The sequence below is a fragment of the Nocardia sp. NPDC050718 genome (genome assembly GCF_040654235.1).
Lineage (GTDB): Bacteria > Actinomycetota > Actinomycetes > Mycobacteriales > Mycobacteriaceae > Nocardia.
Genome location: NZ_JBFAHQ010000001.1, coordinates 230,687 through 277,558, shown reverse-complemented (window position 1 = coordinate 277,558; position 46,872 = coordinate 230,687). Strand labels below are relative to the sequence as shown.

Here is a 46,872-nt window from a genome sequence, read left to right as displayed (position 1 = left end):
GTCGGCCGTCGCGGCCGTCCCGCCGGTCAGGCGCCGCTGCCTGACCGGCGGGACACCAGGGGCCGCGACTCGAGCGCCCAGCGCTCCGAAAAATTGCGGCGGTGACATGGCTTCGGACGGCAAGAGTTCTTCCTGGACGGCGACGCGGCGCAGGGTCGCCCGCGCCATCGCCAGGGTCAGAGCCGACTACGCGGCGGGCGCGCCGTCACCACCGCATCCGGCCGAGCCACCGGTGCCCGCCGATCTGCTGATTCTGCTGTGCCGCATCGGCGTCGCGCTCGTCGGCGCCAGCGAGACCTCGGCGCGGGTGCAGGAGATCCTCGACAAGCTGTCCAGGCGCTACGGCACCGACAACATCCACTTCATGGTGCTGCCCACCGCGGTGTTCGTGCGGGTACGCACCGCGGAGGGGTCCGCGATCGACATGCTCGACGCCTCGGTCGGCACCCTGCCGCTGGACCAGATCGCCGGGCTCTACCGGCTCATCGACCACATCGAGGCGGACGCGCCGCCGCCGCGGGAGGCGGCGAGGGAACTCGACGCGATCCTGTCGGCGAAACCGGGCAGCCCGCCGTGGCTGATCCTGCTCGGCCAGGTGGTGCTGACCGTCGGGCTGGGGATGATGCTCAATCCGGCGGCCAGGGCGCTGGTCGGGTACGTGGTGCTCGGGCTGGTCGTCGGCGCGCTGACCCAGCTCGCCGACAAGGTCCGGCTGCTGTCCCTGGCCCTGCCGGTGATCGCGGCGGCGCTGGTCGCGGTGCTGGCGTTCGGCTTCCCCGGCACGCTCTCGGGTGGGCAGCCCACCCAGTTGGTGATTCCGGCGATCGCCACACTGCTGCCCGGCGCGATGCTCACCAACGGCACCATCGAGCTGGCGACCGGGTCGATGGTCGCGGGCGCGAGCCGGGTGGTCTACGGCATCAACATGCTGTTCCTGCTGGCCTTCGGGCTCTACGTGGGCATCAGTGTGCTCGGACCGCTGTCGAATCCGACGGTCAGCCAGGCCCAGCTGGGCTGGTGGGCGCCACTGATCGGGGTGCTGCTGATCGGCTTCGGGCACTCGTGGCGCTCGAGCGCGCCGCAGAACTCGGTGGGCTGGTTGCTGCTCGTCCTGTATGTCACCTACCTGGCCCAGTTCGTCGGCAAGACGCTGTCGGGGCCGCTCACGGGCGCCTTCCTCGGCGGCCTGATGGCGGTGCCCGCCGCCTATCTGATCCAGGGCCGCAAGCACGCGCCGCCGCGGCAGGTGGCGTTCCTGCCCGCGTTCTGGATGCTGGTACCCGGCGGCATCAGCCTGACCGGGGTGTCCGAGGTGGTCATGCACACCACCGGCACCACGGCCGCGAGCGGACTCGAGGTGGTGGTGTCGGCGCTGCTGTCGGTGATGTCGATCGCGCTCGGGGTGATGGTCGGCTCGGGTCTGTCCGCGACGCGCACCCCGAACGTGGGCCCGATCATCGATTCGATGCTGCCGCAGGGCCGGCACCTGCCCTGGCAGCATCAGGCCGAGGCCGCCGAGCGTTCCGACCCAGACAGCTGAGGCAATTCGGTCAGGCGGTGGCGGCCGCGGCGTCGGCCGGTGTCGCGCCGACGAGCTCGTCGAAGCGGGCGATGACTTTCTCGTGGTAGAGCGCGAACAGGTCCTCGAACAGGGCCAGTTGCGCCTCGGTCGGGTCCGAATCGGCGTCCCACACCGCGAGCAGCGCGCGCCAGACGAGCACGTGCAGATCGGCGGCGACGGCGAAGTAGGCGGCGACCGCCTCGGGCACCTCGACGACCATGTCGGCGACCGAGTTCAGCACGGCGCGTTGCATGCTCATCCCGAGCACGCCGAGCACCTGGCGCACCAGCGCGATCTCGGCGGTGATGATCCGGACGTGATCGGGCACGCTCTGCCGGGCCATCGCCTCCAGCTCGTCGACGGCCGCGGCCAGCTCGGCGGAGTCGAGAACCTTCTCGGCGGCGGTGTAGCCGAGCAACGCCTCGAGCACGATGCCGCGCTCCACCTCGACGATGTCGGTGAACATCTCCGCGGCGACGGCGGGCGCGGTGACGGAGAACCGGAACAGATGCCGGTACACATCCATGCCGCCCTCCTCCCGGACGTCGCGGATGGTGAAGCCCTTGCCGCGGCGGGCCTCGACGAAGCCGTAGGACTCGAGCCTGCCGAGGGTGAGTTGCGCGGTGGCCCGGTTCATCCCGAACTCGTCGGCGACCTGGCGGACCGACGGCATCAGATCGCCGGGCCGGTACTCACCGGTCGCGACCCGGCGCGCCAATTCGTCGGCGACGTCGGCGACCACCGTCCGGGATCCCATCGAAACAACACCTCTCGGTCATCATCCGGCTACGTCCCAGACAGTTTATGCGCTCGAACCGCACCCCGCACCAACCAGCGGCGGCTGTGGGGCGGTTCACGTCCGACGGCCGATCGCCCATTGGAACCGACCGTACGGCCTGATCGGCAAGCCACCGGCAACACCAGGAATGCCCGGTAGCACGCGGGCACGCCGGGGAAAACACGAGGCGCCGTTCCCCCGCGTGGATCAGACAGCATTGCGCGCCACCATGATTGAATACGCCAGCAACTGGGGAGTTAAACATCTATTGGAGGTTGGCGTGAAAGCAACTCGGCTCGCGGCCACCGCCGCCGCCGGACTCGTCGTGCTCGCGGGCCTGTCCGGTTGTAGCGACAACAACGACGAACACGCCGCACCCGCGACGAGCACGACGATGACGACGACCGCGCCCACCACCACCAACGCGGACCCCACCGGCACCCCGATCGCACCGCCGCCATCACCGAGCCCGACGCCGTCGTCCGCCCCGGAACCACCCCCGGTCACCACCACCAGCGATGTCGCGCCAACGCCGTCGCCGCAGCCCGTGGACGTGGACTGCGGCCCGGTCACCGACGCGGGCGGACACAGCCGCACCGTCATCGCGGTCGGCAACGCGGCGGGCCGTCCCGGCTGCACCGTGGCGATCAACGTGGCCACCAGCTATGTCACCACGATCAGCCCGTCGGATTCGGTCGTCGTCGACGGCTGGCAGTGCAATGCCCAGCCCGACGCCACCACCCCGTCGGTGTGCACCAAGGACGGCCTGGTGATCGCCCTGCGCGCGGACTGATCGCTCAGATCATCTGCTTCTCGCCCATCCAGCGCATGATCGGCCAGCCGAGGGCGACGGGAATCCAGCAGGTCAGCACGCGGTAGAGCAGCACGGCGGGCACCGCGATCTCGGCGGGAACGCCGAAGGCGGCCAGACCACCGATCAACGCCGCCTCGACCGCGCCGACGCCACCCGGTGTCGGCGCGGCCGAGGCCAGCGTGCCACCGATCATGGTGACGATGGTGACCGCGACGAAATCGGTTCCGCCGCCGAAGGCCTCGACGCTGACCCACAGCGCCAGCGCCTGCCCGAGGGTGATCGCGCCGCAGCCGCCGACGATCATCGAGAACCGGACGGGATTGCGGGCCAGGTCGACGAGCTCGCCGAGGACCTCCTTGAGCTGCGGGCGCACCGACTGGTTCACCCAGCGGCGCAGCGTCGGCACGAACATGAACGCGCCGATCAGGCCGACCCCGACGCCGGCGGCCAGGTACAGCACGGTCGCGTCCGGCACGATGTGCGCGAGGTTGGTCGAGGTGCCCGCCACCACGCTGAAGATGACGAGCAGCACGAGATGGGTGATGACCTGCACCGATTGCTGTAGCGCCACGGCGGCGGTCGCCCGCATGGTCGTCATCCCGGCCTGCTGCAGGAACCGCACGCTCAGCGCCAGCCCGCCGACGCCCGCGGGCGTCGTGGTCGCGACGAAGGTGTTGGCCAGCTGTTCCAGGAACAGGTCGCGGAACCGAACGACCCAGTCCGCGCAGGCGCCGAGCGCCACGGCCGCGCCGACATAGGTGGCCGCCGAGATCACCAGGCCGAGCAGCGCCCACCACCAGTTCAGCGTGCGCAGCTGGCTGAAGAAGGTCGGCACCTGGCTGAAGAAGGGATATGCCACGTAGACCAGGGCGACCAGCAGCACCAGCTGGATGATCTGGTTGCGGGTGAAGCGGGTGAGCTGTTCGGGGCGGATCCGGTCGTGACCGGTCTGCTCGCGGATCTCCTCGCGCGCAGTCGCCATGACCTTGGTCCACTGCGGCACCGACTTGCGGATGCCGGTCGGCATGGCCGATTTGGTGAGGCGCCGGGCCGCGGTGATCACCGTGGCCTCGCCGAGCACCTCGATCGCCGCCGACACCGCCTCGTGCTTGCCGTAGAGCGAGGTCGTCGCGACCAGCAGCTGGGCGATGTCGGTCTGGCGCTGCGCGTCGGCCGCGCCGAACTCGGCGAAGGCGAAACCGCCGAACAGGGTGTCGCCCTGGTGGACTCGCACGTTGTCGGGTTGCAGATCACCGAGGCTGATCTGGTTCTCGTGCAGGCGCAGCAGCGAACGCCACACCCCGGGCAGCACCTGCGCGGACAGCTTCCGGATCGGGGTGCCGTGCGGGACGGTGTGCGCGTACAGCATCCAGCCACGGTCCAGACCGGCGACGGCGACCTGGTGACAATCGGCCATGCCGAGGTCACCGATGGCGATGCCCATCAGCGCCCGGTGCTCCACCGCCCGATGCATCGAACCGTGCAGCGGGGCGGTCTCGCTGGACCGGAAGGTGATCCAGCGCCACAGCTGTCTGATCGCGCCGAAGCTGCGCTGATCGCGGCCGTACATCTCGACGACGATCTCGGACTCCGGCCCGTCGACCTCGGTCCCCAGCAGCAGCGGACCGCGCCCGGCGGGCCGGTCGACCCGGAAGGCCCGCACGGTATAGCCGCGCCGGGCCAGCACCCGCACCGCCGCTTCCAGCGGCACCTCCAGCGCCGGGGTGCCGACCAGCCAGACGATCACCGCGCCGACCAGCCAGCCGACCACCAGGCCGAGCATGGCCCGCGCGGGCACCACCGAGCTGACGACCAGGTGGATGGGCGCGAACATCAACAGCAGGAACCACATCCACCGCCGCGGCCGCGGCGGCAACCACGGACTGGAGACGGTGAGCATGGCCGCGAGCATCGCGATCCAGCGTGGGTCGTCGAGGAACTGCGAGAGGAAGGTGTCGAAGCGATCCGGCACCGGCATATGCCATTTCGGCGTGGAGATGCCGGACCCGGTGATCGAGAGCGCGAGGACCGCGAACATCCCGGCCGCGGCGTAGCCGGCCAGCAGCTTCCACTGCCTGCGCAGCACCAGTTCGATCAGGATCGCGAACGGCAGCGCGAGGATGAGCATGCCGTAGACCAGGTACACCAGGGTGGACTGATCCGGGCTGAGGAAGTCGACGATTCTGGACACCGAACGTTCCAGCGCCAACCACTCCGGCCGGGTGATCAGCGAGCCCGCGATCACCACACCGACCCCGAGCGCGGCCAGCACGACCCGGATGATGTCGCTGGTACGTCGGATCAGCGGCTGCAGGAGACTTCCCGTGACCGGGATCTCCCGACCGTCGACTCGCATGAGCCGCACGATACACACCGACACGCCGTCGACCCGCCGTGACATCGGCCCAATTCCCGGTCACCGTACACCGGGTGAAGCCCGTCACAGACCGTCACATCGCCGGTGCCCGATTCGTCCAGGAAGCAGGGAAACACTCACTCCGCCGGAAGGAACTCCCATGCAGGTTCTGCTCGCAGGCGCCACGGGCGCCATCGGTCGTCCGCTGATCCGCGCGCTGACCGCGAACGGGCACCAGGTCTCGGCCATCGTGCGCAGTCCCGACGCCCATCCGCTGGTGCGCGAACTCGGCGCCGAGCCGGTCACCGCCGACGTGCTCGATCGCGACGGGCTGCTGCGCGCGCTCGACGGGACCGCGGCCGACGCCGTGATCCACGAGGCGACCGCGCTGCGCGATGCCAAGGTGCAGCGCCGGATTCCCGCCGACGACCCGACCGGTCTGCTGCGCACCGCAGGCACGGCCAATCTGCTCGCCGCGGCCGAGCTGGTCGGCGCTGGTCGCTTCGTCACCCAGTCGCTGATCCTCGGCTACGGCTACCTCGATCACGGTGACCGGCCGCTGACCGAGAGCGATCCGTTCGGGGTGTGCACCGGTGGCGTTGCCGACGAGGTGGTGCGCGCGACCGTCGCGGGCGAACAGCAGGTGCTCGAGACGCCGGGCGTGGACGGCATCGCGTTGCGGTACGGGCTGTTCTACGGACCCGGCGCGTTCAGCGACCTGTTCGCCGACATGATGCGCAAGCACACGCCGGTCGGGCCGCTCGGGTCCGGCGGCGTCAACAGCTGGATCCACGTCGAGGACGCCGCCGCCGCGACCGTCGCCGCGCTCGAACGCGGTACCCCGGGCCGGGCCTACAACCTGGCCGACGACACCCCGATCACCTGGCGTGACTTCCTCACCGAGGTCGCCCGCAGCCACGGCACGCCCCGCCCGATCCGGCTGCCCGCGTGGCTGATCCGGCTGGCCGTGCCCTATATCGGGGCGCTGATGACGGAGACGTCGATGCGGATCTCGAGCGCACTGGCCCACGAGGAACTGGGCTGGCGGCCGCGCTACCCGAGCGTGGCCGCCGGACTGGCCGCGCGCTGAAGCTCAGCGCGGCGCGCGGGCGGTGACGGCGGCGCGATCGTGGCCGGGGATCAACTCGATGTCTTCGGGCAGCGCGTGCAGGCGGTGCAGGGTCTCGAAGGCGGCGTCGCGATCGTCGTCGAGCAGGTCGCCCGGCAGCGGGGCCTTCTCCCGCAGCAGCTCGACCTGCAGGGTGCTCCACACCGCGTCGCCCGCCAGCAGCACCCGCGACCCGTCGTCGACGGCGAGCAGCACGCCGATGCTGCCCGGCGTGTGCCCGGCCAGGTCGACCAGCACGACCGCGCCGTCGCCGAACAGGTCGTGGCTGCGGGTGAAGGTGAGCACCGGCGGTCCGTCGAGGTCGTAGAGGTCGAAGACGCGACCGCGCAGCGGACCCCTGGCGACCCCGAGCGGGGCCTGCGATCCGCCCATCGCCCACTGGTATTCGACGCCGGGCACCCGGATCGGCACCCAGCCGGGCAGCTCGTAGAGCCCGGCGACGTGGTCCCAGTGCAGGTGCGTCGGCAGCACGAAATCGATGTCGGCGCCGGTCAGCTCGTGCGCGGCCAGCACCTCGCTCAGGCCGCGCACCGGCTGATCGGGCGCGACCAGCAGCGGGACGGGGAACGGCAGCTCGGGCAGCACCCGCTCGTGCACGCCGGCGCAGATCGCCGGATCGACCAGGAAGGTGGCCGACGGGTGCCGCACCAGGAAGGTCGACATGGTCAGCGGCGTCGACCGCAGCGTCCGCGCGCCCTCGGCGACGATCGCTGTGGGCGCGGACATCTCGGCCTGGACGAGCGCGGTGAGGGCAACGGTCGCGCGCGCCTTCGGCAGCGGCGCCGACTCGAGCGCGGCCAGGAACGCGTGGTCGGCGGGACGCGGCCACAGCAGCCGCGGCACCGTCGCGACGACAGCGACACAGCAGGCGAGAAGCGTCGATAACATCGTCCTGCGCTCACCCATAGTTGCCACCGTAGGCGATCGCCCACAACCCGACCACCGCGTACTTTTCGGGGCCCGGCGCCCGGATACCGATCGCGCAAACAAACGACAACATCCAGCGACTCTCCCGCTAACCGGGCACCAGCGGCGGATGATGATTCGATGGCAGACCAAATCATCCAGGTGCAGTGGAAGGCCACCCCGGAGGAACACGACTACCCGGCCGCCGCCGACTATCTCGAGCTGCTCGGCGACGCGACGGTGGTCGAGGCGATCGTCGCCGATCTCCGCAGCGCGCCGGTGGTCGTGAAGAAGGCGAAGGACATCCTGCGCGCCTCCCAGCTCGAGGCCCTGACCCCGGACAACCCGCACGTGCGCAAGGACCTGCTCAAGATCAACGAGGGCAAGAAGCTCTCGCCGATCCTGCTGGTCCGCGGTGACTGCCGCAAGAACGTGCCGATGCTCATCGCCGACGGGTACCACCGGGTCTGCGCGCTCTACTTCGCCGACGAGAACGCCGAGATCCCCGCCAAGATCGCCGCGATGCCGTGACCTTCGCGACCCTGGCGCTGATCGTCGCGCTCGGGGTGATCGGGCCACTGCTCGCGCTGCCGAAGCGGCTGCATCTGCCGGTCATCCTCGGTGAACTGCTGGCCGGGATCATCTTCGGTACGACGGGTCTGCAGATCCTGGACGCGAGCGATCCGATCTTCATGTTCCTGGCCGACATGGGATTCGCGCTGGTGATGTTCGCGGCGGGCACGCACGTGCCGGTGCGCGACCCCGCCGTGCGCGGCGCGCTCGGCGCCGGCGTGGTGCGGGCGGTGCTGGTCGGCGTCGTCGCCGCGGTCGCGGGCTGGGCGGTAGCGCAGGCCGTCGGCATCGGCCACGCCGCGATCTACGCGGTGCTGATGGCGTCGTCCTCGGCGGCGATGGCGTTGCCGATCATCGACTCGCTGAAACTGAGCGGGCCGCCGGTCCTCGCCCTCACCGCGCAGGTCGCCATCGCCGACACCGCCTGCATCGTCGCGTTGCCGCTGGTGATCGACCCGGACAACGCGCTGCGGGCCGCGATCGGCGCGGTGGTCGTCGCCGCCTGCGCCGGCGTGATGTTCCTGATCCTGCGGTACCTGGAGAAGACCGGTGCGCGGCGGCAGGTGCACGAGGTGTCCGAGGAGCGCAAGTTCACCCTCGAACTGCGGGTGAGCCTGGTGCTGGTCTTCCTGCTGTGCGGCGTGGCCAGCACGATGCACGTCTCGATCATGCTCGGCGGCTTCGCGGCCGGACTGGCGGTGGCCGGGATCGGCGAGCCACGGCGGGTGGCCAAGCAGGTGTTCGCGATCAGCGACGGGCTGCTGGCGCCGCTGTTCTTCGTCTGGCTCGGGGCGCGGCTGGACCTGCGCGAGCTGGGTGCGCATCCGGAGCTGATCCTGCTCGGGATCGCGCTCGGCGTCGGCGCGGTCGTGGTGCACTGGACCGCGCGCCTGGTCGGTCAGCCGCTGGCCTACGGCACGCTGGCGGCGGCGCAGATCGGGGTGCCGGTCGCCGCGGTGACGGTGGGTAGTCAGCTGGGCGTGCTGGTGCCCGGCGAGGGGTCGGCGATCATGCTGGCCACCCTGTGCACGATCGGTCTCGCGACGATCGCGGCGAGCAGACTGGCGGCGAAGGCACCGCGTAGCGCTGAGTCAGAGTCGCGCTAGTCGGTACGGCCCATCAGTCGATCCGTTTCGCGGCGTTCGCGTTTCGTCGGCCTGCCCGCGCCGCGCTCGCGCTGCGGGATCGAGGCGAGGACTTCCTTCGGCGGTGGCGGCGGGCTGCGGTCGATCATGCACTGCGCGGCGATCGGTGGTCCGACGCGCTTGTGGATGATCCGCTCGACCACCACGATGCGCTCGAGTCCGGCGTGCCGGATCCGCACCTCGTCGCCGAGCTTCACCTGCTGCGCGGGCTTGACGGTGACGCCGTTGATCCGCACGTGTCCGGCGCGGCAGGCTTCCGCCGCAGCCGAGCGCGTTTTGAACAATCGAACCGCCCAGGTCCAGGAGTCCACACGGGCCTGGGTGGTGGAACGTTGTTCTGCGGGGGTCACCCCTTAGACGATACGGCGAGCCGTGACGACGTCGTCGGCGCTGAGGTGGGTGTAGGACACCGGGGTGCCCGACTGCACCGCGTTCAGCAGCTGACCGTTGCCCGCGTAGATGCCGACGTGGCCGCCACCGTTGGTGATGACGATGTCACCGGCCTGCAGGTTGTCGAAGGACACCGGCGCGCCGACGTGCGACTGCTCGAAGCTGGTACGCGGCAGTTCGATACCGGCCTGGCGGTACGCCCACTGCACGAGGCCGGAGCAGTCGAAGCTCGACGGGCCTGCGGCACCCCAGCTGTAGACCGCGCCGAGCTTGGTCCGCGCGGCGTCGAGCGCGACGTTGCCCGCCGACTGCTGCTGCTGGAAGGGGTTGTCGAAGGTGACGCTCGGCAGCTGCGGGGCGGCCTGGCCCTGCGGCGCGACCATCGCCTGAAGCTGCTTCTCCACCTGCTGCGCGGGCTGCTCGAGCTCCGGCGGCAGATCGAAGTTACCGAGGCCGGGAATGTTGATCGTGGCGGCCTGCGAGATCGCGGGCATCGCACCGGTCGTGGCGGCCACCGCACCCATGACGAGGGCACCCTTGACGGAATTCGGCAGACGAGAATCCCGCTGCAAGCTGTGTTTACCCACCGAGACGAGTCTCCCTCTTGCTGCTCCACCACCGGTCGTCGGAATCGCTTGGCGACGACAACTATTCGGCGGTGACTCAATGGCGCCGTTTCTCTGACGAAGCGACAGACTCCACTAAGTCACGAGAAGATTACGGCCTGTGATGGAAGCTGTCCAGCGAAGCACGCAAGTTGTTTTCCCGCATCCGCGAAAGCCCTGAACAAGAGCCTTCTCCCCGGCGTGTCGCCACGGGTCACGAGTCGTTACACCCGCGCGCCGATCGTTATCAGCGGTGTCCGTCGCGGCGGCCGAGCGCCCGTTCCAGCTCGGCGACGCGGGTGCGCGCGTCCGCTAGATCGACCTCCAGCCTGCCGACGGCGATCAGCAGCGGACCCAGCGCCATGGCCGACATCGTCTGCAGGTCGTCGGCACCCGGCTCGGAGACGGCGGCGCGCAGGAACACCCGGATCGACTCGGTCAGGTGCGCGTCCGGTGGCAGCCGCAGCGCGTCGAGGTAGGCGGCCGTCGACGTCACCATCGGCTCACCGTGCGCGTTCCGCTGGGGTTCCTCGGCCATGCCGCTCCGTTCGCTGTCGACTCGGTGTCTCCGGTTCGCTAGCAGTATCTAGGACACAGCCCAGAGTTACCGAGATTCCCCTGCCGATCCGCGCTACGGTTGTCCGGCATGGACCCCGTGCGCAATCCCTACGCTCCCGGCGCCGGCCAACGTCCACCCGAATTGGCCGGGCGCGACAAGCAACTCGCCGCCTTCGACATCGTGCTCGAGCGAGTGGCCAGGGGCAGGCCGGAGCGCAGCGTGATGCTCACCGGACTGCGCGGGGTCGGAAAGACCGTGCTGCTCAACCAGCTTCGTTCGGCGGCGATCTCGCGCGGCTGGGGCACCGGCAAGATCGAGGCGCGGCCGGACCAGGATCTGCGCAGGCCGCTGTCCTCGGCGCTGCACATGGCGGTGCGTGCGATCGCGATGGCGCATCGCAATCCCGAACACGTCGACGACTTCCTCGGCATCCTCAAGGCCTTCGCCCTGCGCGCCACCGCCGACAAGGGCATGCGCGAACGCTGGCAGCCCGGCATCGACGTGCCCGCGGTGACCGGCCGCGCCGATTCGGGCGACATCGAGATCGACCTGATCGAGCTGTTCAAGGAGGCGGCGGCGCTGGCCGCCGACATCGGCGTCGGGATCGGCATCTTCATCGACGAGATGCAGGATCTCGGCCCGGCCGACGTGTCGGCGATCTGCGGCGCCTGCCACGAGCTGAGCCAGGACGGCGCGCCATTGATCGTCGTCGGCGCCGGGCTGCCGCATCTGCCCGCGGTGCTGTCGGCCTCCAAGAGCTATTCGGAGCGACTGTTCAGCTATCACCGCATCGACCGGCTCGACCGGCAGGCGGCCGACCTCGCGCTGATCGCTCCGGCAGAGCGCGAAGAGGTGAAGTTCACCGAGGACGCGCTCGACTCGCTCTACCAGAAGGCCGACGGCTACCCGTATTTCGTGCAGGCCTACGGCAAGGCGGCCTGGGACCAGGCGCCGGACAGCCCGATCACCGCCGAGGACGTCGAGGTGGCCGCGCCCGCCGCGGAGGAGGAACTGGCGGTCGGGTTCTTCGGCTCCCGGTACGAACGCGCGACGCCCGCCGAGCGCGAGTACATGCGCGCGATGGCCGACCTGGCCGGCGACGACGGCCCGGTCGCCACCTCGGCGGTCGCCGCCGAGCTCGGCCGCAAGCCCGCCTCGGTCTCCCCCGCGCGCGACGGCCTGATCAAGAAGGGCCTGATCTACTCGGCCGAGCGCGGCACGATCGGGTTCACGGTCCCGCACTTCGGCCGGTATCTCCGGAGCGTATAGCTCTCTGCCGCTTTCTAGCACTTTCGACAGAAAGCCGAAGAGAACCCTGTCGACGATGATCTACGGATTTCTAGTCCGAGGACTAGAGACCCGAAGAATCTCCTGCATAACGGCGAGAGGTCGCCCGGATTCGGTTGCGCATCGGCTGGATAACGCCAGGATTGGCGGGCTAACGGGCCGGAAATCAGAGTCGAAACACCCAGTACGCGGCCTACCTCCCCGGCGGGCCGCGGCCAGCGCTCCAGAACCGCGGGAGGCCGCTATGTCGAAGTCGTTCGCCACCACCGATCTCGTCGGCCGGCGCGCCACCGTCGTCACCGACGACGGTGTGCCGATCGCGGTCCGCACCTTCGGAGCCGCCGACGCCGCGCTGACCGTCGTCTTCGTCCACGGCCACTGCCTGCACACCGAGTCCTGGGCGTTCCTGCGCGAGCACCTGCTCCGGCACTGGGACGCCGAGACCAGGATGGTCTTCTACGACCACCGCGGCCACGGCGAATCCGGCCACGCCGACCACGCGACCTACACCATCGATCAGCTGGCCACCGACCTCGACGCGGTGCTGCGGGCGATCGCGCCGAACGGCCCGGTGGTGCTGGTCGGGCACTCGATGGGCGCGATGGTGCTGCTGGCCTACGCCCGGCTGTTCCCCGCGGCGATCGGCACCAGGGTCGCCGGGATCGGGCTGATCGCGGGCGCGGCGGGCGGGATCACCGAGGTCGGCCTCGGCCGGCTGCTCAACCGGCACGCCGTGGCCTCGCTCCAGCACGCGGTGCTGCGCGCGCCCCGGGTGATGCAGGCCTCGAAGCGCTTCTCGCGCTGGATCTTCGGGCCGCTGATCCGTGAGGCGGCCACCGGGACGCGCCGGGTGAATCCCCGGGTCGCCGCGGTCGCGACCGCGATCCTGAACGAGACGCCGCTGCTGACCATGTCGGGATTCCTCAGCTCACTGCTGACCTTCGACGAGGCGCGCACCCTGGCCCGGCTGGGCGACCTGCCCGCGCTGGTACTGGCCGGCTCGGCCGATCTGATGGTGCCGTTCACCCACTCGGTGGTGCTGGCCTCGCAACTGGCGGGCGCCGAGCTGGTGCGGATCGAGGGGGCGGGACACAGCGTCATCCTCGAGCGCGCCGAGGAGGTCGCGGGGTCGATCGCGGCGCTCGTCGAACGCGCCGCGGCGGGGGTCCGCAAGCACTACGCGGTCGCGGGCTGAGACCCGGAGTTACCGGACGGCAATCGTCCGATCCGGGCCAACTTCGGGCACAAACCGAAAAGCTCGGTTATTGTGGTGGAGATCACGTTGTGTGGTGAGTCACACGGCTCGGTGCAGTGCGGCCCGGGAGTTCACGGGCATGCCAGGTGATCCGACGAGTCGGTATGCCCGCCATATACACAGGAGGTAACGATGACACGCAGCGATATCGCGGAACTGCGCTACGCGGTCGGTCAACTCCGGCAATCGATCGGCGCACTGCGCTCCAACTACGGCGACGCGGCCACCGTGCGCCGGCTGGAGAACGACCTGGAGCGGCTCGTCATCGATGCCGAGGAGTTCGAGCAGGCGCCACCGCCGGAGCTCGCCGTCCCACGCAGGTCCGAACCGATCTACGTACCGGACAGCAAGTCCGACGAGGCCGCCTGGATGGGCGCTCAGGACGAGGGCCTGGGTTTCCACTCCCGGCCGAGAACCAAGTAAATAGTCAGACCTGTTCACCGGCGCGGCGGTCCTGCCACCCAGGGTCGCCGCGCCGACCCCTGTCAGGCGCGATGCCTGCCGAACCGGCGCCCCGGACGGACCCCGTGGAACCTGGCCCCGCGCGGGGTCTCGGTCGGCTCGTCGGAGTCGGCCGATTCGAACAGCGCCGCGATGCCATGGTCGTGGCCGAGCGCGATCGCCTCCAGGCCGTAGCGGCCGCCGGTGCGGCCCAGCTCGTGCAGCATCGTCGTCATGATCCGCAGGCCGGTGGCGCCGACCGGGTGCCCGAGGGCGATATCGGAGCCGTTCACATTCAGCCGGTCGTGCGGGTCGATCTCCCATTCGGTGGCCAGGGCGAGCACCTCCACCGCGTAGCCCTCGTTGATCTCGAGCAGGTCGACCTCGTCGAGCGAGCAGCCGGTGCGGGCCAGCAGCTTCGCCACCGCGGGCGCCGCGCCGAGCGCCGGGCCCTCGCTGTCGCAGCCCGCGGCGGCCCAGCCCGCCAGGAACGCCATCGGGATCAGGCCGAGGTCGGCCAACCGGTCCTCGGCGACGACCAGGCAGGCCGACGCGCCGAGCCGGTGCGTACTCATATTGCCCACGGTGACGACACCGTCGGCGAGCAGCGGCCGCAGCCCCGCCAGCGTGTGCGTCGACAGGTCGTCGCGCACGCCCTCGTCCCGGCGGATCTGATGCTCGAGCGACCCCGCGGCGACGCCGACCGGCACCACCTCGGCGCCGAACGCGCCCTGCCGCCAGGCCCGCGCCGCCTTCCGATGACTCGCCACGGCGAACTCGTCGGCGGCATTGCGGTCGATGCCGTAGTAGTGCGCGAGCCGTTCGGCGTTGTGCAGACCCTCCCGGCCGCCGGGCAGCCCGGCCCGCGCGGGCGCGCACTCGACGCCACCGGCCACCACCACATCGGCCGCGCCGGTCTGCACCATCATCGCCGCGGTGATCACCGCCTGTAGGCCGCTGCCACCGTGCCGGTCGGTGAGGAAACCGGGCACCGCGAACGGCAGTCCGGCACCGCGCGCGGCCAGCGCGCCGATCGCGGGCACGTCGGAGAGACCGCCGTCGACACAGGCCATCGCGACGTCCTCGATGCGTAGCGGGTCGATCCCCGAACGCTCGATCACGGCCGAGAGGACCGTGGTCGCCAACCACTCGGCGGGCATCCCGGACAGCGCACCGCCCTCCACGCCACTCGGCGTGCGGACGGGCGCCACGATCGCGGCTCTTCTCATCGTCACAGGGCACCACAGGTTTGTTGCACGGGCGTGACCGGCTGTCACGGGAGTTATTGCTGTGACAGAGATCACCGGAGGGTGAAACGGTCGGTTGAGTGAGACCCGGCTCGAGCGGCGAGAACACAGGCGTATGGTGCTCCACATCACAATCCATCGCGGTGGGGAATGATCAACCGCCGCACGGCCTAGATCAGCGAGGCATCCACCGTGAGTGCCGCACCGACCACCAGCCCGTCGTCCGGGACGGGCGTGTTCAGCAAGACGAGGGCCCGCATCGCCGCGCGGACCCTGCGCACCGACCGCTGGTGGCTGCCACCACTGCTCACCGCGATCGGACTCGGCGCCTTCATCGTCTACGCGACGATCAGATCCTTTGTGCGCACGGCCTATTGGGTGCCGCAGTACCACTATCTGACGCCGTTCTACTCCCCCTGCCTGAGCGACTCCTGCGTCCCCGGCTCGAGCCACTTCGGCACCCCGTTCGGCGAGCTGCCGATGTGGATCCCGCTCGGCTTCGTGGTGCTGCCGTTCCTGCTCGGCTTCCGGCTGACCTGCTACTACTACCGCAAGGCCTACTACCGGTCGGTGTGGTTCTCCCCGCCCGCCTGCGCCGTCGCCGAACCGCACGCGCGCTACACCGGTGAGTCGCGGCTGCCGCTGATCATCCAGAACTCGCACCGCTACTTCTTCTATGTGGCGCTGGTGGTCTCGCTGATCAACACCTACGACGCGATCACCGCGTTCCACGGGGAGACCGGCGGTTTCGGCTTCGGCCTCGGCAACATCGTGCTGCTGGTCAACGTGATCCTGCTGTGGGCCTACACGCTGTCGTGCCACTCGTGCAGGCACATCGCGGGCGGCAGGCTCAAGCACTTCTCCGCGCATCCGGTGCGGTACTGGTTCTGGACCCAGGTCTCCAAGCTCAACACCCGCCACATGGCGCTGGCCTGGACCACCCTCGGCACCCTCGTGCTCACCGACTTCTACGTGATGCTGGTTGCCAGCCAGACCATTTCGGACCTGCGGTTCGTCAACTGAATCGCGTCGACTCCAGGAGCTAGTTCGAATGTCAGATGTGGAACGGCACGACTACGACGTCGTGGTGATCGGGGCGGGCGGCGCCGGGCTGCGCGCGGTGATCGAGGCCCGCGAACAAGGGCTCTCGGTCGCGGTGGTGTGCAAGTCGCTGTTCGGCAAGGCGCACACCGTGATGGCCGAGGGCGGCTGCGCGGCCTCGATGGGCAATGCCAACGAGAAGGACAGCTGGCAGACCCATTTCAAGGACACCATGCGCGGTGGCAAGTTCCTCAACAACTGGCGGATGGCCGAACTGCACGCGCAGGAGGCCCCCGATCGGGTGTGGGAGCTGGAAACCTATGGCGCGCTGTTCGATCGGACGCCGGACGGGCGGATCAGCCAGCGCAACTTCGGCGGCCACACCTACCCCCGGCTGGCCCACGTCGGCGACCGCACCGGCTTGGAACTCATCCGCACCATGCAGCAGAAGATCGTCTCGCTGCAGCAGGAGGACTTCGCGGCCACCGGTGACTACGAGGCCAGGATCAAGGTCTTCGCCGAGTGCACCATCACCGAGCTGCTCACCGACGGCGGCCGGATCGCGGGCGCCTTCGGCTACTGGCGCGAGTCGGGTGGCTTCGTCCTGTTCACCGCGCCCGCGATCGTGCTGGCCACCGGCGGTATCGGCAAGTCCTACAAGGTGACCTCGAACTCCTGGGAGTACACCGGCGACGGCCACGCGCTGGCGCTGCGCTCGGGCGCGACGCTGATCAACATGGAGTTCCTGCAGTTCCATCCGACCGGTATGGTCTGGCCGCCGAGCGTGAAGGGCATCCTCGTCACCGAGGGTGTGCGCGGCGACGGCGGCGTCCTGAAGAACTCCGACGGCAAGCGCTTCATGTTCGACTACATCCCGCCGGTGTTCAAGGGCCAGTACGCCGAGACCGAGGCCGAGGCCGATCAGTGGTTGCGCGACAACGACTCCGCGCGCCGCACCCCCGACCTGCTCCCCCGCGACGAGGTCGCCAGGGCGATCAACGAGGAGGTCAAGGCGGGACGCGGCACCGAGCACGGCGGCGTGTACCTCGACATCGCCTCCCGGATGTCCGCCGACGAGATCGTCCGCAGGCTACCGTCGATGCACCACCAGTTCAAGGAACTGGCCGATGTCGACATCACCGCCGAGCCGATGGAAGTCGGCCCGACCTGCCACTACGTGATGGGCGGCATCGAGGTCGACCCCGACACCGGCGCCGCGGTGGTGCCCGGATTGTTCGCCGCCGGTGAGTGTTCCGGCGGCATGCACGGCTCGAACCGGCTCGGCGGCAACTCGCTGTCGGATCTGCTGGTGTTCGGCCGCCGGGCCGGACTCGGCGCGTCGGCCTACGTCCAGCAGCTCACCGACCGGCCCGCACCCGCCGAGACCGATATCGAGGCGGCGGCGAAAACCGCGCTCGCGCCGTTCGATCCGCCCGCCTCCGGCCCGGGCGAGAACCCGTACACCCTGCACAGCGAGTTGCAGCAGACGATGAACGACCTGGTCGGCATCATCCGCAAGGAACACGAGGTGCGCGAGGCGATCGAGAAGCTGGCGCAGCTGCGCGCCAGATACGCCCAGGTGACCGTCGAGGGGAAACGGCCGTTCAACCCCGGCTGGCATCTGGCACTCGACCTCGCCAACATGCTGCTGGTCAGCGAATGTGTCGCCGAGGCCGCGCTGCTGCGCACCGAGAGCCGCGGCGGCCACACCCGTGACGACCACCCCGGGATGAACCCGGACTGGCGCAACAAGCTGCTGGTCTGCGCGGTCGACCCGGCCACGCGGGATCGGCAGGTCCCGGCGGTCACCGTCACCCCGGCCGATCAGACACCGATGCGCGATGACCTGCTCGCCCTGTTCGAGCTGAGCGAACTCGAGAAGTACTACACCGAGCAGGAATTGGCCGAACATCCGGCGGCCGGCTCGACCGAGGGAAAGGCGTAGCGATGGGGTATGACGCCCGGTTCCGGGTCTGGCGCGGTGATCTCGACGGCGGTGGCCTGGAGGACTACACGGTGCTGGTGAACGAGGGCGAGGTGGTGCTCGACATCATCCATCGCCTGCAGGCCACCCAGGCACCCGACCTCGCGGTCCGCTGGAATTGCAAAGCGGGCAAATGCGGTTCGTGTTCGGCGGAGGTGAACGGCAGGCCGCGGTTGCTGTGCATGACGCGGATGTCGACTTTCACTCAGGACGAGGTGATCACGGTGACGCCGATGCGCACCTTCCCGATCATCAAGGATCTCGTCACCGACGTCTCGTTCAACTACGAGAAGGCAAGGGAGATCCCCTCTTTCACGCCCCCGGCGGACCTGAAGCCCGGCGATTACCGGATGAAACAGGTCGATGTGGAGCGCTCGCAGGAGTTCCGCAAGTGCATCGAGTGTTTCCTGTGCCAGAACACCTGTCACGTGGTCCGCGATCACGAGGACAACAAACCGGCCTTCGCCGGCCCGCGCTATCTGATGCGCATCACCGAACTGGAGATGCACCCGCTCGACACCGCCGATCGCCGTGAAATGGCACAGGAGGAAGCGGGTCTGAGCTATTGCAATATCACCAAATGCTGCACCGAGGTGTGCCCGGAACACATCAAGATCACCGACAACGCGCTCATTCCGTTGAAAGAACGCGTCGTCGATCGCAAATACGACCCGATTGTCTGGCTCGGCAACAAACTGTTCCGCCGGTAGGCGGCGACGCCGCGGGGTACGTGCTCTGCGTACCCCGCGCGTCACTGTCTACAGCACGGCGACAGTCCCCATCGCGACCAGTCCGACCAGTAATCCGATGAACAGCGCCGAGAGAAACGAGCCGGTGAGCACATAGATCCCGATCGCCGATACCGCGAACAGCAGTATCACGATCAGGCGCTCGACCCCGTCCTCAGGCGCCAGCCTCCGGTACCGGGGTGGCATCTTCTTCAACCCTCGGTCCATATACCTGGGCTACCCGCCGCGTCTTGATCCAAACGTGATCAAGGGCGATCGAACTCGCCGTCGTGCACGCCCGCGGTGAACGCGGTCCACTCGCTCGGGGTGAAGATCAGCACCGGACCGTCGGGATTCTTGCCGTCGCGCAGCGCCACGTACCCGTCGGGCAGCATGGCGACCTCGACGCTGCTGCCCTCCCCCGCCGTCCCGGCGCGCAGCCAGGTCGCGCCGGTGGTGTCGATGGTGCGCTTGCTGTTCACCGCGCGCCCAGAGCGCAGGCGAACGCGCCGTTGTCGATGCCCTGGGTGAAGGCGTCCCAGCTCGGGCCGTCGAAGACCAGCGCTGGTCCCGCCGGGTTCTTGCTGTCGCGCACGCCGACGCGTCCGCCGAACAGGAACGCCACTTCGACGCAGTCCTTGCCGGCGCCGCTGCGCGTGCTCTTGAACCAGTGTGCGTCGACGAGATCGAAACTCATGCCACATACTCCTTCGCGACCTGCCGCAGCAGGTGTCTACTCGGTTGAATATCCAGCGCATGACGCTGGAGGCACTCGTGAGCCCGGTCGTACCTTCTGACATCCGCGCGTCGTTCCAGGTAGAGATCGCCGGTGAAGCCTTCGGCGTACACCACCGGTGGTTCGACCGGTTGCCCCTTGCTGTCGGTGCCGAACTCGAGAACCGTGAAAGGTCCGGTGGAGACTCCGAGTGGAACACCGGCGGCAAACGGCAGGATACGCAGTGTCACATTGCTTCGGGTGCTCGCGTCGGCAAGATGTCGCAACTGCGCAGCCATCACCTTTGCATCACCGACGATGCGATGCAATACCGATTCGTGCAGAACCACATCGATCTCGGCGGGCGAATGCTTGCGGGTGATCAAGGCCTGCCGTTGCAGCCGTAACGCGACCCGGCGATCGAGCTCGTCGACCGAATCCTTGGGATAGCCCAGTTGATTCAGCGCACGCGCGTAGTCGGCCGTCTGGAGCAGACCGAGGACCAATTCGGACTGATAAGCCCGCAGCCGATGCGCCGATGCCTCCAAACCCACATAGACATCGAAGTTTTCGGGAATCAGATCGCCGTAGGCGTGCCACCAGCTCTTGACGGCGGCCTGCTGCGCGAGGCCGGTCAGGCCCTCGGCGAGATCGTCCGGGATGCCGTAGATCCGGCACAGTTCGTGGATGTCGATCGTCCGGATCCGGTCGGCCTGGCCCTTTTCCAGGCGCTGCAACGTACTGGCGCCCCATTCCATCAACTTGGCGGCCTCGGCGATGGTCAGACCCGCCTGGGTCCGCCAGTCGCGCAGATAGCGGCCGAGCTGACGGCGCGGCAGCGTCGAGGAGACTCCTGCCGCCGGTCCACCCGCTCCGGTCGATGCGTTCGCTGCCACAGCCCCACTCCTTCTGTGCTCGCAACCCGCCACAGCCCACAGCCCCGCCTATGGCGGTGGATTTCGTCCACTATGGGGAATCCTGCACTCCCCGTTGGATGCCGTGCTGGGAATTCGCCGCTAAATATCGGGATCGGCGCGTACCGGCCGTTAGCCGAACGGTTGCGTGCTCTCCTGGAGACATGCAATTGAGCGATGTGAACATGCATATTGCCGCTGCACTACTCGGTTGCGGCACCGATCCGGGCCCGATGGACGCCGAACAAGCCCATGCCGCAATGCAATTGCACCTCGACTGCACGGTCGACGAGTGCCGGGTCCGCCGCAGGGCGCGCACCACCCTCGTCGACGCCGGGCACTGCGTGCTCGACCAGCGCGCGATCCGCTAGCGGTGCCGGTGGTCGGTGATCGGGGTGCGCGGCCCGAACTTCGGTTTGCGCGCCTGCCCGCTCAGCGCGAGCAGGCGGACCGCGCGATAGCGATGCGGCCGTAGCGGTTCCAGGTACTCGATCATCGCGTCGTCGTCGATCGGCTTGCCGAGCAGGCTCCAGCCGACCGTCGCGGCGAGGTGGTAGTCCCCGACCGAGAGGGCGTCGGCGTCACCGAAGGCGCGCTGCGCGGTCTCGGCAACCGTCCAGACACCGATGCCGGGCAGGCTGCGCAGCCGCAGCGCGGCCTCGGCGGGCGACAGCTCCGCGGTGCGCTCGATCGAGTCGGCCACCCTGGCCGCGCGCACGATGGTCTGCGCCCGCTGTGGGCCGACATTGGCCCGGTGGTACTTCCACGACGGGATGCGCCGCCAGGTCTCGGCGTCGGGGGCGACCATCAGCCCGGCCGGCGCAGGCCCCGGTGCCGCGGTGCCGAACTCACGGACCAGGCTGCGCCAGGCCGCGAACGAGGACTTGGTGTGCACCTTCTGCTCGAGGATCGCGGGCACCAGCGATTCGAACACCAGCCCGGTCCGCAGCATCCGCAGGCCGGGCACCACGCGATGGGCTTCGACCAGCTTGGGATGCTCGGGCGCGAAGTCGGCCAGGTCTTCCTCGAGGCACAGCATGCGGTCCAGCCCGGCCAGGAACTCCGCCGCGCCGGGCCCCCAGGCCCGCGCGTGCGCACCGTCGCGGCCGTCCTGGACGAGCCGATAGGTGACCACCCCGGTCGGCATCCGGGAGGCGTGCCAGTGCGCGCCCGCGGCGTCGACGTGGTGGCACGGATCGCCGCCACCGCGCCGCAGCGGCACGACGGTGAGCCCGACGTCGAACGGTCGGCTCGACCGGACGGTCCTGGACAGCCCGGCCGTCGCCAGGCCGGGGTCGAGGGTCTGATCGCGCACCAGACCATTGTGCGCGACTGCTATCGCGACGATGCCCATTCGTAATATTCGCCACGTTCACTGCGATGTAGGGCGTGTTGGCAAACAGCCGGCATCCCATCGATGCAGGAGGTACCCCGATGATCACGAACGCACTCAATTGGCTGCTGGCGGCGTGGGGCAGCGGGTCGGCGGGCAGCTCGGGGTACCACATCGCACCGGGGACCTTGCCCGGCGGTAGCTGAGGTTCTACCGCGAGCGGCTCGTGCGCGCGGACGCTGCGCAGGGGCCGATCGGCCGCGTGTCAGCCGCCGAGCAGGAACGTCGCCAGCGGCACTCCCCTGGCGTTCGCCAGCTGCTCAGCCTGCGTCCGGCAGGAGAATCCGTCCGCCAGGAAGGTCGCGTCGGGGGCGCCGCGCAGGGCGGGAAGCAGCGCGCCCTCCGCGACCGCGACGGACACGTCGTAGTGCCCGCGCTGCATGCCGAAGTTACCTGCCAGCCCACAGCACCCGGCCAGCTCCTCGACGGTGACGCCCATCGCGGCGAGCAACCGGCGCTCCGCGGCGAAGCCGCCGACGGCGTGCTGATGGCAATGCGGCTGCACCACGACCCGGCCAAGGGGACGCCGCGACGGCCGCCAAGCGGGGTGGTCGACCAGGACCTCGGCCAGGGTCCGCACCGCGGCCGCGACCTGCGCCGATCGCGGATCGTCGGCCAATAGTTCCGGCAGGTCGGCGCGAAGAGCGGCGGTACACGAGGGTTCGAGACCGACGATCAGGCCGCCCGCCGCCGCATGCTCGGCCAGGGCACCCACCGTCGCACGCAACCGGGCGCGCGCGCCGTCGAGCTGTCCGGTCGTTATCCACGTCAATCCACAGCAGACCCGGGCCGTGGGGACGCACACCCGGTAGCCGAGTCGCTCGAGCAGGACAGTCGCTGCGATCGCGTTCGCCGGGTCGAAGGCGTCGGTGAAGGAATCCACCCACAGCATCACCGTGCGCTCGCCTACCTCCGCCGCCGGGCGGCCCGCGAGTGCGCCGGTCGGCAGCGCGTCGGCGGGCGACGATACGGACAGGTCGACGCCGACGGCCTGCGGCACAGCGGCGCCGGTGCTCGCGGGGGCGGGATTGTCGAGGAGGGGGTCCGGCAGAAGGTGGCGGTGGCGGGTGCGGCGCAGGGCGGTGGTGGCGGGTTCGGCGCGGAGGTTGCCACCGATTTCCTGCCAGATTCGGCGGAACGGAGTCGGCGCGAGGGCCGGCGCCTCACGGCGGGGATCGATACCGACCGCGCGCATGGCGGTTCGGCGGAGCAGCGGGCGGGCGGCGAGGGCATTGGCCAGACGTGGAAAGTGCTGGGCGGCAGCGAGCCAGCGGGGGAGCTGGCCGAGGATGTAGTGGTCGAGGGGACGGAGGCGGCCTCGGTAGCGGCGGTACAGGGTTTCGGATTTGTAGGTGGCCATGTCGACGCCTGCCGGGCAGTCCGATCCACAGGCCTTGCAGGACAGGCAGAGATCCAAGGACTCCTCGACTGCCGGTGCGCGCCAGTCGAGTTCACCTCGGACGACCTCCTGGAGGACGCGGGCGCGACCCCGGGTGCTGTCCTTCTCGTCGGAGGTCGCCACGTAGGACGGACACGTGAAACCGCCGGAGGCGCGAGTGTCCGCCCGGCACTTGCCGATTCCTACACATCTGTGCACAGCTGTGGACAGATCGCCGGAGTCGTCCGCGAGCGCGAAGCCACCCGCCGAGGTCAGCGGCCGGAGACCGGCGACGCGCAGGTCGGCGTCCACCGGCACCGGGGCGACCAGCACGCCGGGGTTGAGCACGTCGCCGGGATCGAACAGCGCCTTGAAGCCGGCGAAGGCGGCACGGGCGGCGGGGGAGTACATCACCGCGAGGAGTTCGGATCTGGCGCGGCCGTCGCCGTGTTCGCCCGAGAGCGATCCACCGTGGCGCACCACGAGTTCGGCGGCGTCGAACAGGAAGGACCGGAAGCGCCGCGGCGCGTCGGTGATCGGGAAATCGAGGCGGACGTGGATGCAGCCGTCGCCGATGTGGCCGTACAGCAGCCCGTCGACCTCGTATTCCGCGGTGAGTGAGGCGAATTCGCGCAGATAGGCCCCGAGCCGGTCGGGCGGAACGGCGGCATCCTCCCAGCCGGGCCAGGCCGGTCGGCCGTCCGGCGTGCGCCCCGCCAGACCGGCGCCGTCGGCACGGATGCGCCAGAGTGCCGCCGCCACCGCCGGATCGGTGACGATGCGATGGTCGTCGGCGTTCGCTTCCCGGCACAGCCGCTCGGCCAGCGCGAACGCCTCCGCCGCGCTCGCCCCCGCCGTCTCGACGAACAGCCACCCGCGCCCGCGCGGCAACTCGGGCACGGTGCCGCGATGGGCGCGGACCCGGTCGACCAGACCGGCATCGATGCCTTCCACCGCGATCGGCCCGCAGCCGGTGACGGCGGCGACATCGTCTGCCGCCGTGGCGATATCGGGATAGCCGAGCACCGTCAGCACGGTGGCGGCGGGCAGCGGGGTGAGGTCGATCTCGGCATCGAGCAGTAGTCCACAGGTGCCCTCGGTGCCGACGAGTGCCTTCGCGATCGACGAACCGCGTTCCGGTAGCAGGTGTTCGAGTCCGTAGCCGGACGCCTGCCGATCGAATCGGCCCAGCTCGGTGCGCAGCACGGCGAGGTTGGTCGTGGTGAACCCGGCCAGGCCGGGGACGACGCCGAGGTCGTTGCCGAGCACCCGCTCGGCGCCCGTCCCGTCGACGACGCGCAGCGACCGCACCCGATCGGAGGTGCGCCCCCAGGCCAGTGCGTGCGGTCCACACGCGTTGTTGCCGATCATCCCGCCCAGCGTGCAGCGGTCCTGGGTGGACGGGTCTGGCCCGAACCGCAGCCCGTCGGGCCGCAGTCGTCGCTGCAGGTCGGACAGCACGGCCCCCGGCTGGACCAGGGCCGTGCGCGCCTCGGGATCGACCGCGAGCACGGCCCGCATATGCCTGCTGAAGTCGAGCACGATCCCGCGACCCACGGCATTGCCCGCCACCGAGGTGCCCGCCCCACGCGCGGTCACCGGCAGCCCGTGCTCGCGGGCGAAGACAACGGTCGCGGCGACGTCGGCGTCGTGGCGGGGGAACACCACCAGCGCCGGCCGGACCCGGTAGTTGGAGGCGTCGGAGGCGTACTCGGCCCGGCGGCGGACCGCCGCGTCGACCGCGCCGTCGACCCGGCCGCGCAGGGCATCGGCCAGCAGCTCCGCGCTCCGATCGTCGTCCACCCGACCAGCCTAATCAGCACCGGCGCACGCCTGAGCGAAGCCGGAGGGACGCCACGTCCGGCCCACTTTCGCTGTCGGCGGAACGGGCGGCCCCAGGAAAGTATTTGCGGTCAACCTTTGTTGAGGTTTTAGTGTCGGTGGGCAGGAGTTCGATGGGCGGGGAGCGAAGAGGAGTACGGCAGTGAGTATCGAATCGGTGGCCTACAGCCAGATGTACCGGCGGATGAACGCGCCCGAGGAGGAGCGGCCGTTCAGCCTGTCCACCGCGCGGCGCATTCTGCGTTTCGCCGAGGCGCACTGGCGCCGAATCTCGGCGTTCCTGCTGCTCAGCATCGTGGCCGCGGTGCTCGGCGTGGCGACGCCGGTGCTCGCCGGTCGCGTCGTCAACGACATCGTCGGTGGCTCGGCGCCGCGCACGGTGGTCCTGCTCGCCCTCGTCATCGCGGGCCTGGCGGTGCTCGACGCCGGGCTCGGCATCGTCATCCGGTGGCTGTCCGCCCGGATCGGCGAGGGCCTGATCCTGGACCTGCGCACCGCCGTGTTCGACCACGTGCAGAAGATGCCGGTCGCGTTCTTCACCCGCACCAGGACCGGCGCGCTGGTGAGCAGGCTCAACAGCGATGTGATCGGCGCGCAGCGCGCGTTCAGCGACACCCTGTCGGGCGTGGTCACCAACCTGGTGACGCTGGCGCTCACGCTGGCGGTCATGCTCAGCATCTCCTGGCAGATCACCCTGCTCGCGCTCGTGCTGCTGCCCGTGTTCGTGATCCCGGCGCGCCGGGCCGGTAACCGCCTGGCCGCCATGCAGCGCGAGGCCGCCCAGCTCAACGCGGCCATGAGCACCCAGATGACCGAGCGCTTCTCCGCGCCGGGCGCCACCCTGGTGAAGCTGTTCGGCAGGCCGAAGCAGGAGTCCGCGGAGTTCGCCGTGCGCGCCACCCGGGTCCGTGACATCGGCGTGCGCACCGCCATGCTGCAGACCACCTTCGTCACCTCGCTCACCCTGGTCTCCGCGCTGGCCTTGGCCCTGGTCTACGGCCTCGGCGGCTGGTACGCGCTGCGGGGCAGCCTCGACGCCGGTTCGGTCGTCGCCCTGTCGCTGCTGCTGACCCGCCTCTACACCCCGCTCACCGCACTGGCCAGCGCGCGTTTGGAGATCATGTCGGCGCTGGTGAGCTTCGAGCGCGTGTTCGAGGTGCTGGACCTGAAGCCGCTGATCGAGGACGCGCCCGGCGCGGCCCCGGTCGCGGACGGTCCGGTCGCGGTGGAGCTGGACGGGGTGAACTTCGGCTACCCCTCGGCCGACAAGGTGTCGCTGGCCTCGCTGGAGGACGTGGCGACCCTGGACACCAGGGGCGGGGTGGAGGTGCTGCACGAGGTGTCGCTGCGCGCCGAGCCCGGTCAGCTGATCGCCCTGGTCGGCTCCTCGGGTGCGGGCAAATCGACCATCGCCCAGCTGGTTTCGCGCCTCTACGACGTCGACTCCGGCGCGGTCCGGCTCAACGGCACCGACGTGCGGGAGCTGACCACCGAGTCGATCCAGCGCACGGTCGGCCTGGTCACCCAGGACGGCCACCTGTTCCACGACACGATCCGGGCGAACCTGCTGCTGGCGCGGCCGGAGGCCACCGAGGACGAACTGTGGGACGCGCTGCGCCGGGCCCGGCTCGGCGAGCTGGTCGACTCGCTCACCGACGGCCTCGACACCGTCGTCGGCGAGCGCGGCTACCGGCTCTCCGGCGGTGAACGGCAGCGCCTGACCATCGCGCGGCTGCTGCTCAAGCAGCCCCGCGTGGTGATCCTCGACGAAGCCACCGCCTCGCTGGACTCCACCTCCGAAGCGGCGGTGCAGGAAGCGCTCACCGAGGCGCTGCAGGGCCGGACCGCCCTGGTGATCGCGCACCGGCTGTCCACGATCCGCTCCGCCGACCAGATCGTGGTGCTCGAACAGGGCCGGATCGTCGAGCGCGGGACGCACGCCGACCTGCTCAACGCCGACGGCCGCTACGCCGAGCTCTACCGGACCCAGTTCGCCGAGGACCCGGTCGCCGTCACCACCGCGGCCTGACCAGCGCGCACGCCGGCCCCGCCCTCAGGCGGGGTCGGCGTGCCGCAGCGCGGTGACGATGGCCAGCGTCGGTGTCCGGCCCGCCTCGGTGTGGCTGAGCATGGCGTATTCGGCCAGCCGTTCGTCACCGGAGGAGATCGCCTCGATGAGATGGCGATGCTCGTCGCGCTGCTCCTCGGTGTCGCGGTCGGCGGTGAGGAAGAACAGCCAGGCCATCCGGGCCAGGATGGTGCGCATCAGCTGGGTGAGCAGGCTGTTGCCGGACAGTTCGACGATCGCGCCGTGCAGCTTCGCGTTGGTCTCGGCGATCCGCAGCGGATCACGAGAGTCGGTGGCCACCTGGGCTTCTCGCAGCGCGGCCCGCAGCGGGGCACTGTCGTGCCCCTGCCGGATGCGGGCGGCCGCGAGCCGGGCACCGAGCGGTTCCAGCCCGATCCGCACGTCGAACAGTTCCTCGACGGCCGCGCGATCCCAGGAGCGAACGACGGCGCTGCGCCGGGGGAGCGCGCTGACGATACCGTCGAATTCGAGCAACGCCAGCGCCTCACGCACCGGCAGCCGCGAGGTGCCGAGCATGGCGGCGACGCGGGCCTCCGGTAACTTCTCGCCTTCCCGGTATACCCCGGTGATGATGTTGCGCCGAAGTTCGTCGTAGATCCGCCGGGTCTGGGAGGTGTCGTCGACGGCTTCCGCCGGGCGACGTTGGTCTCGGGCCACGGAGTAAGTCTACGAATATATCTTTGGTCGACTGTTATTTCGTCTGGTCACGCACCGGTGCACACCATTCCGCCACCGGATCCGCGCGCGGACAATGGCCGAAAAACACCTACTGACCACGAAATATATATCTTTTCGACCAGACCCATCATTCACCGGACCGAAACGTGCGGAACACGAGCGGGATACACCCGAATCCAATTCTGTATACCGATTCCCCATCGGCCACAGAGAGGATGCGAGTTGGCCGTCTATCTCCTCCGCCGCTTCGCGCAGGCGGTGATCACCGTTTTCGCCGTCATCTCGCTGGCGTTCCTGCTCGGCAGGCTGACCGGAAGTCCCGCCGCGTCGCTGCTGCCCGAGACCGCGAGCGAGGCCGACATCGCGGCGCTGAACCACGAACTCGGCTTCGACAAGCCGCCGCTGACCCAGTTCCTCGACTACCTCACCGGCATCCTGTCCGGCGATTTCGGCGACTCCTACCAGCAGACCGGCACCTCGTCGATGTCGCTGGTCCTGCAGCGCCTGCCCGCGTCGCTGCAATTGGGTGTCGCCGGCTTCGCGATCGGCCTCGCGCTGGCCTTCGCCGTCGTGCTCGCCGTTCATCTCAGTGGTCGCTGGTCGCTGCGCGGGGTCGCGCTCGGGATCGGCGCGGCCCGGCTCGCGGTGCCGGACTTCCTGTTCGGCTTGCTGCTGGTCTTGGTGTTCTCGGTGACGCTGGGCTGGTTGCCGTCGCTGGCGGGTGCCGATCCGCTGGCGATCGTCATGCCCGCGGTGACCATCGCGACGGCGCAGTTCGTCGTCTACTCGCGGCTACTGGACAACTCCCTGGTGTCGGAGAGCGCGCAGGACTACGTGCGCACCGCCTACGCGCGCGGCGAGCGCAGGTCGTCGGTGCTGCTGCGCGATGTGCTGCCCAACGCGCTGCTGCCGGTGCTCACCATTTCGGGAATCACGTTGGGCACCTTGCTCGGTGGGTTGGTCATCGTCGAAAACGTCTTCGCCTGGCCGGGTTTGGGTCAGCTCATGCTCGACGCGGTGTTCAACCGGGACTTCCCGGTGGTCCAGTCCGGGCTGGTGGTGATCGCGACGATCTTCGTGCTCGTCAACTTCGGCATCGACGTCCTCTACGGCGTCATCGATCCGAGGGCGAGGGTCCGGTGAGCCGTCCCCGTCACTTCGCCACGCTCGCCGGCGTCACGATGATCCTGGCCGTCGTCCTGTTCTCCCTGCTCTACCCGCTGTTCCCCGGCTACGACCCGTACGCGCAGCAACTCGCGTCGGCGTTCGTGCGGCCGTTCACCGACGGGCGCTACCCGCTCGGCACCGATTCGCTCGGCCGCGATCTGGCGAGCAGGCTGGCGCTGGCCGGGCGGATCACGCTCGGGCTGGTCCTGGTGATCGTGGTGGTCAACGCGCTGATCGGGATGGCGATCGGCACGGTGTCGGGCTACTTCCGCGGCGTCACCGACAACGTGCTGATGGGCGTGGCCGACGTGCAGCTCGCGGTGCCGATGACGCTGGTGATCATGGCCGTGTCGGCCATTCGCGGCCCGAGTACCGCGCTGATGGCCACGATCCTCGGCGTCACCTTCTGGGTCGGCTACGCCAGGGTGGCGCGGTCGGTGGCGCTCGGGCTGTCCGGCCGGGACTTCGTGATCGCGCCCAAGCTGCTCGGCGCGCGGTCGGGCTGGGTGATGCGCAAGCACGTCCTCGGGCATGTCACCGCGCCGGTGCTGATCCTGGCCACCGCCGACCTCGGGAACGTGCTGATCATGATCTCGTCGTTCGACTATCTCGGCCTCGGCGTGCAACCGCCGACGCCGAGCTGGGGCCTGATGATCACCGACGGGCAGAAGTACCTGCGCCAGGCCCCGTATCTGACGATCGTGCCCGCCGTCGCCCTGCTGCTCGTGATCGGCGGAACCCTGCTGGCCAGCAGGCGATTCACCGACGAGGGGCAGGGGCTGCGCCGGGTCAGGCGGGCACCGCGCGGCCGTCGCGGCGCTCTCGCGAAGGAGGTTGCGGCATGAGCGCGCTGTTGGAGATCACCGATCTCACCGTGGGCTACACGACGGCAACGGGGGAGCGCGTCGTGCTCGTCGATTCGGTGAGCCTGACCCTGGCCGAGGGCGAAGTGCTGTGTCTCGTCGGCGAATCCGGTTCCGGCAAGTCGGTGACCATGCTCGCCGTGCTCGGCCTGCTGCCCGCACCGCTGGAGATCTTCGGCGGCAGTGTGCGTTTCCGCGGCGCCGAGCTCGTCGGCGCCGACGACGAGACGCTGCGGCGGCTGCGCGGCGCCGAGCTCGGCATGGTCTTCCAGGACCCGATGACCACGCTCAATCCGGTCCGCCGGGTCGGCACCCAGATCGGTCGCGCGCTCGCGGTCCACCAGCGGCTCGACGCCACGACGCGCAAGCGGCGGGTAGTCGAACTGCTCGCCGCCGTGGGCATTCCGCAGCCGGCCGAGCGGGCGAAGGCCTACCCGCACCAGTGGTCGGGTGGCATGCGGCAGCGCGCGGTGATCGCCATGGCCATGGCCAACGATCCGGCGGTGCTCATCGCCGACGAGCCGACGACCGCCCTCGATGTGACCATCCAGGCCCAGCTCATGGAGGTGCTGGCGCAGGCCCGCGCCCGCAGCGGCGCGGCGATGGTGCTGATCACCCACGATCTCGGGCTGGTCGCCCAGTACGCCGATCGGGTGGCGATCATGTACGCGGGCCGGGTCGTCGAGTCCGGCACCGTCTGGCAGATCTTCGACGACGCCGCCCACCCGTACACCCGGGGACTGCAACGCAGTCTGCTCGGGCAGTCGGGCAGCGCCCGTGCCTATGCCATTCCCGGCGCGCCGCCGTCGCCGACGCGACGTCCGGCCGGATGCGGCTTCGCCCCGCGCTGCGAGTTCGCCGGGAAGACCGGCGAATGCGATACCACGGCACCGGTTCTCGTGCCGCTGGCCACCGGCCGCGCGGTGGCCTGTCCGCCCGCGGTCGAGTCCGTATCGATCGAACAGGACCTCTCCGCATGACGACGATCGACGAGCCCGAGGACGTGATCCGCGTCGACGGGCTGGAGGTGAGCTTCACCAGCAGGCGCGGCCTCCTCGGCAAGCGCAGGCTCCGCGCGCTCGACGGCGTGAGTTTCGCGGTGCGCCGCGGCGAGACCTTCGGCCTGGTCGGCGAATCCGGCGGCGGCAAGTCGACGCTGGTCCGCACGCTCTTCGGCATCAACACCCCGAGCGCGGGCTCGATCCGCGTCCTCGGCCACGACCTGGCGACCCTGCGCCCGCAGGCCAGGCGCGCGCTGCGCAACCGGGTGCAGCTGGTGTTCCAGGACCCGTACTCCTCCCTCGATCCCCGGATGACCGCGCACGACATCGTCGCCGAGCCGCTGCGCATCGCCGGCGGGTACCGCGAGGAGCGCGTGGTGGAACTCCTCGACCAGGTTGGCCTGGGCCGGGACGCGCTGGCGCGCAAGCCCGCCGAGTTCTCCGGCGGGCAGCGGCAGCGACTCGGCATCGCCAGGGCGCTCGCCCCGGGACCGGAGGTGCTCGTCCTCGACGAACCCGTCTCCGCGCTGGACGCCTCGGTGCAGGCCCAGGTGATCAATCTGTTGCAGGACCTGCAGGAACAGCTCGGCCTGTCGTATCTGTTCATCGCTCACGATCTTTCGGTGGTGCGCCACCTGTCCGATCGGATCGCGGTGATGCACCTGGGCAAGCTCGTCGAGATCGGCCCGACCGAGGACGTGTTCACCGGCCCGGGGCACCCGTACACGCGGGCCCTGATCGCCTCGGCCCCCGTGCCCGACCCGCACCGGCGCCGCCGCGACACCGCGACGCTGGTGCGCGGCGAACTCCCCGATGCCGCGAACCCACCGAGCGGCTGCACCTTCCGCACCCGCTGCCCCCTGGCGACGCCCGAATGCGCCTCGCACGTACCGGAACTCGAACCACAGGGCCGCACCGACCATGTCGTGGCCTGCCTGCGCCCGCTGGCACGCCCGTCGAAAGGAAACCGATGAAACCGATCACCCGCGGAATGGCGACGGGGCTCGCCGTCCTCGCGTTCACCACCTTCACCCTCAGCGCCTGCGCACCGGCGGGCACCGACACCGCGTCGGCGAAGACGCTGGTCGTCGGCGCGGTGACCGAACCGACGGACGTCCCCGATCCGATCAGCGACGGCTCGCTGGCCGGCTACAACTACTACTTCGCGACCTTCGACCAGCTCGCCCGGTTCGACAGCGAAGGGGTGATCGGTCCGAAGTTGGCGACCAAGTGGGAGCACAACGCCGACTTCACCCAGTGGACCTTCACGATCCGCGACGACGTGAAGTTCCACAACGGCGAACAACTGAAGGCCTCCGACGTCGCGTTCACCTACAACAAGATCAAGGCCACCCCGACTGGCGATCCGGCCACCTACATGGAGATGTTCACCTCCGCCGCCGTCGGTCCCGGCAACACCGTGGTGTTCAGTCTCAACGCCCCGTTCTCCGCGTGGCCGACGATCACCACCGGCGTCTCGATCGTGCCCGAATCCGTCTACACCGCACTGGGTTCGGCCGGGTTCGCGGCCGCGCCCGTCGGTTCCGGGCCGTTCGTCTTCGATCACTACACGCGCGGCGTCGAATACGCCGTCAAGCGCAATCCGGACTACTGGGGCGAGAAGGCCGCGCTCGAGGCGGTCACCTTCAAGACGGTGGCCGACGCCGACGCCCGGCTCAACGGTGTGCAGTCCGGCAGCCTCGACATCGCGCTGATCGCGCCGAACCAGGTGTCGGCCGTCGACGGTGCCAAGAGCGTGCACATCGAGTCGCGGGTCTCCAACGGCGTCACCTTCCTCGGCATGAACGCCACGGCGGGTCCGCTGGCCGACCAGCGGGTCCGCGAGGCGATCGCGCTGTCGATCGACCGCGAGGGCATCGTGAAGACCCTGCTGGCGGGCCGCGCGACGGTCGACAACCAGCTGGTCGCCGAGAACGTCGGCGGGTTCGACCCGAAATACCCGGCGCCGGTGCGTGATACCGCCAAGGCCAAGCAGCTGCTGGCGGCGGCGGGCTACCACGGCACGCCGATCCCGTTCCAGTACGCGACGAACGGGCGCATCCCGCTGAGTTCGGAGATCGCGCAGGCGATCCAGGCCAACCTGGCCGAGGTCGGCATCACCATCACCCTGCAGGGCACCGACCAGAGCAGCCTGTCGCAGATGATCTACACCAAGAAGTCCGCCACCGGGATCTATCTCAACACCTACGCGCCGTCCACCATGGACGGTGACGCGCCCATCGCCTCGATGTTCGGCGGGCAGTGGAACGACTACGCGATGCTGCCGGAGACCCAGGCGCTGGTCGCCAAGACCCGGACCGTGGCCGGGCAGGCCAGAATCGACGTGTACCGCGAGCTGTTCACCCTCAACGACACGAAGGCCCTGCTGATCGGCCTGTACACCCCCGACGCCAGCTATGCCGTCGATCCGGCGCTGCGGTGGAAGCCGAGGGCGGACGGGATGATCACCGTCGACGCCGCGGCCTTCGGAAAGGACTGACTCCATGGGAGATTCGCTGCTGCTCACCGACGTGCGCCCGTGGGGCGGCGACCCGGTGGACGTGCTCGTCGAGGACGGGGTGGTCGCCGCGGTGGCCGCCACCGGAACGACGACGACAGCGGCGGAGCGGGTCGACGGCGCGGGCAGGCTCGTCCTGCCCGCCCTGTCCGACGTGCATCTGCACCTGGATTCCAGTCGCCTCGGTCTGCCGTACCGCGCGCAGACCGGGGCGCCGGGCCGCTGGGGACGGATCATGAACGACCGCGAGCACTGGCGTCGCGCCGAGCGCTCGGTGACCGATCGGGCCTCGTTCACCCTCGCCGTCGCGGTCGCGAACGGCGCCACCAGGATTCGCAGTCACGCGCAGGTCGACGCCGACACCGGGCTCGCGAAGCTCGAGGGCGAACTCGCGGCGCGGGAACGCTACGCCGCGGTCTGCGATGTGGAGATCGTGGCGTTCCCGCAGGTCGGCATCCTGCTCGAACCCGGTGTCGTCGACCTCATGGACGCGGCGCTGTCGGCCGGGGCCGACCTGGTCGGCGGGATGGACCCGTGCGAGCTGGACCGCGATCCGGTGCGTCATCTCGACGCGGTGTTCGGGCTGGCCGAGAAGCACCAGGCCGGGATCGACATCCATCTGCACGAGGCGGGTGAGCTCGGGCTGTTCACGCTGTCGCTGATCAGCGAGCGGGTGCGGGCGCTCGGGATGGCGGGGCGGGTGACCGTCTCGCACGCGCGGTGCCTGGCGAGCGGCCTGCCCGGGGTGCCGGCGGCGATCGAGCGGCTGGCGGAGTTCGACATCGCCCTCACGCACGCGGCGGGCGCGCAGGGCTGGGCGCTGCCCCTGCTCGAGCTGGCGGCGGCAGGCGTGCGGGTCGGTGTCGGGATGGACGGGCAGCGGGACTATTGGTCGCCCTACGGCAACGGCGACATGCTCGACCGCGCGTGGCAACTCGCGTTCGTCAACGGGTTCGGCTCGGATCAGCACGTGGAACACGCGCTGGCCGTGGCGACCTGGGGCGGGGCGAGCGTGATCGACCGGAGTCTGCATCCACTCGATCTGGGCGACCCGCATCCCGGTTTCGCGGTCGGTGATCCGGCGGAGTTCTTCCTGGTCGACGCGGTGAGTCCGACCGCCGCCGTGATGGACCGGCCCGCCGCGCGGACGGTCATCCACCGGGGTGCCGTGGTTTCCGTCGACACCGCGATCGAGGGTTTCGAGATTCCGGGGCGTTTCGGCAGGGAGGGGAGCTGATGACACGGCGCAGCATTCGAGCGCGGCACGTACTCGCGTATTCGCCGATCGACGCCGATGCCGCGGGGAAGCCCGAAGGGCACGTGCTGCTCACCGATGCCGAAGTGGTGGTCGAGGATTCGCGCATCGTGGCCGTGGGGCCGCGCGGCGCGGAACCGGCCGACGAGGTGATCGAACTCGGGGACGCGCTGTTGCTGCCCGGTCTCATCGATCTCGACGCGCTCGCCGATATCGACCACACGATTCTGGACTCGTGGCAGTCGCGTGAGCTGGGCCTCGGCCTGCAGTGGTCACGTGACTACGCCACGCATCGACGGCGGGCCGTGTTCGATGCCGAGGAGCGGGCGTTCATCCGCGAATACAGCTTCGTCCAATTGATGCTGCACGGAGTGACGACGGCGATGCCCATCGCCTCGGAGGTGCACAGCGACTGGGCCGAGACCTTCGACGACGCCGTCGCGATGGCGGAGGCGGCGCAGCGGCTCGGCCTGCGGGTGTACCTGGGGCCCGCGTATCGCTCCGGGGTCAATGTCGTCGACGCGGACGGCACCCGCTCCATCTACTGGAATGAGCGACTCGGCCGCGACGGATTCGACGGTGCGGCACGTTTTCTCGACTGGGCGGCCGCGCGCGGATCCGATCTCGTGCACGGCACGCTGCTCCCGTGCCGGATCGAGACGCTGACCGAGGAGCTGATGCGGCGCACAGCCGAACTCGCGTCGGCGACCGGCGTCCTGGTCCGCCTGCACGCGCTCCAAGGGTTGCTCGAGCGCGAGTTCATCGTGGAGCGGTTCGCCGCGCCACCGCTGGACGTGCTGGCGCTGACCGGACTGCTCGGGCCGAATCTGCTGATCCCGCACGGTATCTACCTGGACGCGCACCCTCGGGTCGACGCGGATACCGACGACGATCTGGCCACGCTGGCCGCGTCGGGAGCCGCGATCGTGCACTGTCCGCTCACCTCGGCCCGGCACGCCTCGGCCCTGGACACCTTCGACCGGTACCGCGCGGCGGGCGTGCGGATCGCCCTCGGCACCGACTCGTTCCCGCCGGATCTGGTGCGCGGCATCGATATCGGCGTCACCATCGCCAAGCTGCTCACCCACCGGCTCGACGGCGCGACCTACGCCGACTACCTGACCGCGGCCACGCTCGGCGGCGCGGACGCGCTCCGGCGCCCCGACCTGGGCAGGCTCGCGGTCGGGGCGACCGCCGACCTGGTCGCCTTCCGGCTCGACGATCCGCGCGACGGCGTGCTCGACGATCCGATCCGCACCCTGTGCATGAACAGCACCGGGCGCGCGGCGGACTTCTCCATGGTCGCCGGGCGGATCACCCTGCGGGACGGGGTGATTCCCGGCATCGATCTGCCCGCCATGACCCGCCGCGCGCAAGGACTGTTCGACCGGATGCGCTCGGCCTACTCCGAGCGCGACCACCTACGGAGACCAGCCGACGAGCTGTTCCCCGCATCGTTCCCGGCGAAGTAGGCCGCGCGGCGGGCGTCGCTCAGAACTCGCCCGCGACGCCGATCACCGAGCGACCGGAGTGGGTGCCGTCCTTGATCGACTGCAGCACCGCGCCGACCTCGGTGATCGGGGCGAACGACTCGATCGTCGAGAGATGCTGGGGACGCAGTTCCTTGCCGAGCGCGGTCCACAGCGCGCGCCGCTTCTCGATGGGCAGGAAGACCGAGTCGATGCCGATCAGGCTGACCCCGCGCAGGATGAACGGCAGCACGGTGGCGGGCAGTTCGGCGCCGCCGGTGAGGCCGCTGGCCGCGACGGCGCCGCCGTAGCCGATGGAGCTCAGGACGTGCGCCAGCGAAGCGCCGCCGACACTGTCCACCGCCGAGGCCCACTGCGCCTTGTTGAGCGGGCGCGGCTTGGCGTCCGGGTCGAGCGGGAGGCGGCCGATGACCTCGTTGGCGCCGAGCTCGGCGAGCAGGTCGCCCGCGTCGGTCTTGCCGGTGGAGGCGATGATCTCGAAACCGAGGCCGGACAGGATGTCGATGGCGACGGTGCCGACACCGCCGGTCGCGCCGGTGACCAGGACCGCGCCGTCGTCGGGGGTCAGGCCGTTGTCGAGCAGGGCCTGCACGCTCATCGCCGCGGTGAAGCCCGCAGTGCCGATGGTGGCGGCGTCGCGGGTGTCCAGGCCGTCCAGGCGCACCACCCACTCCGCCGGCACCCGCGCGTACTCGGCGAAGCCACCGTTGCGGGAGACGCCGATCTCGTAGCCGTGCGCGATCACCTGGTCGCCAGGGGCGAAATCGTCGGACTCGGACGCGATCACCTCGCCGGTGAGGTCGATACCGGGCACGATCGGATAGTTGCGCACCACGCCGCCGCGCGGGGTGATCGCCAGCAGGTCCTTGTAGTTGGCGCTCGAGTAATGGACCTTGATCGTCACCTCGCCTTCGCCGAGGAAATCCTCCCCGACCTGCTCACGAGCGAGCACGATCCCACCGTCGGATTCACGGGCAACCATCGCGGAGTAATCCATGGGTTCGAGCATACGATCAACGGTCCGGCTCGGGCGGCAGGAGTTCGAGCCGAACGCCCAGCAGGCGGACGGGGCGGTCGAGGTCGAAGCGGTCGATGATGGCCAGGGCCGTGTGGACGATGGTGGCGACGTCGGAGGTCGGCTGGGGGAGTTTCTGCTGCTTGCTGCGGGTGTAGAAGGTTTTGGTGCGGACGGTGACCGCAACGCGGGTGCTGATGCGGTGGTGCTCGATCATCTCCTCGGCGACCTCGGTGGCCAGGCGGGCCACTTCGCGGCGGATCTCGTCGGGGTCGGTGAGATCGTGCGGGAAGGTCTCGGACTTGCTGCGGCCCACCGGGATGCGCGGGGTGGTCGAGAGCTCGGTGTCGCCCTTGCCGTGTCCGAGGACCCACAGGTAGGGGCCGGTGTTCGGGCCGAACTCGGCGGCCAGGCGCTGCCGGTCGGCGGCCATCAGGTCGGCGACGGTGACGATGCCGAGGTCGGCCATGCGCTTGGCGATCCGGGCGCCGACGCCCCACAGCGCGTCGGTGGGGCGGTGGCCCATCAGGTCGGCCCAGTTCGCGGCGGTCAGCTCGAACACCCCGGCCGCAGCGCCCGGATCGTGCTCGGGCTCGGCGGAGGTCTTGCCGGTCGACTTGGCGAACCCGGTGGCCAGTTTCGCGGTGAGCTTGTTGTCGCCGATGCCGACCGAGCAGGTCAGGCCGAGCGCGGTGATCGCGCGCCGGATCTCGGCGGCCAAGCGCCACGGATCGTCGTCGGTGGCGACGAAGGCCTCGTCCATGCCCCAGATCTCGACGGCGCCGGCGACCCGGCCCAGGGTCGCCATGATCTCGTCGGAGGCCACCTCGTAGGCAGCCATGTCGACCGGCAGGAAGACACCCTCCGGACACTTGCGCTGCGCCATCTTCAACGGCATGCCCGCGCGCACGCCGAAGGCCCTGGCCGGATACGACGCGCAGGTGACGACCTTGCGCGGCTGCGCGGGATCGCCTTCGCCACCGACGATGACCGGCTGTCCGCGCAGCTCGGGGCGACGCCGGAATTCCACCGCCGCCTGGAACTGGTCGAGATCGACATGCAGCAGCCACTGGGGCACGGTTGAAGTATTACCGCACGGTACCGACAAAACGGCGCAACCTTCGCACCCGGCGGTGCGGCACTGGCGTACTCGTCACTCACCTTCGGATGGCAATATCCGTAGCGCGCCAACCGATGTCACGACCGAGCTCGAAGAACGGAACACCCGATGCCGACCGAAGCCACCACCCTCGACCTCGACCTGGCCCGCCAGGTACTCGCCGCGCAACCGTTCGCCCGACTCGTCGGCACCGAACTCACGGAATTCGGGGACGGCGCGGCCACACTGGTGATCGAGATCCAGCCCGAGCACGGGCAGCAGTTCGGTTTCGTGCACGGTGGCGTGCTGGCCTACGCGGCCGACAACGCGCTCACCTTCGCCGCGGGCACCGTCCTCGGACCCAACGTGCTGACCGGCGGCTTCACCATCACCTACCTGCGCCCCGCCCTGGGCGAACGGCTGCGGGTGCACGCCACCGTGCTCGGCGCCACCCGCCGCCAGGCGGTCACCCACTGCGACGTCTACGCCGAGACCGAGGGCGAGGAGCCGATCCTGTGCGCGGTCGCGCAGGGCACGACGCGGCGGGTCGAGAAGGACCTCGAGCGGGTCGCCGAGGCGGGCGCCGACGAGGACACCGAGTTCGACGACGAGGACGGGTTCGACGAGGACGACCAGGACAGCTACGACACCGACCAGCTCGCGATCGTCACCCCGGTGCCCGAGGAAGCGCCCGCGCTGCCGCCCACGGTCAGCCGATAGCGATTCCGGACCGCGAACGGGCCGTGCACAGGTTGTGCACGGCCCGTTCGGTTCGATGGGTCAGGCGCTGACGGCGAAGCTGCCGTCGGCGGCCGGCTCGGCGACCGGCTCGATGGCGTAGGCCAGGATGTCGGCCACGTCGGCGACGGGACGGACGTCCAGGGCGGCCAGCACCTCGGCCGGGACCTCGTCGAGGTCCGGTTCGTTGCGAGCCGGGATGAAGACGGTCTTCAGTCCGGCGCGCTGGGCGGCGAGCAGCTTCTGCTTCACGCCGCCGATCGGCAGCACGCGGCCGTTCAGCGTGACCTCGCCGGTCATGCCGACATCACCGCGCACCTGACGGCCCAGCGCCAGCGACACCAGCGCGGTCACCATGGTGACGCCCGCCGACGGTCCGTCCTTGGGCACCGCACCCGCCGGGAAATGGATGTGGATGTTGCGGTCGAGGACCTTCGGCTCGATGCCGATCTCCGCCAGGTGCGAGCGCACGTAGGTCAGCGCGATCTGCGCCGATTCCTTCATGACATCGCCCAGCTGGCCGGTCAGGGTCAGGGCGCGCTCACCCTCCGCGGCGTTGGCCTCGATGTAGAGCACATCGCCACCGGCGCCGGTGACCGCCAGACCCGTCGCCACGCCGGGGACGGCGGTGCGTTCCACCGAGTCCGGGGTGAAGCGGGGACGGCCGAGGTAGTCGGTCAGGTTGTCGACGTCGACCACGAGATTCGTCGGCCGACCGGCAGGCTGTGGGCCGGACTCGATGTCGATGACGTTGTCGTAGCCGAGCCCGGGGTCGTACCCGAGCACGGCGCCCGCGCCGAGCGAGCCGTTGTCGACCAGCGTCTGCTCGTCCGGGCGGCCGGCGTCGCCCGCCACCAGGCGGGTCGCCGCCTTGCGCAAGGCTTTCGCCACCAGTCGCTCCATCTGGCGCACGCCCGCCTCGCGGGTGTAGTTCGCCGCGATCTCGCGCAGCGCCGCGTCGGTGATCGAGACCTCCTCGGCGGTCAGCGCGTTGCGTTCCAGCTGCCGGGGCACCAGGAAGTCGCGGGCGATGGCCACCTTGTCGGCCTCGGTGTAGCCGTCGACGGTGATGAGCTCCATCCGGTCCAGCAGCGGGCCGGGGATGGTGTCCATGACGTTGGCCGTCGCGATGAACAGCACGTTCGACAGGTCGAGGTCCAGGTCCAGGTAGTGATCGCGGAAGGTGTGGTTCTGCGCGGGGTCGAGGACCTCGAGCAGCGCCGCCGCCGGGTCACCGCGGAAGTCGGAGCCGACCTTGTCGATCTCGTCCAGCAGCACGACGGGATTCATCGACCCCGCCTCCTTCACCGCGCGCACGATCCGGCCGGGCAGCGCGCCCACGTAGGTGCGCCGATGGCCCCGGATCTCGGCCTCGTCGCGCACGCCACCGAGGGCGACGCGAACGAACTTGCGGCCCAGCGCCTTCGCGACCGACTCACCCAGCGAGGTCTTGCCGACACCGGGCGGACCGACCAGCACGAGCACCGCGCCCGAGCCACGTCCACCGACGACCTCGAGGCCGCGGGCGGCCCGGCGCGAACGCACCGCCAGGTACTCGACCATGCGGTCCTTCACCTCGTCCAGGCCGTGGTGATCGGCGTCGAGCACGGCGCGGGCGGCCGAGACATCGGTGCTGTCCTCGGTCTTCACCGTCCACGGCAGGTCGAGCACGGTGTCGAGCCAGGTGCGGATCCAGCCCGATTCCGGGCTCTGGTCGCTGGCCCGCTCCAGCCTGCCGACCTCGCGCAGCGCCTCGGCGCGCACGTTCTCGGGCAGGTCGGCGTTCTCCACGCGGGCGCGGTAGTCGTCGGCGCCGTCGGGTTCGTCCTCGCCGAGTTCCTTGCGGATGGCGTTGAGCTGCTGGCGCAGCAGGAACTCGCGCTGGCTCTTCTCCATGCCCTCGCGGACGTCCTCGGAGATCTTGTCGGTGACCTCCACCTCGGCGATGTGCTCGGTGATCCACTCGATCTGCTTGGTCAGCCGGGTGACGACATCCGGGGTCTCGAGCAGTTCCCGTTTCTGCTCGTTGGACAGGTACGGCGCGTAGCCCGCCGTGTCGGCGATGGCGTCGGGGTTGTCGAGCTGGTTGACGATGTCGATGATCTGCCAGGCCTCCCGACGCTGCAGCACCGCGACGACCAGCTTCTTGTATTCGGCGGCCAGCTCGGTGGTCCGCTCGTCGGGCGCCACCTCCTCGACCGGTTCGGCCTCCACCCAGAGGGCGGCGCCGGGCCCGGTCACACCGTGCCCGATCCGCGCCCTGCGCTCGGCCTTCAATACGGCGGCGGGAGCGCCACCACGCATGCGTCCGACCTGCTCGATCGAGGCGACGACGCCGTAGGAGGCGTACCCCTCGTCCAGCCGGGGCGCGACGAGCACGGCGCCGGTCTTCCCGGCCTGCGCGGCGTCGATGGCGGCCTGCGCGGATTCGTCCAATTCGATGGGCACGACCATGCCCGGCAGCACGATCGGATCGGTCAGGAACAGCACCGGCAGGTTCTGAGCTGTAGTCATGTCGACCCTTCCAAAGTTGAGCTTTGCTGACTCAACCCAGTCGACTACCCGTTTGTTCCGGCCCGTGCCCCGGTTCACTGACGGCGAACATTCGACCGTCCCGACCAGGGCTTGTCCTGGCTCCGCCCGGTGTGACAGCATCAGCGCCATGACTGATCGAATCGAGTCCTCCCGCGCCTGATGCGCGACGTGACCGGGACGGAATTGCCCGGATCGCCGACCTCCCTGTTCGACCACGCGATGCGCCTGCATCGAGAATCACCCGACGCGCCGCTGGAGCGGAGCGGAGATCCCTACCCGGATGAGTCGTGGCACGGGTGCGGGGACACACCACCCCGACCGAAAGATCGACGGACCTCAGGTCTCGACCTCGCGGCCCTGCTCGACGCGCATTTCGCCGATCCCGACAGCACGCCTGCCGACCTGGCCGACGCGTGTCATCAGGTGCACGTCCCGCTGTTCCGGACCGAGCATGTGGTCGCCGCGGCCCGGCGGGTGGAGATCGAGCGGGTCCGTCGGACCGGCCGGTGGCTCGTCCGGCGGGGCACCGATCGCTGTGCGGTGACGATTGGACTGGCACTGCTCGAAACCGCGCCCGAGGGCGGCGACATCCCGCTGTTGCAGACGATCGGGCTGTTGTCGGAGGGTTTCGGTTCGCTGGTGGCGGACACGATGGTGCGTTGCCGGGGCGGATTGTCCGGACTGCTGTGGCTCGGTGACCGCGTCGATGGTTGGGGCCGTGTCACTGTCGTCGAAAAGCTGTGCGCCGCCTACGGTCTGCGCGCCCGGGATTGGCTGTTGCGGCGATCGTGCAACGGGGAGTACCACAACCAGTACTTCGCGGCGGACGTCGCGATTGCGGCCGACCTCGCCAGCGCGATCACCGGCGACGACCCCGATCTCGACCTCGTCCACCACACCGGTGTCCTGCTGTCCGCGATGACCGACTGCGCGGGAATGGGTCTCACGCTCGACGAGTATCCGGCGGCGCCGAACGTCCTGACGGCGCACTCGAAACATGTGGCGCGCCTGGCACCGACAACCCATCGCTACGGGAATCTGGCGAACCTCGCCGACTACCTCCGGCGGCCGTCGACACGGGAGTGGCGGGGCCGGGAGCAGGCGATCGACCGGTACCTCACCGTGCTGAACCAGCCGGAATGGGAAGCGACCGCGCGAACCGGCTTGGCGCGGGGCGATTTCCGGGTGCTGTGGCTGCGGCAGGCGGTCGGCGCGCGGCTCGACCTCGCACCCTTCACGTCATGACGTCGCCGGTTTCGCTGTTCGACCACGCGATGCGCCTGCATCGCGAGTCGCCTGATGTGCCGCTGCCGCAAGAGGGGTATCCCTTTCCCGACGATCCGTGGCACGGATTCGACGCCACCCCTTCGCGTTCCGGGCATTGGAGAGCCGAGGGCATGGAGCTGGCCGCGCTGCTCGACGCGCATTTCGGTGACCCCGTACGGTCACCGGCCGACCTGGCCGCGGAGTGTCACAGCGTGCACGTCCCGCCGTACCGGAACGAGCATGTGGCGGCCGCGGCGCTGCGGGTCGACGCCGAGCGGGTGCGGGCGACCGGGCGCTGGCTGGTGCGCCGGGGAACGGACCGGTGCGCGGTGTGGATCGGGCTCGCCCTGCTCGGCACCGTGCCCGACGACGCCGACATTCCGCTGTTGCGGACGATCGGGTTGCTGTCGGATGCCTTCTCGCGCTTGGCCGTCGACGCGTTGGCGCGGTGCCGGGACGGGACCGCCGCGCTGCTGTGGCTCGGCCCACGGGTCGACGAGTGGGGGCGGGAGATCGTGGTCGAGAAGCTGTGCGAGCACCCAGGTTCGACCGTCCGGGACTGGTTGTTGCGCAATTCGTGCCGGGGCAATTATCTCGACGGGTATGTCGCCGGGAAGGTCGCGATCGCGGCCGACCTCGCCACCGCGATCACCGCCGACGACCCCGATCTCGACCTCGTCCACCACACCACCGTGCTGCTGTCGGCGATGACCTACTGCGCGGGAGCGGGTCTCACGCTCGACGAGTATCCGGCGGCGGCGCGGGTGCTCGACGCGCACTCGCGACAGGTCGCGCGCTTGGAGCCGTCGACCGATCGCTACCGGCACGTGGGCACCCTGGCCGACTACGTGCGGCGCGCGGAGCCCGCCGGGTGGGAGCGGATGAGCGAGCGCTATCCGGACCTGCTGAACCGGCCGGACTGGGCCGCGTACGCACCGTGAAACAACGCCGTGAAACAACGAAGCCTCCCCGGAGTGATCCGGGGAGGCCGCGCTGTGCAGGGGAACCGAGCTAGAGGTTCGTGGTACGGATCTGTTCGGTGGGCGGGTCGTAGGTGCGACGACCGGTGGAGCCACCCGAGCTCAGGACGCCTAGGACGGCGCCGGCGATGAGCAGGATCGCGCCCAGGATGCCCAGGATGATCGGCAGGGTCTTGCCGAACAGGTCGAGCTTGTCGAGGCTCTCCTGGGTGACGGCCATCTGCGCCTCGATGGTGTCCTCTTCGAAGACGAGGTGCGCCTTCAGCGCGGTGACGTCGACCTGGTTGGCGCTGCGGCCGTAGAACAGGTGCAGCTGCTCGCCGCCCTTGATGACCGCGCCGGTCCGCGGCTCCACCCACACCTCGCGGACGTTGGTGTAGAAGCGGAGCATGGTCACCTCGCCGTCGCCCTCGAGGCCCCACTTGGCCGCGGGCAGGGTCAGCTTGCTGGTCGCGGTCGGCGCGACGTCGTGCAGGCTGGTGACCGGGATGGACTGCCGGAACAGGTAGACCGGCATCCCGTTGATCTCCGTCTCCTCGACGAAATCGATCGGGAAGGTGGCGCGGGCGTTCAGGTCGAAGTACGGGTACGACTTCTTCTCGGTGCCGATCGGGAAGCGGTACTGCAGGCCCTGGCGGTTGGTGGGATCGGCCACCGACGCACCGGACTTGTCGACGTTGACCGCGATCGAACCGTTGGGCGAGGTCGACACCGGCTCGCCGGTGAAGCGGTCGATGGTCACCCGGTCGACCTTCGCGTCGAGCACGCCGGCGTCGCCGTCGCGGTCGTCGCGGCGCAGGGTCTGGCCGGCCTGGACGGTCATCTCGTCGGCGCCGGACGGCTCCTGGACCGTGAGGAAGCGCTGCGAGGAGACGGGGACGTTGTCCACCTTGGCCGCGCCGTCGGGCGAGACCAGGGACTTCGAGTCGAGCACCATGCTGGGTTCACCCGGCACGCTCTTGGCGATCGTGGTGACCTCGAGGTCCAGCGGGGTCTTGGCGACCTTGTCCACGGTGTAGGTGGGGATCATGACAGCGGCGGCGAGCAGCAGCGCGCCGAGGCCGACGAGAATGCAGGCGATGAGCCTGCGCCCGTTGCTCATCGGCTGCCGTACTGCACGTTGCCCAGCACCGAGGAGCCGGGATCAGCGGTGGTCTCGGGAGCGGGGATCGAATTCTGTTGCGCGCCCGCGGTGATGCCGAGCACGGCAATCACCCCGAGGATCGCGCCGGCCAGGCCACTGACCAGGCCGGGGACGGCAAACTTCATTGAACGAAACTCCAATACGTGGCGTCGGCTCAGGCGACGGAGAAGAACCCGAGGGTCGGGGCGAACGAGCAGGTCCGGTCACCGTCGGCGGTGGTCGTGGTGAGCGAACCGGTGATCACCGCGGCGACCCGGCCCGCGCCGGTGTCGGCGATGGCGGTCAGGGTGGCGGGCCCGTCCGGGTTGATCCCGGCCGCGGTGGTGAGCGGCTGGGTGCCCGTCCGCCGGTTGTCCAGGTTGATCCACTGCACCGTCATCGGCGGGTTCTGCACGACGGTCGGCGTCTTGGTACCCAGCGCGGTGAACACGAAACCGGTCTGGCCCGCGGCGGGCCCCGGCGGCGGCAGCTCGGCCGGGCCGGGTACGGCCAGCGCGGTGCCGACGGAATCGGAGGTCGGGCCGATGCAGCCCTTACCGATGGTCGGGTAGAGGAACTGGGCGATCCGCGGGCCGTCGGACGGCGGGAGCTCGGGGCCGCCACCGCCGCTGCCGTCGAGGAAGGTGATGACCTTCTCGAGGGTCGCCTTGACCTGCGCGGGAATGCCGGGCGTCGCCAGCAGCACGCGGGCCTGAGCCAGGATCGCGGCCTGCGCGCCATCGGCGATGGGGGCGGGCGCGGAGATGGCGCTTACGATCGACGGTGCCAGCGCGGCCAGCGTCTCGGAGGGAACGTTCTCCGCGATCGCCGGGACGCTCGGCTGAGCCGCAGGCCGCGGGGCAGCCATGGTCGACGCCGGTGCGGCGAGTGAGGCACTCACCGCTAGTACGAGAGCGGACAATGCGGTCCGCGAGCCTCGGGTGCGCAGCACTGGTCAGCCGTCCTTCTTTGTGGGGATTGGTTGAAGCAGCCCGGAAATGTAAGTGTGATCCCGGGTTTCAGATACATTGGAGAGGTGACTACAGCGGACAGACGGTATGGGGGTCGTACAGTCGTCGCGCGTAAAGCCGAACGGCGCCAGCGGTTCCTGGAAGCAGCGACGCGAATCTTCGCCGAACGCGGGTACCCGACGTGCTCGCTCGCCGAGGTGTGCGCGGCGGCGGGCCTGTCCAAGCGGCAGTTCTACGAGGAGTTCGAGACCCGCGAGGACGTGCTCATCGCCGCCTACGACCGCATCCAGGACGACGCCGCGGCCGCGGTCGTCCAGGCGGTGGTCGCGCACACCGAACCGGAACCCGCGCTGCGGGCCGGCCTGGGGGCGTACCTGGAATCGCTCGGCTCCGACCCGTACCGCGCGCAGGTGGCGCTGATCGAGGTCGTCGGAGTCAGCGATCGGATGGAGAACCATCGTCGCGCGCGCAGGCATGCCTGGTCGGCGCTGATCGAGACGGCGCTGGCGGCCAAGGGGGTGCGGCTGCGCGGCGACGCGGAGCTCACCACCGGCCTGCTCACCGGCGCGGTCAACGGCGTGGCCCACGAATGGCTGCTGCGCGAGTCGCGGCCACCGGTCGGCGAACTGGTCGACCTGCTGACCGCCGCCGCGCTCACGCTGGTCGACTGGGGCTGATTTCGGCGCAACCGTCGGGAGGGTGGCAACATCGCGCACTTGCCGCTCGCTCAACACACTCCCTCTCCGGACATTGTGAGACCGGACGGCTTCACAGTGTGGGACGAGAGTCTGGCATAGTAGTGACCCAGATAGCAACGGCTGGAAAGTTGAGATCGGCATCACCAGGGGTGATGTATTGGTCGAAAGTCCAGACAAGCTCGTGGTGGTAGTGAACCACCACCGGCCGCGTACGGTGTCCGCTTCGCCGTTTCGCTCCCGTTTCCACATGGTCGGCAAACGACCGGCAATCGACATCGCGGGTGGTCAGGACTTCCGCAGGAACCCGGTGATGGTGCCACCGAGCAACCCTGGCGTGCGGTAGGT

The 46,872-nt window shown here is 69.7% G+C and carries 44 protein-coding genes and 1 pseudogene (1 of these 45 running past the window's edge); 24 read left to right on the top strand and 21 right to left on the bottom strand.

Annotation, left to right across the window (positions count from 1 at the left end):
• The first annotated feature begins 106 nt into the window (after positions 1-106).
• On the top strand, positions 107-1,540 hold the full coding sequence (locus AB0H54_RS01270) for a threonine/serine exporter family protein (protein WP_357341986.1): 1,434 nt from the start codon (positions 107-109) through the stop codon (positions 1,538-1,540).
• Between the two features lie 10 nt (positions 1,541-1,550).
• On the opposite strand, the gene AB0H54_RS01265 is transcribed toward AB0H54_RS01270, so the two are convergent.
• A complete protein-coding gene (locus AB0H54_RS01265) occupies positions 1,551-2,318 on the bottom strand; it encodes a GntR family transcriptional regulator (RefSeq protein ID WP_357341984.1) in 768 nt (255 codons plus the stop codon).
• A 301-nt stretch (positions 2,319-2,619) separates the two neighbouring features.
• Here AB0H54_RS01265 and AB0H54_RS01260 point away from each other — a divergent pair, with 301 nt between their 5' ends.
• Positions 2,620-3,132, top strand: coding sequence for a hypothetical protein (locus tag AB0H54_RS01260; RefSeq protein ID WP_357341982.1), 513 nt, complete (start codon positions 2,620-2,622; stop codon positions 3,130-3,132).
• 4 nt (positions 3,133-3,136) lie between these two features.
• On the opposite strand, the gene AB0H54_RS01255 is transcribed toward AB0H54_RS01260, so the two are convergent.
• Positions 3,137-5,509: a lysylphosphatidylglycerol synthase transmembrane domain-containing protein gene (locus AB0H54_RS01255; RefSeq protein WP_357341980.1), complete on the bottom strand. Its 2,373-nt coding sequence runs from the start codon at positions 5,507-5,509 to the stop codon at positions 3,137-3,139.
• 160 nt (positions 5,510-5,669) lie between these two features.
• On the opposite strand from AB0H54_RS01255, the gene AB0H54_RS01250 reads away from it, so the two are divergent.
• Positions 5,670-6,599, top strand: coding sequence for an NAD(P)-dependent oxidoreductase (locus AB0H54_RS01250; protein WP_357341979.1), 930 nt, complete (start codon positions 5,670-5,672; stop codon positions 6,597-6,599).
• 3 nt (positions 6,600-6,602) lie between these two features.
• Here AB0H54_RS01250 and AB0H54_RS01245 read toward each other — a convergent pair whose 3' ends face one another.
• Positions 6,603-7,544: an MBL fold metallo-hydrolase gene (locus AB0H54_RS01245; protein WP_357341978.1), complete on the bottom strand. Its 942-nt coding sequence runs from the start codon at positions 7,542-7,544 to the stop codon at positions 6,603-6,605.
• 141 nt (positions 7,545-7,685) lie between these two features.
• Between AB0H54_RS01245 and AB0H54_RS01240 the strand changes: the two genes are divergently transcribed.
• Positions 7,686-8,075, top strand: coding sequence for a hypothetical protein (locus AB0H54_RS01240; RefSeq protein ID WP_218718383.1), 390 nt, complete (start codon positions 7,686-7,688; stop codon positions 8,073-8,075).
• Entirely contained in the window at positions 8,072-9,223 is a 1,152-nt protein-coding gene (locus AB0H54_RS01235; protein ID WP_357341977.1) for a cation:proton antiporter, read from the top strand. The genes AB0H54_RS01240 and AB0H54_RS01235 overlap by 4 nt, the downstream gene beginning before the upstream one ends.
• On the opposite strand, the gene AB0H54_RS01230 is transcribed toward AB0H54_RS01235, so the two are convergent.
• The 3 genes from AB0H54_RS01230 to AB0H54_RS01220 form a co-directional block, all read right to left on the bottom strand.
• Positions 9,220-9,612 (bottom strand): RNA-binding S4 domain-containing protein, encoded by a 393-nt coding sequence (locus tag AB0H54_RS01230; RefSeq protein WP_355275185.1) that lies wholly within the window; start codon positions 9,610-9,612, stop codon positions 9,220-9,222. The two genes, AB0H54_RS01235 and AB0H54_RS01230, sit on opposite strands and share 4 nt — an antisense overlap.
• A 3-nt stretch (positions 9,613-9,615) precedes the next feature.
• Complete coding sequence (locus AB0H54_RS01225; RefSeq protein ID WP_355275443.1) at positions 9,616-10,176, bottom strand: C40 family peptidase; 561 nt, start codon at positions 10,174-10,176, stop codon at positions 9,616-9,618.
• A 328-nt stretch (positions 10,177-10,504) separates the two neighbouring features.
• The gene (locus AB0H54_RS01220; protein ID WP_355275186.1) at positions 10,505-10,795 is read right to left on the bottom strand and encodes a hypothetical protein; all 291 of its coding nucleotides are present in this window, start codon (positions 10,793-10,795) and stop codon (positions 10,505-10,507) included.
• A gap of 108 nt (positions 10,796-10,903) precedes the next feature.
• Here AB0H54_RS01220 and AB0H54_RS01215 point away from each other — a divergent pair, with 108 nt between their 5' ends.
• From AB0H54_RS01215 to AB0H54_RS01205, 3 genes are all read left to right on the top strand, one after another.
• Positions 10,904-12,085, top strand: a complete 1,182-nt coding sequence (locus AB0H54_RS01215; RefSeq protein ID WP_357341975.1) for an AAA family ATPase — start codon at positions 10,904-10,906, stop codon at positions 12,083-12,085.
• A 262-nt stretch (positions 12,086-12,347) separates the two neighbouring features.
• Positions 12,348-13,298 carry an alpha/beta hydrolase gene (locus tag AB0H54_RS01210; RefSeq protein WP_357341973.1) on the top strand — a complete coding sequence of 317 codons (951 nt, stop codon included), beginning with the start codon at positions 12,348-12,350 and terminating at the stop codon, positions 13,296-13,298.
• 192 nt (positions 13,299-13,490) lie between these two features.
• A complete protein-coding gene (locus AB0H54_RS01205) occupies positions 13,491-13,781 on the top strand; it encodes a hypothetical protein (protein ID WP_071930967.1) in 291 nt (96 codons plus the stop codon).
• 62 nt (positions 13,782-13,843) lie between these two features.
• Here the strand turns inward: AB0H54_RS01205 and AB0H54_RS01200 are convergent, their stop codons facing one another.
• A complete protein-coding gene (locus tag AB0H54_RS01200) occupies positions 13,844-15,028 on the bottom strand; it encodes an acetyl-CoA acetyltransferase (RefSeq protein WP_357341971.1) in 1,185 nt (394 codons plus the stop codon).
• Between the two features lie 210 nt (positions 15,029-15,238).
• Between AB0H54_RS01200 and AB0H54_RS01195 the strand changes: the two genes are divergently transcribed.
• From AB0H54_RS01195 to AB0H54_RS01185, 3 genes are read left to right on the top strand one after another with little or no spacing between them, the layout of a single operon-like run.
• Complete coding sequence (locus AB0H54_RS01195; RefSeq protein WP_355275193.1) at positions 15,239-16,069, top strand: hypothetical protein; 831 nt, start codon at positions 15,239-15,241, stop codon at positions 16,067-16,069.
• A gap of 28 nt (positions 16,070-16,097) precedes the next feature.
• Entirely contained in the window at positions 16,098-18,032 is a 1,935-nt protein-coding gene (locus AB0H54_RS01190; protein ID WP_357341969.1) for a fumarate reductase/succinate dehydrogenase flavoprotein subunit, read from the top strand.
• 2 nt (positions 18,033-18,034) lie between these two features.
• The gene (locus AB0H54_RS01185; protein WP_357341967.1) at positions 18,035-18,781 is read left to right on the top strand and encodes a succinate dehydrogenase/fumarate reductase iron-sulfur subunit; all 747 of its coding nucleotides are present in this window, start codon (positions 18,035-18,037) and stop codon (positions 18,779-18,781) included.
• A 48-nt stretch (positions 18,782-18,829) separates the two neighbouring features.
• On the opposite strand, the gene AB0H54_RS01180 is transcribed toward AB0H54_RS01185, so the two are convergent.
• From AB0H54_RS01180 to AB0H54_RS01165, 4 genes are read right to left on the bottom strand one after another with little or no spacing between them, the layout of a single operon-like run.
• The gene (locus tag AB0H54_RS01180; protein WP_357341965.1) at positions 18,830-19,006 is read right to left on the bottom strand and encodes a hypothetical protein; all 177 of its coding nucleotides are present in this window, start codon (positions 19,004-19,006) and stop codon (positions 18,830-18,832) included.
• A gap of 59 nt (positions 19,007-19,065) precedes the next feature.
• Positions 19,066-19,281 (bottom strand): DUF397 domain-containing protein, encoded by a 216-nt coding sequence (locus tag AB0H54_RS01175; protein WP_218718372.1) that lies wholly within the window; start codon positions 19,279-19,281, stop codon positions 19,066-19,068.
• Positions 19,278-19,496, bottom strand: coding sequence for a DUF397 domain-containing protein (locus AB0H54_RS01170; RefSeq protein WP_218718371.1), 219 nt, complete (start codon positions 19,494-19,496; stop codon positions 19,278-19,280). Before AB0H54_RS01170 ends, AB0H54_RS01175 begins: the two co-directional genes overlap by 4 nt.
• Positions 19,493-20,410 (bottom strand): helix-turn-helix transcriptional regulator, encoded by a 918-nt coding sequence (locus AB0H54_RS01165; RefSeq protein ID WP_355275202.1) that lies wholly within the window; start codon positions 20,408-20,410, stop codon positions 19,493-19,495. The genes AB0H54_RS01170 and AB0H54_RS01165 overlap by 4 nt, the downstream gene beginning before the upstream one ends.
• A gap of 203 nt (positions 20,411-20,613) precedes the next feature.
• On the opposite strand from AB0H54_RS01165, the gene AB0H54_RS01160 reads away from it, so the two are divergent.
• On the top strand, positions 20,614-20,799 hold the full coding sequence (locus tag AB0H54_RS01160) for a hypothetical protein (RefSeq protein WP_316573056.1): 186 nt from the start codon (positions 20,614-20,616) through the stop codon (positions 20,797-20,799).
• Here the strand turns inward: AB0H54_RS01160 and AB0H54_RS01155 are convergent.
• A complete protein-coding gene (locus AB0H54_RS01155; RefSeq protein ID WP_357341964.1) occupies positions 20,796-21,743 on the bottom strand; it encodes a DNA-3-methyladenine glycosylase 2 family protein in 948 nt (315 codons plus the stop codon). The genes AB0H54_RS01160 and AB0H54_RS01155 overlap by 4 nt on opposite strands.
• 283 nt (positions 21,744-22,026) lie before the next feature.
• On the bottom strand, positions 22,027-25,002 hold the full coding sequence (locus AB0H54_RS01150; RefSeq protein WP_357341963.1) for an FAD-binding and (Fe-S)-binding domain-containing protein: 2,976 nt from the start codon (positions 25,000-25,002) through the stop codon (positions 22,027-22,029).
• 181 nt (positions 25,003-25,183) lie between these two features.
• On the opposite strand from AB0H54_RS01150, the gene AB0H54_RS01145 reads away from it, so the two are divergent.
• Positions 25,184-27,070 carry an ABC transporter ATP-binding protein gene (locus AB0H54_RS01145; RefSeq protein ID WP_355275207.1) on the top strand — a complete coding sequence of 629 codons (1,887 nt, stop codon included), beginning with the start codon at positions 25,184-25,186 and terminating at the stop codon, positions 27,068-27,070.
• 24 nt (positions 27,071-27,094) lie between these two features.
• Here AB0H54_RS01145 and AB0H54_RS01140 read toward each other — a convergent pair whose 3' ends face one another.
• Positions 27,095-27,787: a GntR family transcriptional regulator gene (locus AB0H54_RS01140; protein WP_218718368.1), complete on the bottom strand. Its 693-nt coding sequence runs from the start codon at positions 27,785-27,787 to the stop codon at positions 27,095-27,097.
• 243 nt (positions 27,788-28,030) lie between these two features.
• On the opposite strand from AB0H54_RS01140, the gene AB0H54_RS01135 reads away from it, so the two are divergent.
• The 7 genes from AB0H54_RS01135 to AB0H54_RS01105 are packed head-to-tail and all read left to right on the top strand — an operon-like array spanning position 28,031 to position 36,084.
• Entirely contained in the window at positions 28,031-28,951 is a 921-nt protein-coding gene (locus AB0H54_RS01135; RefSeq protein WP_355275211.1) for an ABC transporter permease, read from the top strand.
• Positions 28,948-29,820 carry an ABC transporter permease gene (locus AB0H54_RS01130; RefSeq protein ID WP_357341962.1) on the top strand — a complete coding sequence of 291 codons (873 nt, stop codon included), beginning with the start codon at positions 28,948-28,950 and terminating at the stop codon, positions 29,818-29,820. The genes AB0H54_RS01135 and AB0H54_RS01130 overlap by 4 nt, the downstream gene beginning before the upstream one ends.
• Positions 29,817-30,818, top strand: coding sequence for an ABC transporter ATP-binding protein (locus AB0H54_RS01125; protein WP_357341960.1), 1,002 nt, complete (start codon positions 29,817-29,819; stop codon positions 30,816-30,818). Before AB0H54_RS01130 ends, AB0H54_RS01125 begins: the two co-directional genes overlap by 4 nt.
• The gene (locus AB0H54_RS01120; RefSeq protein WP_357341957.1) at positions 30,815-31,813 is read left to right on the top strand and encodes an oligopeptide/dipeptide ABC transporter ATP-binding protein; all 999 of its coding nucleotides are present in this window, start codon (positions 30,815-30,817) and stop codon (positions 31,811-31,813) included. The genes AB0H54_RS01125 and AB0H54_RS01120 overlap by 4 nt, the downstream gene beginning before the upstream one ends.
• Positions 31,810-33,339, top strand: a complete 1,530-nt coding sequence (locus tag AB0H54_RS01115) for an ABC transporter substrate-binding protein (RefSeq protein ID WP_357341955.1) — start codon at positions 31,810-31,812, stop codon at positions 33,337-33,339. Before AB0H54_RS01120 ends, AB0H54_RS01115 begins: the two co-directional genes overlap by 4 nt.
• Positions 33,340-33,343: 4 nt before the next feature.
• The gene (locus AB0H54_RS01110; RefSeq protein WP_357341953.1) at positions 33,344-34,594 is read left to right on the top strand and encodes an amidohydrolase family protein; all 1,251 of its coding nucleotides are present in this window, start codon (positions 33,344-33,346) and stop codon (positions 34,592-34,594) included.
• The gene (locus tag AB0H54_RS01105) at positions 34,594-36,084 is read left to right on the top strand and encodes a chlorohydrolase family protein (RefSeq protein ID WP_357341951.1); all 1,491 of its coding nucleotides are present in this window, start codon (positions 34,594-34,596) and stop codon (positions 36,082-36,084) included. The genes AB0H54_RS01110 and AB0H54_RS01105 overlap by 1 nt, the downstream gene beginning before the upstream one ends.
• A gap of 19 nt (positions 36,085-36,103) precedes the next feature.
• Here the strand turns inward: AB0H54_RS01105 and AB0H54_RS01100 are convergent, their stop codons facing one another.
• Both AB0H54_RS01100 and AB0H54_RS01095 read right to left on the bottom strand, forming a co-directional pair.
• Complete coding sequence (locus tag AB0H54_RS01100; protein WP_357341950.1) at positions 36,104-37,099, bottom strand: acryloyl-CoA reductase; 996 nt, start codon at positions 37,097-37,099, stop codon at positions 36,104-36,106.
• Between the two features lie 16 nt (positions 37,100-37,115).
• Entirely contained in the window at positions 37,116-38,195 is a 1,080-nt protein-coding gene (locus tag AB0H54_RS01095; RefSeq protein ID WP_357341948.1) for a DNA polymerase IV, read from the bottom strand.
• Between the two features lie 150 nt (positions 38,196-38,345).
• Between AB0H54_RS01095 and AB0H54_RS01090 the strand changes: the two are divergent.
• Positions 38,346-38,753, top strand: a pseudogene (locus AB0H54_RS01090) (PaaI family thioesterase); the annotation flags it as partial.
• Positions 38,754-38,996: 243 nt separating this feature from the next.
• Here AB0H54_RS01090 and lon read toward each other — a convergent pair.
• Positions 38,997-41,468: an endopeptidase La gene (gene lon / locus AB0H54_RS01085; RefSeq protein WP_357341946.1), complete on the bottom strand. Its 2,472-nt coding sequence runs from the start codon at positions 41,466-41,468 to the stop codon at positions 38,997-38,999.
• 189 nt (positions 41,469-41,657) lie between these two features.
• Between lon and AB0H54_RS01080 the strand changes: the two genes are divergently transcribed.
• Positions 41,658-42,734 carry a hypothetical protein gene (locus tag AB0H54_RS01080; protein WP_357341944.1) on the top strand — a complete coding sequence of 359 codons (1,077 nt, stop codon included), beginning with the start codon at positions 41,658-41,660 and terminating at the stop codon, positions 42,732-42,734.
• Positions 42,731-43,696 (top strand): hypothetical protein, encoded by a 966-nt coding sequence (locus AB0H54_RS01075; RefSeq protein ID WP_357341942.1) that lies wholly within the window; start codon positions 42,731-42,733, stop codon positions 43,694-43,696. The genes AB0H54_RS01080 and AB0H54_RS01075 overlap by 4 nt, the downstream gene beginning before the upstream one ends.
• 70 nt (positions 43,697-43,766) lie before the next feature.
• On the opposite strand, the gene AB0H54_RS01070 is transcribed toward AB0H54_RS01075, so the two are convergent.
• Genes AB0H54_RS01070 through AB0H54_RS01060 form a run of 3 tightly spaced genes read right to left on the bottom strand, consistent with a single transcriptional unit; the run spans position 43,767 to position 45,810 of the window.
• Entirely contained in the window at positions 43,767-44,837 is a 1,071-nt protein-coding gene (locus AB0H54_RS01070) for a DUF3068 domain-containing protein (RefSeq protein WP_357341940.1), read from the bottom strand.
• The gene (locus tag AB0H54_RS01065) at positions 44,834-45,004 is read right to left on the bottom strand and encodes a DUF2613 domain-containing protein (protein ID WP_218718357.1); all 171 of its coding nucleotides are present in this window, start codon (positions 45,002-45,004) and stop codon (positions 44,834-44,836) included. Before AB0H54_RS01065 ends, AB0H54_RS01070 begins: the two co-directional genes overlap by 4 nt.
• A gap of 29 nt (positions 45,005-45,033) precedes the next feature.
• Positions 45,034-45,810, bottom strand: a complete 777-nt coding sequence (locus AB0H54_RS01060) for a hypothetical protein (protein ID WP_357341938.1) — start codon at positions 45,808-45,810, stop codon at positions 45,034-45,036.
• 84 nt (positions 45,811-45,894) lie between these two features.
• On the opposite strand from AB0H54_RS01060, the gene AB0H54_RS01055 reads away from it, so the two are divergent.
• Positions 45,895-46,506 carry a TetR/AcrR family transcriptional regulator gene (locus tag AB0H54_RS01055; RefSeq protein ID WP_355275237.1) on the top strand — a complete coding sequence of 204 codons (612 nt, stop codon included), beginning with the start codon at positions 45,895-45,897 and terminating at the stop codon, positions 46,504-46,506.
• A 306-nt stretch (positions 46,507-46,812) separates the two neighbouring features.
• Here AB0H54_RS01055 and AB0H54_RS01050 read toward each other — a convergent pair whose 3' ends face one another.
• A protein-coding gene (locus AB0H54_RS01050) for a serine/threonine-protein kinase (RefSeq protein ID WP_357341936.1) crosses the window boundary here: on the bottom strand, positions 46,813-46,872 show its final stretch. It continues 1,758 nt past the right edge of the window; 60 of the gene's 1,818 nt are visible here — the last part of the coding sequence; its start codon lies off the right edge, out of view — the gene reads right to left on this strand; its stop codon occupies positions 46,813-46,815.

What these genes read in the sequence shown, in the direction of transcription:
- AB0H54_RS01200 (WP_357341971.1), bottom strand. Translation starts at nt 15,028, where the DNA reads ATGAGAAGAGCCGCGATCGTGGCGCCCGTCCGCACGCCGAGTGGCGTG.
- AB0H54_RS01240 (WP_218718383.1), top strand. Translation starts at nt 7,686, where the DNA reads ATGGCAGACCAAATCATCCAGGTGCAGTGGAAGGCCACCCCGGAGGAA.
- AB0H54_RS01255 (WP_357341980.1), bottom strand. Translation starts at nt 5,509, where the DNA reads ATGCGAGTCGACGGTCGGGAGATCCCGGTCACGGGAAGTCTCCTGCAG.
- AB0H54_RS01125 (WP_357341960.1), top strand. Translation starts at nt 29,817, where the DNA reads ATGAGCGCGCTGTTGGAGATCACCGATCTCACCGTGGGCTACACGACG.
- AB0H54_RS01245 (WP_357341978.1), bottom strand. Translation starts at nt 7,544, where the DNA reads ATGGGTGAGCGCAGGACGATGTTATCGACGCTTCTCGCCTGCTGTGTC.
- AB0H54_RS01100 (WP_357341950.1), bottom strand. Translation starts at nt 37,099, where the DNA reads ATGGATTACTCCGCGATGGTTGCCCGTGAATCCGACGGTGGGATCGTG.
- AB0H54_RS01115 (WP_357341955.1), top strand. Translation starts at nt 31,810, where the DNA reads ATGAAACCGATCACCCGCGGAATGGCGACGGGGCTCGCCGTCCTCGCG.
- AB0H54_RS01210 (WP_357341973.1), top strand. Translation starts at nt 12,348, where the DNA reads ATGTCGAAGTCGTTCGCCACCACCGATCTCGTCGGCCGGCGCGCCACC.
- AB0H54_RS01075 (WP_357341942.1), top strand. Translation starts at nt 42,731, where the DNA reads ATGACGTCGCCGGTTTCGCTGTTCGACCACGCGATGCGCCTGCATCGC.
- AB0H54_RS01170 (WP_218718371.1), bottom strand. Translation starts at nt 19,496, where the DNA reads ATGAGTTTCGATCTCGTCGACGCACACTGGTTCAAGAGCACGCGCAGC.
- AB0H54_RS01110 (WP_357341953.1), top strand. Translation starts at nt 33,344, where the DNA reads ATGGGAGATTCGCTGCTGCTCACCGACGTGCGCCCGTGGGGCGGCGAC.
- lon (WP_357341946.1), bottom strand. Translation starts at nt 41,468, where the DNA reads ATGACTACAGCTCAGAACCTGCCGGTGCTGTTCCTGACCGATCCGATC.
- AB0H54_RS01120 (WP_357341957.1), top strand. Translation starts at nt 30,815, where the DNA reads ATGACGACGATCGACGAGCCCGAGGACGTGATCCGCGTCGACGGGCTG.
- AB0H54_RS01270 (WP_357341986.1), top strand. Translation starts at nt 107, where the DNA reads ATGGCTTCGGACGGCAAGAGTTCTTCCTGGACGGCGACGCGGCGCAGG.
- AB0H54_RS01220 (WP_355275186.1), bottom strand. Translation starts at nt 10,795, where the DNA reads ATGGCCGAGGAACCCCAGCGGAACGCGCACGGTGAGCCGATGGTGACG.
- AB0H54_RS01265 (WP_357341984.1), bottom strand. Translation starts at nt 2,318, where the DNA reads ATGGGATCCCGGACGGTGGTCGCCGACGTCGCCGACGAATTGGCGCGC.
- AB0H54_RS01105 (WP_357341951.1), top strand. Translation starts at nt 34,594, where the DNA reads ATGACACGGCGCAGCATTCGAGCGCGGCACGTACTCGCGTATTCGCCG.
- AB0H54_RS01180 (WP_357341965.1), bottom strand. Translation starts at nt 19,006, where the DNA reads ATGCCACCCCGGTACCGGAGGCTGGCGCCTGAGGACGGGGTCGAGCGC.
- AB0H54_RS01215 (WP_357341975.1), top strand. Translation starts at nt 10,904, where the DNA reads ATGGACCCCGTGCGCAATCCCTACGCTCCCGGCGCCGGCCAACGTCCA.
- AB0H54_RS01160 (WP_316573056.1), top strand. Translation starts at nt 20,614, where the DNA reads ATGCATATTGCCGCTGCACTACTCGGTTGCGGCACCGATCCGGGCCCG.
- AB0H54_RS01065 (WP_218718357.1), bottom strand. Translation starts at nt 45,004, where the DNA reads ATGAAGTTTGCCGTCCCCGGCCTGGTCAGTGGCCTGGCCGGCGCGATC.
- AB0H54_RS01225 (WP_355275443.1), bottom strand. Translation starts at nt 10,176, where the DNA reads ATGGGTGCGGTGGCCGCCACGACCGGTGCGATGCCCGCGATCTCGCAG.
- AB0H54_RS01205 (WP_071930967.1), top strand. Translation starts at nt 13,491, where the DNA reads ATGACACGCAGCGATATCGCGGAACTGCGCTACGCGGTCGGTCAACTC.
- AB0H54_RS01185 (WP_357341967.1), top strand. Translation starts at nt 18,035, where the DNA reads ATGGGGTATGACGCCCGGTTCCGGGTCTGGCGCGGTGATCTCGACGGC.
- AB0H54_RS01190 (WP_357341969.1), top strand. Translation starts at nt 16,098, where the DNA reads ATGTCAGATGTGGAACGGCACGACTACGACGTCGTGGTGATCGGGGCG.
- AB0H54_RS01250 (WP_357341979.1), top strand. Translation starts at nt 5,670, where the DNA reads ATGCAGGTTCTGCTCGCAGGCGCCACGGGCGCCATCGGTCGTCCGCTG.
- AB0H54_RS01070 (WP_357341940.1), bottom strand. Translation starts at nt 44,837, where the DNA reads ATGAGCAACGGGCGCAGGCTCATCGCCTGCATTCTCGTCGGCCTCGGC.